This is a genomic window from Nonomuraea turkmeniaca (assembly GCF_005889735.1).
GTDB lineage: Bacteria > Actinomycetota > Actinomycetes > Streptosporangiales > Streptosporangiaceae > Nonomuraea > Nonomuraea turkmeniaca.
The window spans coordinates 1-43,945 of sequence record NZ_VCKY01000070.1 but is presented as its reverse complement, the minus strand read 5'-3'; the positions used below and the strand labels follow the sequence as shown (position 1 = coordinate 43,945).

The following is a 43,945-nucleotide window of genomic DNA, read 5'->3' as shown; positions in this document are numbered from 1 at the left end:
CCGTCCCCGTCTCCGCGTCCGGCCAAGACGGCGAACTCGACCAGCAGGCCGTCACGGACCCCCAAGCCCACGTCCACGCCATGCCCGTCCGAGGCCGAGACGGCCGAGGACTGCCCCACGGCCTCCGCCACGCCGACGCCGTCGGACGTGGAGCCGACCACGCAGCCTTCGGAGTGCCCGCTGGAGGAGTGCCCGCCCGAGGACGTGACCGACGGGCCCACCGACGTGGCCAGCCCGCTCCTGGACGCCTCTCAGACGCCCTGAGACGTCACGAGCCGGCTGCGGGCCACCAGATCCCCTGAGGCGTCACCAGCGGCCGGTACGCGCCAGTAGCACGGCCGCCGCCGCCACCCCTGCCGTGGACGTCCGGAGGACCGTGGGACCCAGCAGCACGGGCACGGCCTTGGCCGCCTGGAACCTGGCCAGCTCCTCCTCGGAGACGCCTCCTTCGGGCCCCACGACCATCACGACGTCGCCGCCGGCGGGCAGCGCCACGCCGGAGAGCGGCTCGGCCGCCTCCTCGTGCAGCACCAGCCCCAGAGCCGCGCCGGCCAGGAGCGCCTCGACCCGCGCGGTGGTGGCGGGCTCGGTGACCTCGGGAAGATGGAACCTGCGTGCCTGCTTGCCCGCCTCGCGCGCGGTCGAACGCCACCGGGCGAGCCCCTTGGCGACCTTGTCGCCCTTCCACTGGGTGATGCTGCGGGCGGCCGCCCAGGGCACGATCACGTCCACGCCCGCCTCGGTCATCATCTCGACCGCCAGCTCGCCCCGGTCGCCCTTGGGCAGCCCCTGGACGACGACGAGCCGGGGCTGGGGCGCATCGACCCGGTAGCGGGCCAGCACGTCGAGCCTGAGCGCGTCCTTGAGCACCTCGCGCACGACGCATTCGGCGACCGTGCCGGCTCCGTCGGTGAGGTCGACGCGCTCACCGGCCCGCAGGCGGCGCACCGCGGCCGCATGCCGTCCCTCCGGGCCGCCGAGCGTCAGCTCGGGCCCGTCAAGCTCCTCGGAGAGGAAGACGGGTACGGTCACCGGCCGTTGAACGCGTCACGCAGCCGCGAGAAGAAGCCCTGCTGCCCCGGCGCGAACTTGCCCGGGGGCCGCTCCTCGCCCCGCTGCTTGGCCAGCTCCTTGAGCAGGTCCTCCTGCGCGGTGTCGAGCCGGGTCGGGGTCTCGACGTTGACGTGGATCAGCAGGTCCCCCCTGCCCGACTCGTTGAGCCGCTGCACGCCCCGCCCGTACATGGTGATGACCTGGCCGGACTGGGTGCCGGGGCGGACGTCGACCTCCTCGGAGCCGTCGAGCGTCTCGACCACGAGCACGGTGCCGAGCGCGGCGGCCGTCATCGGAATCTGGACCGTGCAGTGGAGGTCGTCACCGCGCCGTTCGAAGATCTCGTGGGCCCGCTCGACGATCTCCAGGAACAGGTCTCCGGGCGGGCCGCCGCCGGGGCCGACCTCGCCCTCGCCGGCGAGCTGGATGTGGGTGCCGTCCTCGACGCCCGCGGGGATGCGGACCTTGATCGTACGGCGGGTCCGCACCCGGCCGTCGCCGGAGCACTCCTGGCAGGGGTGGCGGATGATCGTGCCGAAGCCACCGCACTGAGGGCACGGCCGCGACGTCATGACCTGGCCCAGGAACGAGCGGGTGACCTGGGAGATCTCGCCGCGCCCGCTGCACATGTCGCACGTGTCGGGGTGCGTGCCCGGCGCGGCGCCGGCCCCGTGGCAGACCTCGCAGAGCACGGCGGTGTCGACGACCAGCTCGCGGGTGGTGCCGAACGCCGTCTCGCGCAGGTCGAGCTCCACGCGGATGGTGGCGTTGCGGCCCCTGCGCGCCCGCGAGCGCGGCCCGCGCGCGCCGGCCGCCGTGCCGAAGAAGGCGTCCATGATGTCGCTGAACGGGAAGCCCGCGCCGAAGCCCCCGGCGCCCGCGCCTGCCCCCGCGCCGGCGAAGGGGTCGCCGCCCAGGTCGTACATCTGGCGCTTGCTCGGGTCCGACAGCACCTCGTAGGCCTGCGTGATCTCCTTGAACCGGTCCTGGGTCTCAGGGTCCGGGTTCACGTCGGGGTGCAACTCGCGCGCGAGCCGGCGGTACGCCTTCTTGATCTCGTCCTGACTGGCGTCACGGCGCACCCCGAGGGTGGCGTAGTAGTCGCTGTTTGCCACTTATCGACCTCTTATGATGCAGCCAGGATCTGGCTGACGTAGCGAGCCACCGCACGCACGGCGCCCATCGTCACGGGATAGTCCATCCTGGTGGGGCCCAGCACACCGAGCCTGGCCAGTTGGTTGTCGCCAGAACCGTATCCGGTCGCGACGACGGATGTGCCGCGTAGGTAGGGGTTTTCCGAACCGATCCGCACGGTGAGTGCGGACGGGGTGTCGGAAGTCGTCTCGCCGAGCAGCCGCATCAGCACGACCTGCTCCTCGAGCGCCTCCAGCACGTCACGCAGGCCGGTGGAGAAGTCGGCGCCGGCGAGGTTGGCCGCGCCGGCGAACACGATCTTCTCGTCGTGCCGTTCCACCAGGGTCTCGAGCAGAACCGACAGGATCGTCGCCACCGCGGGCCGGTCTTCCACCGGCAGCCGCTCCGGCAGGTCGGCGACCAGCTCGGGCACGTTGCTCAGGCCGCATCCGTCGAGGCAGGAGTTGAGCACCGCGCGCAGGTGCGCGATGCGAGTGTCCTCCACCACCTCGGGCAGCTCGATCACGCGCTGCTCGACGCGGCCGGTGTTGGTGATCAGGACGAGCATGACCCGCCGGTCGTTCAGCGGCACCAGCTCCACGTGCCGGACCGTCGAGCGCGTCAACGTCGGGTATTGCACGACCGCCACCTGCCTGGTCAGCTGCGCGAGCAGCCGCACCGTGCGGGTGACCACGTCGTCGAGGTCCACCGCGCCGGCGAGGAACGTCTCGATCGCCCTGCGCTCGGCCCCCGACAGCGGCTTGATCTGCGAGAGCCGGTCGACGAACAGGCGGTAGCCCTTGTCCGTCGGCACGCGGCCCGCGCTGGTGTGCGGCTGGGCGATGTAGCCCTCCTCCTCCAGCGCGGCCATGTCGTTCCTGACCGTCGCCGGGGAGACCTTCAGGTTGTGGCGCTCGGCCAGCGCCTTGGAGCCCACCGGTTCGTTGGTGGACACGTAGTCTTCGACTATGGCGCGGAGCACCGCCAATTTTCGATCGTCGAGCACGTGCTCACCTCCTGCCCTCTGCTCTCAGGAACGAAGTGTCTAGCACTCTGTGTTCCCGAGTGCCAAGTGTACGGCTCTCGCCCACAAGGTGCGATAACACCGGCTCCCATCCTGTTGCTAGCGCCTTACAAGCGACAGGGCTCACACTTGCCGACATGTCGGACAATTCTCAGCCGCCGCAGTACGGACCGCCTCCAGGCCCGGACCCCTACCGCGGTCAGCCCCAATCGCCTCAGCCGGGCTACGGTCCCCAGTCAGGTTCCCAGCCCGGCTACGGACCCCAACCAGGTTCCCAGCCAGGCTACGGACCCCAACCGGGCTCCCAGCCCGGCTACGGCCGGCAACCCGGCTCTCAGCCCGGCTGGGGCCCGCCGTCACAGTACGGCGCGCCCCCGCCACAGCAGTACGGGATCCCGCCGGCCCAGTACGGCCCGCCACCTCAGTACGGACAATACGGCCAACAACCCCAATTTCCCCCACGAATCGATTCCAAAGCCATAAAGCCCAGCCTGTGGTGGCTCGCGGCGGCCTGGGGCCTGGCCGTGGTCTGCGGGATCGTCGGCGTCGTCATCTTCGTCGGCGGGGTGCTCGGCGGCGTGTCCGGGGTGGCCCCCACCAAGACGTTCGCACCCGGCGAGAGCATCACGGTGGCCGTCGACCCGGCCGACAAGCCGGCCGTCTACGTCGCCACCAACACCGCGGTCAACTACGAGTGCCAGATCTCCGGCGGCTCCGGCCAGGCCAAGCTCGCCAAGACCAGCGGCAGCCAGACGGTCACGGCCGGCGGCGTGGTCTGGGAGCAGATCCTGGTGATCAACGCGCCGAGCAAGGGCGACTACCAGCTGACCTGCACCAACCAGGAGACGGCGGGCGTCAAGTACGGCGTGGGCAAGCCCGTGCTCTCCGCCGCGGGCGGGATCGCCGGCGGGGCCGCCGCGCTGTTCCTGATCCCCGGCGCGGGGATCCTCGTCGCGATCATCGCCACCATCGTCGTGCTGATGCGCCGTAGCTCTGCGCGCAAGCGCCTTGCGGTCGGCGGGTGATTTGCTACGGTCCCCGTGTGTACGAGGGCGATGTGCTGGCGGGCAATTGGCAACGGCCGGGCAAGGGCAAGATCCCGAAGGTGGCCGCCGAGCTGGACCTCGTCGTGGAGGACGCCGACAGCGGCTTCTGCGGCGCGGTGGTGGCCTGTGACAAGGAGGCCGTCACGCTGGAGGACCGGTTCGGCAGGCGGCGGCTGTTCCCGCTGGCGCCGGCCGCGTTTCTGCTGGACGGCAAGCCCGTGACCCTCGTACGGCCCACGGCCGCTCCCACCGGGCCCAGGCGCAGCGCGTCGGGCTCCATCGCCGTGGAGGGGCTGCGGGCACGGGTGGCCAGGGAGAGCCGGATCTACGTCGAGGGCGTGCACGACGCCGCCCTCGTCGAGAAGATCTGGGGCCATGACCTGCGGGTCGAAGGGGTCGTGGTCGAATATCTGGAAGGCGTGGACGATCTGCCGGCCATCGTGGCGGAGTTCGGTCCCGAGCCGGGGCGCAGGCTGGGGGTGCTGGTGGACCACCTCGTGCCCGGCTCCAAGGAGAGCAGGATCGCCGCCGAGATCACCTCGCCGGAAGTGCTCGTGGTGGGGCATCCGTTCGTCGACATCTGGCAGGCGGTCAAGCCGTCCGTGTTGCGCATCCCGGCCTGGCCGGACGTACCGCGGGGGGTGCCGTGGAAGGAAGGCGTGATCGCCGCCCTGGGCTGGCGCATGGAGCCCGCGGAGGCCTGGAGGCGCATCCTCGGCGCCGTCTCGGCCTACACCGACCTGGAGCCGGAGTTGCTCGGCCGGGTCGAAGAACTGATCGACTTCGTAACGGAGGCATCATGAGCCAGGACCCGGCGCAACCGCCGCCACCCGATGACGACGCCACCCGCCGGGTGTCCGCGTCGGACATCCCGCAGAACCAGGGCTCCGGCCCGCAGCAACCGGACCATGGGTACGGCCGCGAGCCCGGCTCCCAGCCGGGCTACGGCCAGCAGCCCGGATCCCAACCCGGTTACGGACAGCCGCCCGGACCCCAACCCGGTTACGGCCAGCAGCCCGGACCCCAACCCGGTTACGGCCAGCAGCCCGGATCCCAACCCGGTTACGGCTACGGTCAGCAGCCCGGGTCCGAGCCCGGTTACGGCTATGGTCAGCAATCCGGCTCACAGCCGGGATACGGCCAGCAGCCGGGATACGGCCAGCCCCCCAGCTACGGCCAGCCCGGTTATGGCCAGCAGCCCGGTTATGGCCAGCAGCCGCCCGGTTACGGTCAGCCGCAGTCCGGCGGTTACGGACCACAGCCCGGTTACGGGCCCGTGCCTCAACAACCGCCCTACGGCTACGCCGCCCAGGGCCCGGGCGAGCCGTACATCCCCGGCAGGTTCGGCCCCCGCCCCGGCACGGACGACACCACGATGGCCATGCTGGCGCACCTGCTCGGCCTGCTCGCCTCCTGGCTCGGCCCACTGATCATCTACCTGATGAAGAAGGACGAGTCCCCCTACGTCAGGGACCAGGCGGCCGAGGCGCTCAACTTCCAGATCACGATGTTCATCGGCTACGTCATCTCGGGCATCCTGATGATCGTCTTCATCGGCGCCCTCCTGTTCCCGGTGGTCTGGATCCTGTCCCTGATCTTCCACATCCAGGCCGCCATGGCGACGAACAAGGGCCAGAGCTACCGCTACCCGTTCGCCATCCGCCTGATCACCTAGACGAGCAGGTCCCTGACGAGGGCGTCCGCCAGGAGGCGCCCTCGTAGCGTGAGCACCATCAGGCCCGACTTGAACGGCTCGGTCTCCAGCAGGCCACGCGCGAGCGCGCCGGCCACGGCCGTACGCGCGTCCGGCGCCACCTCCGCGAGCGGATAGCCGGACGACAGGCGCAGCTCCAGCATGAGCCGCTCGTCGGCGCGGGCCTCGTCGCCGAGCACCTCGCGGGCGTGCGCGGGCGAGGCGTGCGCGGCCAGTCGCTGCGCGTAGGCGGCCGGGTGCTTGACGTTCCACCAGCGTGTGCCGCCGACGTGGCTGTGCGCCCCAGGACCGGCCGCCCACCAGTCGCCGCCGGTCCAGTAGAGCAGGTTGTGCCGGCACCGCGCCTCGTCGGACGTGGCCCAGTTGGACACCTCGTACCAGCGGAAACCGGCCTCGGCCAGCATCTGGTCGGCGATCAGGTAGCGGTCGGCGGCCACGTCGTCGTCGGGCATCGGCAACTCGCCGCGCCTGATCCTGGCGGCGAGCCTGGTGCCCTCCTCGACGATCAGCGAGTACGCCGACACGTGGTCGGGCCCGGCCTCGACAGCCGCGGCCACCGAGGCCCGCCAGTCGTCGTCGGACTCTCCGGGTGTGCTGTAGATCAGGTCCAGGTTGACGTGCTCGAACCCTGCCTCCTTCGCCTCCCGCACGGCCGCGGCCGGCCGGCCCGGCGTGTGCGTGCGGTCGAGGACCTGGAGCACGTGCTCGCGAGCGCTCTGCATGCCGAAACTGATCCGGTTGAACCCGCCGTGGCGGAGTTTGTCCAGTGAGTGCGGGTCCACGGACTCGGGGTTGGCCTCCGTGGTGACCTCGGCCCCCGGCCGCAGCCCGAACTCGGAGTCGATCGCCGCCAGGATCCTGGCCAGGTCCTCGGGAGGCAGCAGGGTGGGCGTGCCGCCGCCGAAGAACACCGTCTCCACCGGCAGCTCGGCGTCCCCCAGGACGCGTCGCGCGAAGCGCACCTCCTCGACGACCGTGTCCGCGTAGTCCCGGTGCGAGGCGCCGGGGCCCAGCTCGGCGGCGGTGTAGGTGTTGAAGTCGCAGTAGCCGCAGCGGGTCACGCAGAACGGCACGTGGACGTAGAAGCCGAACGGACGCTCGCCGAGGCCGCTCAGGGCGCTCTCGGGCAGCTCGCCCGAGGTGGGCGCGGGATCGCCGTCAGGCAGGGTGGATGGCACGTACTCCAGTTTGCCGGGCCGTTAGGAGTGCTCCAAGCCGCTCACAAGCACCGTCGCGTCCCACTGGCGTCTCACCGATCAAGACTTCCCTTGCGCTCGCCACACGCCACCGCCAGCCGCTTGCCGATCGTGGCGATGGCCCGGCGCAGGCCGGCGCATTGGTCGTGCAGGCATCGCAGTGCCAGCTGGTAGTGATCCTCCGAGGTGCGGGTCATCGCCCCGGCCCGGCCAGATCCGCGTGGGCATGGCCGCCCAGATGACAGCCCGCGGCGGTCTCGACCTCGACGTCACGCTCAGACAGTCGCATCCGATCGCGAATCCGCGCGCACGCGCGAGCAGCACGGTGAACGGCGCCGCGTTGGCCCGCAGTTCTTCCCCGCTGGGGCGCTTGCCCATGCCTCACGCCTTCGCCGAGGTGTGCGCCAGACAGGCATGCAACGGGAGCAGCCCGTCCGGGTCAGCAGCGATCAGGTATCCATTGACGCCCTGATGGAAGCGCTCTACGATCGCCTCAACTTATTAGGAAAGTTTCCTATTAGTGAGGCTTTCAGGAGACGCTCGGTGAAGAAGAAGGTCCTGATCACGCTCTCGCTCTTGCTGGGCCTCTCGGCGGTCTCCGTGCCCGCCGAGGCCCACACCGGTTACAAGCGGGTCGCGTACTTCATCCAATGGGGCATCTACGGCCGCAACTTCCACGTCAAGGACGTGGACACCACGGGCGCGGCCGCCAAGCTCACGCACCTCAACTACGCGTTCGGGTTCGTCAACGCCGAGGGCGCCTGCTACTCGGCCGACCCGTGGGCGGACTGGCAGCGGCCGGTGCCGGCCGAGCAGAGCGTGGACGGCGTGGCCGACGCGCCGGGACAGGCCCTGAACGGCAACTTCAACCAGCTCCGCAAGCTCAAGGCCAAGCACCCGGGGCTCAAGGCGCTGATCTCGCTGGGCGGCTGGACCGGCTCCAAGTACTTCTCCGACGCCGTGCTCACCGCCGAGTCGCGCGCCAAGCTCGCCCGCTCCTGCATCGACCTGTGGCTGCGCGGCGACCTGCCGGGGCTGGAGCCGGGCGCGGGGGCCGGCGTGTTCGACGGGATCGACCTGGACTGGGAGTGGCCGGGGTCCTCAGGGGCCGAGGGGAACATCATCCGGCCCGAGGACAAGCAGAACTTCACATTGTTCGTTGAGGAGCTGCGCTCACAGCTCAAGGCCTACTCGAGCGCCGCGCAGCTGACCGCCTTCCTGCCGGCCGCCGCGGCCAAGATCGACGCCGGCTTCGAGGTACGGCGCGTCTTCAGCAAGCTCGACTTCGCCACCATCCAGGGGTACGACCTCCATGGCACCTGGGAGCCGCAGACCGGGCACAACGGCAACCTGTTCACCGACCGGCGGGATCCGAACCCGGTGAAGTACAGCGTCGACCAGACCGTTCGCGACTACCTGTCGCGCGGGGCGCCCGCACGCAAGATCGTGGTGGGGGTGCCCGCCTACGGCCAGGGCTGGACCGGCGTCACCGGCGGCGGCGACGGCCTCTACAAGCCCGCCACCGGCCCCGCCCCCGGCAAGTGGGCCCCGGGCAGCGAGGACTACAAGGACTTGGTGAACAAGCCCGGCAAGAGGTACCGGGACCTGCGCACCGGGGCGATGTGGCTCTACGACGGGAACGAGTTCTGGTCGTACGACGATCCGGCGATGATGGTGCAGAAGGCGGCGTACATCCGGCTCAAGGGGCTCGGCGGGTCGATGATGTGGTCAATCGACCAGGACGACGCGCGCGCCTCACTCACGTCGGCGTTGTACTCGGTCCTGCGCTGACGACCCTGGCCGGGTAGGGGCCCTCTACCCGGCCAGCACCTTCTCCGCCATCTCGTCCCATCAGCTGTCATGTCCGGGAACGGCAAGAATGCGGCGGAGCACGTCCTTGTCCCCGTGGCGGGCCCGGAACCAGTCGGCCACCGTCACCCCGATCCCGGGACGCGAGACGATCTCCACCTCGTCGCCGGCGCCCAGCTCGCCGAGCTCGGCCACCCTCAGGTAGGCCCCCGGCCGCGCCGCGCCGGTGAACCGCTTGACCCAGCCGGGCTCGTCCATCCAGTTGCGGAACACCACGCAGGGCACCCTGGGGCCGGTCACCTCGAGCACGGCGCTGCCGACCCGCCACCGCTCGCCGATCACGGCACCGTTGACGTCGAGGCCGGCGGTGGTGAGGTTTTCGCCGAATCGCCCGTCACGCAACTCCCGCCCCAGCTCCGCCTCCCACCAGTCGTAGTCCTCCCTGGCGTAGGCGTAGACGGCGTGGCCGGGCGAGCCGTGGTGCTTCTTGTCGGCCCGCTCGTCGCCGGCCAGCCCGTTGGCGAGCACCTCGACGCGGTCTGTGACAGCGTGCTTGTCGATGGCCGTGCGTCCCAGTTTCCCGGCCCACTCAGCCTCAACCGTTGTGCCCACGTTGACGGAGAGAATGCGCATATCCGACGGTAACCGAGCGGCCCTTCGATCGGCGAACCCTTTACCTGCCGCCCAGCTCGCCCCTGTTGAGCTGGGACTCGGCGTCGAATCCGGCCAGTTGTAACAGGGTCTCCAGCGCCGCCTGCCGGATCTCCTCGATCGAGTCGCCCCGCTCGCCGAAACACTCGGCCGCCACGTCCAGCAGTGCGGTGACGACCGCGGCGTCCGGGTAGGGCACATCGACCACCACCGTGCTGGCCCGCTCCCCTCCGGCCCCCTCCCCTCCGGTCCCGTCCAGGTGCCGCCTCAGCAGCCGCCTGGTCTCCTCGGCCACAGCAACCCCCAGCACCGCGGCACGCTCGAAACGCTCAGAAGCAATCACGTCACCCTCCAGTCGCACAGGTGTTCGGGAAGAGACGCTAGACGGCGCCACCGACAGAATCGCGCGGGCAACGGTTGGACTGGTTACGCTCGAACGGTGTACGACTCGATCATCAGCGTTGCCGAGCTCACGGTCGAACTGGGCGGCAATCCCGTGCTGCGCGGCCTTGGCCTCACCGTGGCCGCCGGCGAGATCGTCGCGGTGGTGGGCCCGAACGGGTCGGGCAAGTCGACCCTGCTGCGCTGCCTGGCCGGGCTCCAGCCCGCCACCTTCGGCGAGGTGCGGGTGTTCGGGGAGCCGCCGGTCGACGACGGCCCCTTCTGGCGCCGGGTCGCGCTGCTGGGCGATGAGCCGGCCTGGTACCCGGGGCTGACCACGCGGGAGCATCTGGAGCTGATGGCGGCCGTGCATCCCCGGACGCGGATGACGGTCGAGGCGGCACTGGAGGTGTTCGCCCTGGTGGAGCGGGCCGACGCGGCGCCGCTGAACCTGTCGACCGGTCAGCGGCAGCGGCTCTCGCTTGCCGCCGCACTGCTCAGGCCGAGCACGTTGCTCCTGCTCGACGAGCCGGAACGCGGCCTGGACGCCGCCTTCCGCGGCCGGCTGGCCGACCTGCTGGACGCGTACGCGGACGAGGGCGGCACCGTGGTCATGGCCACCCACGACCAAGGCCTGGCCGCCCGCGCCCGGGAGGTCTCGCCGACGGGGGTGACCGCATGAGCAGGACCACGAACATGGGCTCGGTGACCGGATGAACGGGGCGACGGACATCGGTGCGGTGACCGGATGAACGGGGCGACGGACGGGAGCGCGGTGACCGCATGAGCGGGATGACGGAGTCCGGCGTCAGCGTGCGGTCGGTGCGGGCCTTCGTGCGGTCACGCGGCCGGACCCGCTCCAGCGCCGGCGATCGGTATGTCACGGCGTTCTGCGTCGCGGTGTTCCTCGCCGTGGCCGGCGAGCCGCTCTCCGACGTGCTGGCGGGGCTGGCCGGGCCCGGAGATCCCGCCCGGATGGGGGCCGGGGTCGCGTTGATCGCGCTGGCGGTGGCCGCGCTCCTGGGCACGGCGCGGGCGGTGGGGCCGGTGATGTTGCCGGGTCCGGACGCGTCCTGGTTGTTGCTCTCGCCGCTCGACCGGCGGCACCTGCTGGGACGTACCGGACGGGCGCTCCTCATGGCGTCGGTCGTCGCGGGGGCGGTGCTCGGGCTGGGCATGCTGGCGGTGCTGGGCGCGCCCGACCAGCTCGTGTGGCGGTTGCTCGGCGCGCTGACGCTGGGCGTTTTCGCGAGCGTGGGCGGGATGGCGCTGGCGGTGCTGGCGCAGGCGTCCCAGTCGTGGCAGGTCTGGCTGACCGCTGCGATGGTGGCGCTGTTGGTGCTGGCGGTGGTGGCCGTCAGCGGGCAACTCCGCACCGTGCCGGCCATCGCCGCCGGTGCGCCCCTCCAGGCGGTGGCCGCCGCGGCCGCCGGCGCCGCCGTGATCTCGGGCCTGCTCGTACGCCAGGCGTGGGCGGCGCTCGGCAGGATCCCCGCCCGCGCCGTCATGGCGGCCTCGACCCGGGCGGGACACGTGGCGAGCGCGGCCGTCGGCGTGGACCCTGGTGCGTTCACCTGGATCGCCGAGGACAACTACTGGCGAGCCAGGAAGCTCGGCTCGAGGCGGTGGCCGTCACTGCCCGCGCCTTTCGCGCTGGCCTGGCAGGACTGGCGCCGCCTGGCCCGGAGACGGGGCAGACTGGCCGCCATCCTGGCCACCGCCGCGATGCCCGCCGTCCTCGCCCAGGCAGGTTTCGCCCCAGCGGCGCTCGGAGCGGCCGTCCTGGCGGGCGGGCTCGCGGTGGCGGCGTCCAGCGTGTCCGGCACGCGCCGGGACGGCGACAACCCGGCACTGGCCCGGCTCCTCGGCGTCGGCCGCCGCCGGGCCTTGGCAGCCCGCGCGGCGCTACCGGCCCTGCTGAGCGGCGCATGGACGGCCCTGGCCCTGGCCGCCCTGTCCCTGACCGCCACGGCGATGGCCCCCGGGGCGGCCGGCGCCGTCGTGAGCGATGCGGTGGCGGACGTCGATGTGTGGTGGTTGTTCGGACCGCTGGCGGCTCCCGCGCTGGCCGCTGGAGCCTTGCGGATGGCCCGGCGGAGTCCGGTCGATCACTCGCTTCCCGTCATCGAGACCGCGGGTGGCGCGATCCCGCTCGGCCCGGTGTTGTGGGCGGCCACAGGCGTGGACGTGGCGGTGGCCGGGTGCCTGCCCGCCCTGATCGCGCTGGCGTTTCCGACACCCGAGCCCGGCGCGTTGCTGGCGGCCCAAGCGGTGGCCGGCGCGGCGGTGCTGGTGGGTTACGTGTGGCGAACGGGGCGCTGAAGGCCCGCCCGGCCGACGCACCCATCGAAACCCGGCACAGGCGCCGTACGTCAAACCCGGTCAGGCGACGTACACGTCGCTCGGCACTCCCCCGTACGGGATCGTGCGGTCCCTCCGCATGCCGGCACGCTCCGCCACCCTCCGTGACGGCGCGTTGGTGTCGCGGATCACCGCCACCACCGTCCCGAGCCCTTTGCCGACCCGCAGCGCCGCCTCGGCCAGCTCCAGCGCGTACCCATGCCCCCAAGCCGACGGCCGGAATCGGTAGTAAAGGTTCAACACCTCGTCCCCGTCCACGAGGGCGCGGCGCAGCCCGCCGAAGCCGATCACCTCCGGCTCCCCCAGCAGCCGCGCCGCCCAGTACCCGAGCCCGCGCTCGTCCCAGTCGGCCAGCCAGAGATCCAGCATGGCCCGGCTGGACTCCAGATCAGGAGACGGACCGGAGGGGTTGTACACGCTCGTACGCGGATCGCAGTGAAGCTCGTGCACGGCCGGCAGGTCGTCGGCTGTGACGCGAGATAGCAGCATCCGCGCCGTTTGCACCACTTCCATGCTTTCAGGGTAGCCGTGGCGATCGAGAGGCAATCGCTGCCGCTCGATGGGCGATGACGGCCCCGCTGAACGTTACTTCTTGGCCTTGTCGACGCTGGAGTCGGTGGACAGCGCGGCGACGAAGGCCTCCTGGGGCACCTCGACCCGGCCGACCATCTTCATCCGCTTCTTGCCTTCCTTCTGCTTCTCCAGCAGCTTGCGCTTACGGGAGATGTCACCGCCGTAGCACTTGGCGAGGACGTCCTTGCGGATGGCGCGGATGTTCTCGCGGGCGATGACCCTGGCCCCGATGGCGGCCTGGATCGGCACCTCGAACTGCTGCCGCGGGATCAGCTCGCGCAGCTTCTTCGCCATGTCCACGCCGTAGGTGTAGGCCTTGTCCTTGTGCACGATCGCGCTGAAGGCGTCGACGGGCTCGCCCTGCAGCAGGATGTCGACCTTGACCAGGTCGGCCTCCTGCTCCCCCGCCGGCTCGTAGTCGAGCGAGGCGTAACCCCGGGTGCGCGACTTGAGCTGGTCGAAGAAGTCGAAGATGATCTCGCCGAGCGGCAGCGTGTAGCGGATCTCGACCCGGTCCTCCGACAGGTAGTCCATGCCGAGCAGCTGCCCGCGCCGCCCCTGGCAGATCTCCATGATCGCGCCGATGAACTCGGCGGGCGCCAGGATCGTGGACTTGGTGACCGGCTCGAAGACCTGCGCGATCTTGCCGCCCGTCGGGAACTCCGACGGGTTGGTGACCGTGAGCTCCTTGCCGTCCTCCATGACCACGCGGTAGACCACGTTGGGCGCGGTCGAGATCAGCGACAGCCCGAACTCGCGCTCCAGCCGCTCACGCACGATCTCCATGTGCAGCAGCCCGAGGAAGCCGACACGGAAGCCGAACCCGAGCGCGGCCGAGGTCTCCGGCTCGTAGACGAGCGCGGCGTCGTTGAGCTGGAGCTTGTCGAGCGCCTCGCGCAGCTCGGGATATTCGTCGCCGTCGATCGGATAGAGCCCGGAGAACACCATCGGCTTCGGGTGCTCGTAACCGGCCAGCATCTCACCGGCCGGCTTGGCCGCCGAGGTGACGGTGTCACCGACCCGCGACTGGCGCACGTCCTTCACGCCGGTGATGAGGTAGCCCACCTCGCCGACACCGAGGCCCCGCTCGGAGACCTTGGGCTCGGGCGAGATGACGCCGATCTCCAGCGTCTCGTGGGTGGCCATGGTGGACATCATGAGGATGCGCTCGCGCTTGCCGAGGTGCCCGTCGATGACCCGGACGTAGGTCACCACGCCTCGGTAGGTGTCGTAGACCGAGTCGAAGATCAGCGCCCGGGCGGCCGTGTCGGCGTTGCCGACCGGCCCGGGGACCGTCTGGACCACGTGATCGAGCAGCTCGCGCACGCCCTCGCCGGTCTTGCCGGAGACTCTGAGCACGTCGGACGGGTCGCAGCCGATCAGCCCGGCCAGCTCCTCGGCGAACTTCTCCGGCTGCGCCGCGGGCAGGTCGATCTTGTTGAGGACCGGGATGATGTGCAGGTCGGCGTTCATGGCCAGATAGAGGTTGGCCAGCGTCTGCGCCTCGATGCCCTGAGCCGCGTCGACCAGCAGGATCGCGCCCTCGCACGCCTGCAGGGAACGGGACACCTCGTAGGTGAAGTCCACGTGCCCCGGAGTGTCGATCATGTTGAGCACGTGGCCGTCCCACGGCAGCCGCACGGCCTGCGACTTGATCGTGATGCCGCGCTCCCGCTCGATGTCCATCCTGTCGAGGTATTGCGCGCGCATGGAGCGGTCGTCGACCACGCCGGTGATCTGCAGCATCCGGTCGGCAAGCGTCGACTTGCCATGGTCGATATGCGCGATGATGCAGAAGTTGCGGATCAACGCGGGGTCGGTCTGGCCAGGCTGAGTGCGCACCGAAGTCCGTTTCGACAAGGTTGAGGGCAAGCAGTCTTCTATGGTGACATGCCCGGGTGATTGCCCGAACCGTCATCCGCCGCGGCCTACGCCTGCTCGCGCTAGCCGTGGCCGTCGTGGTCGCGCTGGCCGGCCTCCTCGCCGCCGCGCTCCGCGTCCAGTTTACCGGTGCCCCGGCGGCATGGGCGAAGAGCACTGGCAACGACGCCCTCTGGCTGGGCCACATGTGGGTGGACGGCCGCCGCACGGAGCCTGATGTCGAACAGTTGGCGGTACGGCTGCGCGCCACCGGCGTCAAGGATGTGTACGTCCACTCTGGCCCTTTCGAATGGGACGGCACCCTAAAACCCTCTAAATACCCCAACGCCGGAAATTTCGTGAAATGGATGCGTAAGCACCTTCCAGCCGTCCGCGTCTCCGCCTGGCTCGGCCAGGCCGTCAAGAACGGCCTCGACCTCGATGACCCCAAGTCCCGCCAGAACGTCCTGGCCGGCGTCGCCGCCATCATGAAACAGGGCTACGACGGCATCCACTACAACTTCGAGCCCATCGGCGACGACGACACCGAGTTCCTCGACCTGCTGGAGCGCACCAGGCAGCACACGAAGCTCCTGTCCACGTCGGTCCCGCAGCTCGAGCCGTACCCCGGGATGCGCCTGACCGCCAGAGCGATCCTGAGCCACGACAAATTCTGGTCCCACGGCTACTTCCAGCAGGTCGTGAGCCGCGTCGACCAGGTCGCCATCATGACCTACGACTCCTTCACCCCTCTTCAGTCCCTCTACGGCGGCTACGTGGCCCGCCAGGCCGAGCTGGCTCTGGACCTGGTCCCCGACGACAAGCTGGTGCTCATCGGCGCCCCGGCCTATCACGATCACGGGCTTGCCTGGGCCGACGCGGCCGAGAGCGTCGCGATGGCCGCCGAGGGCGCTAGGCTGGCGCTGTCCGAGTACGGCCGCCGCGAGCGCTTCGGCCTCGCCCTCTACGTGGACTTCGCCGCCACGGAAGAGGACTGGCGAGAGTACATGACACGCTGGCGTTGATTTGAGCAGCCCCCCAGGTTATTGGTATCCTGTTCAACTGCGTGTGGCGCGCCCTCTCTCGAGCCCGCGCGCCCCATCCATCACCCAGACCTTCACCGAGGCTTCTTCGTGGCGAACATCAAGTCCCAGATCAAGCGCAACAAGCAGAACGAGAAGGCTCGTCTGCGCAACAAGGCGGTCAAGTCGTCTCTGAAGACGGCCGTCCGCAAGTTCCGCGAGGCCGCCGAGCAGGGCGACGTCGCGCAGGCCGCGGCGCTGCAGAAGGCCGCCGCCCGTCAGCTCGACAAGGCCGTCAGCAAGGGCGTCATTCACAAGAACCAGGCCGCCAACCGCAAGTCGGCGATCGCCAAGCAGGCCGCGGCGCTGGCCGCCAAGTAAGACCTGACAGAGAAACGCCGCACCCGCGTACGGGTGCGGCGTTCTTGTTTTGTGTGCGTCTTTGTCACAGTTTCGATATCACATGGGCATACCGGCTGCGTCACCGTTGCGGTGATCGCCTTTCGGCCCTGACCGCGGCACCCGTTGAATGGGACGCATGCGGGGGCCATTGATCGTCAAAAGGGCGTTCAGCGAGCCGTTGCTCCTTCTGGCCGCGTTCGGGTCGATCCTGCTGGCGACCACCACGCTGGTCGCGCTGACCATGTACGCCTCGTCCATCGCCGACGCCGGTGTCCGCCGGACCATGGAGACGGCCTCGTACCGGCAGACGGCCGCCACCATCAGAGCCCAGGTCACCGCAGAGACCTTTCCCGCGTACGACCGGGCGGTGCGCGACGAGCTCGCCCGGGCGTACGGCGCGGTCCCGGCCATCACGACCAGCTTCCGCTCCGACTCGTACGTCATGCCGGGCCAGGACGGCAAGGAACGGCCCGAGCTGCTCAGATTCGGCAGCTACGACGGGCTCGACCGGCATGCCGAGCTGATCTCCGGCAGCTGGCCGCACGACGGCGGTTCGACGATCGAGGCGGCGATCTCACTGCCGGTGTCCTCGGCCACCGGATTCGAGGTCGGCAAGGAGATCGTCACGAAGGGCCGGCTCGACCCGCGCCCGGTCACGGTCCGCATCGTCGGCGTCTTCCAGCTCCGCGACTCGTCGGGCGAGCGCTGGGCGGGCGAGCAGTTGCTGAGCAGGGGCGTCGAGCGCGGCGACTTCACCACCTACGGGCCGCTGATGGTGGCGCGGGAGACGTTCGTGGCGCGCTTCGCGACCAGCGTCCGGACCATCTGGACGGCGGAGCCCGACCTCAGCGCGCTGACGCCCGAGCGGCTGCGCCCATTGGCGGACGCGGTGGGCCAGGTGGGCGAGCGGCTGACGGCCGCCGGGTGTGTGAGCTGCGTGGTCACCAGCCGGCTGCCGGAAGTCCTCACCCAGCTCGATACCGCGTCCCTGGTGGCCCGCTCCACCATGCTGATCCCGGTGCTGCAGCTGCTGTTGCTGGCCGCGTACGCGCTGATGCTCACCGCGCGGCTGCTGGCCGACCACCGCCGCATGGAGGTGGCGCTGCTGCGCTCGCGTGGCGCGGGCACGATCCGACTGGCCGCGCTGGCCTGGGGCGAGGCGCTGCTGGTGGCGCTGCCGTGCGCGGTCATCGCTCCGTTCCTCGGTCCGCTGCTGCTCTCGCTGGTCAACCAGCTGTCTTGGATCAGGGCCACGGGGGTGCGCCTGGCGCCGTCGGCCGATCTCGGCACGTTCCTCGTGTCGTTCGGCGTGGCTCTGGCCTCGGCCGTGCTGCTGATGCTGCCGGCCCTGGCGGGCGCGCGGCGCACGTACGTGGAGGAGCTGTCGGCGCGCGGCCGCGGCGGCGTGCGCGGGCTGATCGAGCGGGCGGGCGCCGACCTGGGCCTGCTCGCGGTCGCCGCGCTGGCGATCTGGCAACTGCAGCGCTACGGCGCGCCGGTCACCGCGACGGCGGCGGGCGGGCTCGGCATCGACCCGCTCATCATCTCCGGCCCCGCGCTGGCGTTGCTCGCGGGCGGCATGCTCGGGCTGCGGCTGGTGCCGCGTGTGTCGAGGCTGGCCGAGCGGCTGACCGCCCGGCGGCCCTCGCTCGCTCCGGCGCTGGGAGCGTGGCAGGTCAGCAGGCGGCCGCTCAGGTACGGCGGTCCCGCGCTGCTGCTCACCATGGCGATCGCGATCGGCATCCTCTCCATGACCACCGCCGCCACCTGGCGGGCCTCGCAGCTGGACCAGGCCCGCCACCAGGCGGGGGCGGACCTGCGGCTGTCGGGACCGCCGGACGGGATAGAGCTGGGCTCGCTCGGGCGGGGCACGGCGTTCAGCACGCTGCCCGGCGTCACCGCGATCTCTCCCGTCTTTCGCGGGCAGAGTGAGGTGAGCGGCGAGACGGCGCTGATGCTCGGGCTCGACGCGGCCGAACTGGGCGACCTGTTCCGGCTGCGTCCTGACCTTTCAGCGCAGACGGTCGCGGAGATGTCCCGGTCCCTGGCCGGGCACCAGGCGGGCAAGCTGGACCTTCCCGGACGACCTCGCACGCTCACCGTGAGGGTCGAGGCGGACGCCGAGGTGCCGGTGCGGCTGGTGCTGTCCGACGCGCTGGGCGTCTGGCGGGACCTGTCGCTCGGCGTGCTGCGGAGTGGCGAGAACCGGATCGACCTCGACCTGCGGTCGCTGGGCGGACAGTCCGGGAAGATCACCTACCCGCTGTCGCTGCGCGGCCTCGTCGCCGGCACTCCGGCAACGCTGAGGCTGGACGGCCTGAGCGTGGACGGCCGGGACGTGGCGGTGCCCCCGCCCTCCGGCACTCTGCCCAACGTGCCCGAGTCCGGCACACTGCCCAACGTGCCCGAGTCCGGCACACTGCCCAACGTGCCCGAGTCCGGCACACTGCCCAACGTGCCCGAGTCCGGCACACTGCCCAACGTGCCCGAGTCCGGCACACTGCCCGGCGTGCTCGCCTTCGGGCCGCTGCGGGAGCTCGGGCCGCTGCCGGTGGTGCTCACCGCCGACCTGGCCGCCACGCTCAAGCTGGGGACCGGGCAGAGCGGGCGGATCAGCATCGCCGGCCGCGTCCTGCCGATCAAGGTGGTGGGTGTCGTGGCGAGCATGCCGACCGCCGCGGCCGGGCAGAAGGCCGTGCTCGCCGACTTGGAGTCGCTGCAGGCTCACGAGCTGGCCGCGGCGCAGTTGCCCAGGCCCGTCACCGAATGGTGGCTCGCCGCCGCCGACACCGCGCCGGCGCGAGCGGCGCTTCGCGGGAGCCCCGAATGGGACGTGACCGTGGTCGACCGGCGCGAGCTGGCCGCCACGCTGCAGGACGACCCGCTGGCCAGCGGGCTGCAAGGGGCACTGATGCTGGGGTTCGCCGCGGCTCTGGGGTTCGCGACGCTCGGATTCCTGGTGAACGCGGCGGTCGCGGCGCGGGAGCGGAGGGCGGAGTTCGCCGTCCTGCGGGCGCTCGGGACCAGTTCCCGGCAGGTGCTCGGCCTGCTTGCCGTGGAACAGGCGTTCGTCATCGGGCTGTCGCTGGCGGCCGGCACCGGGCTCGCCGTGGCCGTCGGAACGCTGGTGGTGCCGCACATCGTGCTGACCGGGCAGGCGTCGGCGGTGACGCCGGGCGTGCTGCTCGACATTCCATGGGCGGCCACGGCCGCGATGCTGGTGCTGATGGCCGGGGTGCTGATCACGATCGTCGCCGGGCTGGCACGACACCTGCGGCGCGGGCAAGTCTTGGAGGACGCGTGAGGTTCCCGCTGCCGGTCCGGGCGCACGCGGGCACGCTGGCCGTACTCGTCGCGCTGACGGCGGTCGCCTGCCTGCTCGTCGCCGGGCTGCCCCGGGCGACGCAGGCGTCGTTCGACGAGGCGCTGCGCCGGGCGCTGACCACCGCGCCCGCCGTGCAGACCGATCTGACGGTGGCCTCGGAGCCCGTCGAGGATCTGCGCGAACGCGCCCAGTTCGAATCCCTCTACCGTCATTGGCAGCACTCCGTCCCCGCGGCGCTGCGGCCGCTGATCACGCCCGACGGTCACATGAGCGCCAAGACCAGCCGCACGCCCGTCACCGGGACCGGCGGGGGGACCTACATCAACCTCGGCTGGCTCTCGGACGCCGACCGGCGGGTGGATTGGGTGCAGGGCCGGATGCCCGGCCCGACGTCCACGACGCGCCACGAGGGCGAGACGATCCCCCTCATCGAGGTGGGCGTCGTGGACGAGGCCGTGCGTGAGATGGGCCTCGGCGTCGGCCAGATCAAGATGTTGGGCGAGAGCGACTACGTCGCCGTGAAGATCGTCGGCATCTTCAAGGCCAAGAACCCGGGCGACCGCTACTGGAGCCACGACCTCGACATCCTGCACGTCTCCAAGCAGCGGCCGCCGGGCGGGATGGACGAGGAGCTCCACCTCACGACGCTGATGTCCGACGCGGGACTGACCGCGCTCAGCGGCGCGGCCCGCCACCTGACGTACCGTTGGGTCCTTCCCCTCGACGGGCGGGCCGCGAGTGCGCTGGACGTCCCGGACCTCGACGCGGCGGTCGCCGAGCTGGGGCGGCTGGTGAAGGTCCAGGAGGTGAGCAACAACCCGCACCGCCTGGACACCGGGCTGCCCAAGCTGCTCGACGACTTCAGCGCGGCGCTGGCCGCCGCGCAGACGGTGCTCTACCTGGCGCTCGGAGGTCTGCTCACGGTCGCGCTCGGCGTGATCGTGCTGGGTGTGCGGTTGCTGACCGACCGGATGGAGCACACGTTCGCGCTGGCGCGGGCACGGGGTGGATCGCTGCGGCAGGTGGCGGGCGCCGGGGCGGCCATGACCGCGCTCGCCGTGGCGCCCGCGGCCCTGGCCGGGTACGCCCTGTCCTTCCTGGTGCCCGGGCCGGTGCTCGCCGTCGTGCACGTGGGTCCGGCGGTCGTGGTGGTCACGGCGGTGGCGTTCGCGGCGGTGCGGGTGTCGGTCGCGCACCGCACGCCGCTGCACGAGCGGCGCGACGACGTGGCCGACGCCCGGCCTTCTGTCCGCCGGGTCACGCTGGAGGTGCTGGTCGTGGGGCTGGCGCTGGTGGGGGCGTACCTGCTGCGGGCGCGCGGGCTGTCCCAGGACCCGCTTCTGCTGTTCGTGCCGGTCGCGCTGACGCTCGCGGCCGCGCTGATCACGTTGCGGTGCTACCCGTACCCGCTGCGACTGCTCGTCCGGCTGGCCGCACGGGGCCGTGCCGCCGTGCCGTTCCTGGGGCTCACCAGGGCGGCCAGGGCACGCTCGGCCAGCGGGCTGCCGGTGCTGGTCCTGCTGCCGGCGCTGGCGGTGTCCGTGTTCGCGACGATGATCTCCAACGAGATCGCGAGCACGCAGGTACGGGCGTCCTGGCAGCAGGTAGGCGCGCCGATCAAGGTGACGTCGGTCGGGGAGATTCCCGCCTCCGTCATCGAGAAGGTGCGCGCGACGGACGGCGTGGAGCAGGTGGTGATGGCGCAGACGGGGCAAGTGCAGCTCGCGGACGCCCCCGAGTACGCCGCGGCCATCGCGGTGGACGTGGCGCAGTGGCGGCGGCTCATCGCAGGCACACCCATCAGTGTGCCGCCGCTGTCCGGCGGCACCTCCGCGCTGGTCTCGCCCGCGCTAAAGGGGAGAGGCGCGTTCGAGATCGGGTGGTTGTCGCGGCCGCGGGTGACCCCTCAGGGTGTGATCGACTCGGTCCCCGGGTTCTGGTCCAGCGGGAAGTTCCTCGTCATGCCCATGACCGTGCTGCCACGGCCCCAGGCGAACACGTTGCTGATCAAGGGCGACGTCTCGCGAGCCGAGCTGGCGCGGCTGGTCCCGGCGGCGACCGTGGATTCGCAGAAGCGGGCGCTGGCCGCCATCCGGGAAGATCCGCTCACCGGCATCGTCCGCTCCACGCTGGTCGTGGTGACGGTGGCGCTGGGGCTGTACGCGCTGGTGGCCGTCGTCCTGTCGCTGCTCGTGGGGGCCGCGGAGCGAGCCAGGGCGGTGTCGTTCCTGCGTACACTCGGGCTGTCGGATCGGCAGGCGCGGCGGCTGACCGTGCTGGAGGTGCTTCCGATGGTCCTCGTCACCGCGCTGGTGGGGCTCGGGCTGGGGCTTGGGTTGCCGATCGCGCTCGGGCCCGGTGTCGACCTGTCCGCGTACGCCGGAGATCTGCAGGTCAGCGGCTACTCGCCTGATCTGGTCATGGCCGGGGTGCTGGCGGGCGGGCTGGCCGTGGCCGCGGCGCTCGGCGCGTACGCCCACACCGCACTCGGCCGTCACCGCGACCTCGGTGCGGTCCTCCGCGTGGGAGACCAGTCATGACCCGGACGAACAACCCGAGAGGGGATTTGTCGTGAACCCAACTCTTTCGGAGCTGGAAGCCCGGGCGACCGACGCACGCAATAAGGCCGCGTTCGGCGGCGACGCGCACATCGTGTGCGACAACCTCGTCCGCATTTACAAGACCGAGGGCGTCGAGGTCGTCGCGTTGCAGGGCCTGGACCTCGTGATCGACAAGGGCGAGCTGGTCGCCATCGTCGGCGCGTCGGGATCGGGCAAGTCGACGCTGCTGAACGTGCTGTCCGGGCTGGACGTGCCGACGGCCGGGGTGGCCAGGGTCGGGGGCATGGACCTGCTGTCGATGACCCCCCGAGACCGCCTGCGGTACCGGCGTTCCGTCGTCGGTTTCATCTGGCAGCAGACGGCGCGCAACCTCCTGCCCTACCTGAACGCCCGGGAGAACGTCGAGCTGCCGATGAAGCTGGCCGGCGCCACGAGGAAGGGCCGGGCCATGGAGCTGTTGGAGCTGCTGGGCGTGGCCTCCTGCGCCACCCGGAAAGTCTCCGACATGTCGGGCGGCGAGCAGCAGCGTGTCGCCATCGCCGTCGCCATCGCCAACTCCCCGCAGCTCGTCCTCGCCGACGAGCCGACGGGCGAGCTGGACAGCGAGACATCGGAGCAGGTCTTCGCCGCGCTGCGGACGGCCAACAGGGAGCTGGGCGTGACCGTGGTCATCGTGACGCACGATCCGCTGGTGTCGGAGCAGGTGGACCGGACCGTGGGCATCCGCGACGGGCGTACCAGCAGCGAGACGTTGCGGCGCGAGAGCGCCGAGGGGCAGATCATCGCCGAGGAGTACGCCGTGCTCGACCGCGTGGGGCGACTGCAGCTCCCGCGCGACTTCATGAGCGCGCTCAACATGGAGCGCCGCGTGCGCCTGGAGCTCGAATCCGACCACATCGGCGTCTGGCCGTCCCGAGAGGAGCCGTCAAGTGACTGATTCGCCCCTGGTCGTGGTGGAGGGGCTGCGCAAGGTCTATGGCACCGGCCCGAAGGAGGTCGTGGCGCTGCGCGACGTCTCGTTCTCGATCTTTCCTGGGGAACTGATCGCGGTCAGGGGCCGCTCCGGCTCGGGCAAGACCACGCTCCTCAACCAGATCGGCGGCCTGGACCGCCCGGACGCGGGCCGGGTCACCGTGGCGGGACGCGACGTCACGGCGATGTCGGAGGAGGCGCTGCTGGAGCTGCGCAGGGACGTGGTGGGTTTCGTGTTCCAGTCGTTCGGCCTGATCCCCGTCCTGTCGGCCGCCGAGAACGTGGGGGTCCCGATGCGGCTCGTACGGCTGCCGGCGGAGGAACGCGAGGCCCGCGTCCGCATGCTGCTCGCCCTGGTGGGGCTGGAACAGCACGCCAACCAGCGGCCGTACGAGCTGTCGGGCGGGCAGCGGCAGCGGGTGGCGATCGCCAGGTCGCTGGCGAACCGGCCGCGCCTGCTCGTGGCCGACGAGCCCACGGGGCAGCTGGACTCGCAGACCGGGCGGCAGATCATGGAGCTGCTGCGTGCCCTCGTACGGAGCGAGGGCGTCACAGCCCTGGTCACCACGCACGATCCTAGCTTGATCACGCTGGCCGACCGCGTACTGGAGATCAGTGACGGCGTCGTCCACGAGGCGGCGCTGGCCTGACCTCTAGGCCCTTGCGCTCGGACGCCACCTGGACGTCGAGAACGGGCACCGTCGCCCGCTGATCAACCAGCGCGGCCGGCTCCGTTGAGGCCCGGTGGGGCATTGACGCCGGCAGCGAGGGCACGTAGGGCGTTGGTGGTGAAGTCGTCGAGCGGATAGAACAACTCGATCGCCAGCTCCGAGAGTGTCACGTCGGCCGGAGCGCCGAACCTGGCCATGGTGTCCCGTTCTGGCGTGGCCATGCTCGGCGGGGCCGCCGCCCTAGGCCTGATCGCCGGCTATCCCCGCATTCCCGTGCGATACGTCGTGCTGGTCATCGCGGGCAACACGCTGTCGTGCGCCGCACTCGCGCTCCTGATGGTCGCGCGAGTGATGCCGCTCACCGGATTCGGGATGGAGTTCACGCTGGCCGGGGCGGTGGTGGTCGCGGTGTACGCCGGGCTCGAGTTCCTCGGGCTGCGGCGTGCCAGGACGGAGCGAACCCCGTGACCGATGCCGGCGTCATCGACGACTACGTGGCTCGCCTGAGCCACGCACTGCAGGGTCCGCGACAGCCCAAGCGCGATCTCCTCGCCGAGGCCCGCGACGGCCTGCTCGACGCGGCGCTCGCCTGGAAACGAAGCGGTCTCGAGCGGCTGGAGGCGGAGCTGGCGGTCGTTCGGGAGTGCGGCCCGGTGGAGGAGATCGCGGCCGGCTTCCAACAGGAGTTGTCCGCCGGCACTGCCGCGAGCCTTACCTTCCCGTGCGGCTGGCCACGATGACCTGCACCGTATGCTCCAGCGCGTACGCCGGATCCGCTCCCCCGCCCTTGACCTGCTCGTCCGCCTCGGCCACCGCCTGAATGGCCCGCGACAACCCGTCCGGCCCCCACCCGTTCAGCTGCCGCCTCACCCGATCCACCTTCCACGGCGGCATCCCGACATGGCCGGCCAGCTGCCCACCGCGGAGGTTACGCGGCGCACTCCCCACCTTGGCCAACGACCGCAACCCACCGGCCAGCGCACTCACCAGCAACACAGGAGCAACCCCGGTGCCGAGCGCCCACCGCAATTGCTCCAGGGCGTCGCCCAGCCGCCCCTCGATCGCCGAGTCGGCGACATTGAACCCGGTGACCTCGGCCCGCCCCTTGTGATAGCGCGCCACGGCCGCCGCACTGATCGTCTTGTCCTCGGTGTCGAACGCCAGCTGGCTGCACGCCGCCGCCAGCTCCCGCAGATCGTTGCCGACCGCGTCGAGCAACGCCTGGACGGCATCCCCCGAAACGTTTCTTCCCGCCCGTTTGAACTCCCCTTTGATGAAGTCCAGCCGCTACCCCGCCTTGGTGACCTTGTTGATCGTGATCACCGCGGCCCCGGCCTTCTTCACGCCGTCGACCAGCGCTTTGCCCTTCACCCCGCCCGGGTGCGCCAGCACGAGCACGGTGTCGTCCGACGGCTGCTTGGCATAGGTCACGATCTCGTTGATGACGTCCTTGGGCAGATCCTGCGCCGACCGGATCACCACCACGGACCGATCGCCGAACAACGACGGCGAGGTCAACTGCGTCAGCTCCCCCGGCGTCACCTTGCTGCCCATGAGGTCGTGCACCTCGACGCCCGAATCCGCGGCCCGCGCCGCCGCCACGACGCCGCTCACGGCCCGCTCGGCCAGCAACTCCTCGTCGCCGAGGACCAAGGTCACAGGTGCTGGATCGCTTCCCGCCATGCCTGGCAGCATGCCATGCCCCACCGACAACCTGGTACTCGGCGACGAGGAGTCGCGGTGGTCAGGAGGCAGCACGTCGACGCTCGGCCGGCACGGCCTCGATCTCGCCCTCCGGACTCCCAGGAGCCGACCCACGTGCACGCCGGCGCCGCGGGCCGCAAGCCCGAGACCACGGATCCCCCAGCGCGCCTGGGCGAATGCTCAGGAGATCCCGGTATGGGCCCATGGGCGACGCGGAGATCTCCGAAGCGCCCAACCATGGGCGCACCGGATGGGCGTACGCCACGTGGCCCACGCTACCCCCGACGCCGGGCAAGGTCGCCGCATGGCCCACGCTGCCCCCGACGCCGGGCAAGGTCGCCGCGTGGCACACGCTGCCCCTGACGCCGGGCAAGGTCACGGTCGTCATGAGCGGCGCCTCGACGGTCACCGGGCCTGTCCGGAACGGCCTCCCCGGCGGCGCGGATAATCGGTTGCCTTGGCCGGATGCCGGTGACATGGTCTTCGCCATGCCTGCCTTCTTCGCACACAATGGAACCAACCTCGCCTACCACGTGTTCGGAGCAGGCACCCCGGTGATCTGCCTGCCGGGCGGGCCGATGCAGGACTCCGTTTACCTGGGTGAACTCGGCGGCCTGTCGGCTCATCGGCAGTTGATCATGCTGGATCCACGTGGCACCGGGCAGTCCGCGGCACCGGAGGACACCGGCTCCTATCGTTGTGATCGGCAGGTCGACGATGTCGAGGCGCTGCGAGAGCACCTCGGTCTTGATCGGCTTGACCTGCTCGGGCACTCCGCCGGCACGAACCTCGCGGTGCTCTATGCCGCCCGGCATCCGGAACGTGTCGGCAAGCTGGCTCTGATCACTCCGAGCCCGTTCGGCGTCGGCATCACGGTCACCGCGGAGTCCCGGGTGGAAATCGCACGCCTCCGCAAGGGCGAACCGTGGTTCGCAGAGGCCTTCGCGGCCCTTGAAGCCATTATGGCCGGCAAGGTCACCGACGACGGCCGGCAGGCCATCGCCCCCTTCTACTACAGCCGATGGGATGCGGCGGCACAGGCCTACCAAGCGGCCCAGGACGGCCATCAGAACCTCGAAGCCGCCGCCTCCTTCCGCGCCGAGGGCGCGTTCGACCCGGAGGCCACGCGTGCGGCACTCGCCGCGTTCAACGCGCCGGTGCTGCTGCTTGCCGGCGAGCTCGACCTGAACACACCCCCGAGCGCCGTGGCCGAGTTCGCGGGGTTGTTCCCGAAGGCGGAGTTCGTGGTTCAACCAGAAGCAGGCCACTTCCCATGGGTCGATGACGCGGACCGGTTCGTGGCGACGACCGCGACGTTCTTCGGATGAAGGTTGCCCGGCTGCGCCTTTATCATCGGGTCCATAAGGTCCGCTGCATCTGACCGACCTGCCACGACATCAGTCCGCTGCAAGGTGCTACGCGGCCACTACGGTCCGCGGGCCACCACCGCCAATCCCCCGTCGCGCTCGACAACCGCAAGGTCTCCGGATCGGTCTGTGCGGTAGGTGATCGCGCCGAGCCGCCGCAGCAGGGCGAGCGTGGACGGGGCCGGATGGCCGTAGTCGTTGCCTGCGCCCACGCTGATCAGCGCCGCTCGTACCCCGAGGGAAGCCAGAAAGGCCGGCGACTGCCGGTTGGATCCATGATGCGGGGTCTTGAGAATGTCGGCCCGTACACGAACGCGGCGCAGAAGCTCTTCCTGGGCCTCGGTCTCCAGGTCGCCACCGAGCAGTATTGATCCCGCACGCCATCGCACGTGGAGCACCACGCTGGAGTTGTTGATCGTGCTGCCCTCCCCCTGGCCGTGCATCTCGCTCATGGAGGGATCGGGAGCGAGCACGCTCAGCTCCGAAGGGCCGAACCGCCAGCGACTCCCCGGCACCGCCGTCCATTCGGGTATCCGTCGCTGTCCCAGGGTGACCGATACATGCGCGTGGGCTCTGCCCTCCGTGCGCTGCGGGCTGACGACCACCGCCCCCACGCGCCGGTTTCTGAGGACCCCCGTGAGCCCGTCCACATGATCGGCATGGGGATGGGTGAGGACGAGCAGCGGTACGTCGTCAACGCCGATCCTGCGCAGGCACCGGTCCATGACGATGGGGTCAGGCCCGGCGTCGACGACGACGCCCCGGCCCGGCCCCGCCGCGATGACCAGCCCATCCCCTTGCCCGACATCGCACATCACCATCAACCAGTCCTTGGGCGGCCACGGCCCTGCGACGGGACGTACCACCAGGACGGTCACCAGCGCGGCACCGGCGACCGTCAGCGCCGGCGCTCGCCAGACTCGATGGCGCAGGACGGGTATCGCGATCGCCACCACAAGCCCGAGCAGGGCGACCCCCAGCAGGCCACTGGGCCAGGGCAGCGTGGCGAAAGGCAGGTCGACGGCCCAGCCGGCAACCGCGATGATCCAGCCGACGGCGTACCCGGCCGGGATGACCAGGAGGCTCGCCGCATCAGGCCATAGGGGCGCCACGAGTGCGGCGCCAAAGCCGAGCAGGGTCGCCGGAGCCACCGCCGGCGTCACGAGCAGGTTGGCGAGCACGGCCACGGGCGTCAGCTGTCCCGACATCAGCACGAGCACGGGCGTCACGGCCACCTGAGCGGCCGCCGGCACGGCCACAGCCTCTGCCACCCAGCGCGGAAACCGGTACGGCCGGCCGGCGTCGCGGCCTGGGGACGCTACGGGCGGGTCGAACGTCCGTCTCACGGGCACACTGCCTTCCTCCGCACGCCTCCCTACAGGCGAGTCGCCTCCCTCCTCCTCGGCATCGGCGGATGACAGGCGGTCGCGCCAGCGTGGGGCGAGGATGAGGATGCCCGCGGTCGCCGCGACCGAGAGGGCGAAGCCGTACGAGCGAGCCAGCTCGGGTGCGAACAACATCAACAGCAGAACCGTTGCCGACAAGGCCGCGAAGCCGTCCCTCGCGCGTCCTGTACCCAGGGCTACGGCCGCCACCAGGCCCATGAGGAGGGCCCGCAGGACGCTCGGGGACGGGCGGGCCACGACGGCGAACGCGAGCATCGCGATGGCGGCGAAGCCCGCCCTCATGGGCAGGGAAAGTCCGATCAAGCGGGAGATCGCCAGGGTTGCGCCGGCGACGATGGCCAGGTTGGCTCCGCTGACCGCATGGAGGTGGTTCATCCCGGCCTCCCTGAGATCGGATGCCACTTGGGGATCCATGCGGGACACGTCCCCCACGACCAGACCGGGGAGCAGGCCTCGCTGGTCCGGGGGAAGAATGTCGGCGGCGGTGCGCAGCCCGGATCTCAGACTGCCCGCGACCGTCTGGAGCTGGGACGGTGGCGTCAGCACCCGTGGTGGGCCCCGGACCAGGAGAACGGCTGCCACCAAGTCGCCAGGGGTCGCTTTCGCCAGGCGGCCGGTGACTTCGAGGTGCTGGCTGGGGAGCAGGCCGCTCCAGTCGCGGCCGCCGGCGAAGACGGTGATGGGGACGCTGACGGCTTGTCTGCCTCCGGCGGTCTGAATGATCTCGAGCGTGGCCCGGACCACGTAACTGTCCTGGTTGAAACGTCCGCCTCCGGATGCTCTGCGTCGGGGGTCGTCGGTGAGGGCGATCCGGGCGGTGATGGATGAGCCCTTCGCCGCGAGTTCGGCCGCCGGGCCTGTGGTGAGAGCCTGGATCCGGAAGGCGACCGACGCCGAGACCGCCGCTGCGCAGATGAGTGTGGCGACGGTGACGTTGCGCCAAACCGGCGATGGCCGCACACCCGGCCGCCTGACACGTGGCCACCTTCTCGGCTCGGCCATTGGTCGCGTACGCGGCCTGGTGGCCGCGCGAGTGCGCCATGCCACCGCACAGGCGGCCAGGGCCGTGGACACCGCGACGATCATGCCTACGACGGCGGCGCACCCGAGGAGGACCAGGGCGCAGGCCCAGGCGGCCAGCGCGGGGAGTGTCAGAGGCCAGGCGTGCTTCCGCTCGTCGAGGTCCGTGTCGGTGTCCGGTGGTCCCTGATGCGGCATGTCAGACGCGCACCTTCGGCTTGATCTCGTCGAACTTGCGCGGGCCCAAACGTAACGGGTTACATCGAGACATTCCGTGACAACGGACGCCGAGAACGAAAACGCCCCAGCCTCAACGGCTGGGGCGCAAGAAAGTCCGATTACTCCGATCGAGGCACTACAAAGGTGCCTTTGCCGGAAATCGCCCGCAACAGGCCGTCATCCTTCAGCTTGTTGAGAACCTTCCGCACCGTACCTCTTGCGACGCCGAACTCCTGCTCCAGATGCGTAATCGACGGAATCGGCATCCTTGGCTTATAAACGCCCGTTTCGATACGATCGCGCAGAATGGCGTAAAGCTGCTCCCACACCGTCTCGTCCGGCGCCCACTCGACCATGCGGCAGACCGTAGGAGGGCATACCAGCGCCCGGTCTGCCGAGACCGGGCATGGCAGGGCATGACCTGGTGTGCCCTGGTCGCGCGATTGAGTACCAGTCACAGGGGTCGGAGAGTCAGTCGTCGTCCTCGTGGGCGGCCTGAAGCTTCTCGGCAGCACCCTCGAGCACGTAGCTGCCGGTGCCGGGCTCTGTCTCCACCAGGCCGGCCTCCCGCAACGCGCGGTGGACCTTCTGCGCCACGGTGTTGCTCATGGAGAACTCCTGCATGAGCTCGTGCACGGTCGGCACCCGATCGCCGGCGGCCAGCTCGCCCGTGCGGATCCGGTCACAGATGACGCGGAAGGCGTGCCGCCACTTCGATCGACTCGGATGCATGCGATCAAGAATCCGGGCTGTACCTGGGCAAACATAGGTACACCTAGACGCCCTGTAACACGCTGAGGGATGGTTTAAGACACCTTGACGTGCCAGACTGAAGCACACATAGAAATGGCCCCTGCCAGGCGGGCAAACGCCGACAGGGGCCCGATCGGACGCTGGAGGTCCGACCCATGGATCAACCCTACGAGAGCGGCGAGCCGGCGAACATGCCTGGAGCCCCTCAGGCATGCGCCCACTGCAGGAAAGAGATCGTCAAGCATCCCGGCACCGACCGGTACAGATCGACCGAACCCGGCCTGGCCGTGGATCGCATGAGATGCGAGGTCGCGCCTGACGGGCACTACCACTCCCCCACGGCGCCGGACTCTCAGGCCATGCTGCGGATACCGCCGCTCATGACACCCCACAAGCCCGAGTTCCGTACCGGAAACCCGACATGAGCGCGATCATCCCGGTCCCGTGCGACAGATGCGGCGTTCCCACTGTCACTGCGCGAGGCGTCGGCGGCGGCGTACAAATCGTGCTGGACGCTATCCCTGTCGTGGGCGGCGACTACACGTCGTGGACGGTCGGCTACGACCCCGACAACCTGCTCAGGTTGTACGCGCGGCGGCCAAAGCAGGTCTCGCCGCCCCACGACATGCCGGCCATACAGCGGGAGACCTGGGACGGGTACGCGGCAGCCAACGAGCGCGCCTGGTACGTCGAGCACCAGCACAGCCTGAGCGCCGCCGAGATCGTCGCTCGACGTGGCGCCGATGAAGTGTGACCCAGTCGGGTCCCGTTTCTTCCTGAGATGCACAGATCTCATCCCCAGGGGCAAGGATGGTCCGCCGACGAATGGCGCTCACATTCGCCTAGGAACTCCACCGCCCTCTTAACTTCGGCTATGACGCTCCCCCGGCTCTACGACACCGACGAAGTAGCCGCGATCCTCCGAGTATCCAAGAACTGGCTCTATCTGAGAGCAGGACGCTCTATACCCGTCACCCGGATCTCCCATCGGCTCCTGTGGACCGAGGAACAGATCTCATGGATCATCGAGGCCGCCGCAATCGAACCGGCCGTCGCCTTCGAACGCGTAGAGACCCGTACCCGCGCCTTGCCGATCCCTGGCCGCCGAGTCCCGGATCTGCCGCCGACCCGTACCGACGTCAGGCAGCTGAGGGCGAAACGGCGACCGCCAGCCAGGGTCAACAACCGCAACACGGCCTCTGACTCGCACTCGTCCCCGATCCCGACAGCCGACTACACCGTCAGCCGCCTCTATCGGAATCAGGACGGAGCCGGCCAGTGAGCACAACTCTCCGAGAGATCTCCCCCTATCCGGTTCGGGCCACTCTGTGTACCGAAAGACTGGAGGGCTCACATCACTTGCGCCCGTAGGACGACACGATGTCGTGCCACCACGCCTCAGGCGCTACCTCGACGGCTGCGGCTGCCAGCTTTCTGCCGGCCTCAGTGCTTACCGCTTCCAGCATCGTGTCGATCCAAGGCTGCGCCTGCTGGTTGCCCTGCGCCTGGTACTCGCGGGCCTGTAGCAGGCATTCCAGCTTGTCGGCGTCCTTGGCACACCTGGCCTCTGGCGTCGTCTTCTCCTCAAACTCGGCGACAAGTCCGCAGATGCGGTCCGCGAGGTGCCCTGGCAGCGCGGCGGTCTGATCCTTAGCCACCTGCTCGGCTGCCGCCTGGGAGATGTAACGCTTTCCTGTCGAGGGAACATCGCCGAGCCGGGTCTCTGGAAGGTCGTGGAAGAGGCAGAGAGTCGCGGTGCGTTCCGGGTCGGCACCCTCCATGACGGCGATGACATAGCCGACGATCGCAGTCCGGAAACTGTGCTCGGCCACCGACTCAGGATTTTGCACACCAGCTATCCACCATCCCTGTCGCGCTGACCTCTTGAGGTGGCCCGCCTCGTAGAGGAACGGCACGATATCGCGGGGGTCAGACATTTGGTGCTCCTAGGTGGGTCCCGCAGCCATCTTGGCCGCGAAGTGGATGTTTTCCAGTTCACGTCGGGTACGCGCAGGGAGTCCGGCGCTGACATCAAGAAGTTTGGCCGCCTGATCTCCTAACCGGCGGGCCAGCTCGTGGTCTTCCATGATGAGGGCTGGGCGTCGTTGGATGAGAGCACAGGACGCGTGAATAGACAAGGGCAGGTAGGGCACATCCGACTCGAGCCCCTCTGCGAGGTGCCGTAACAGCGTCCCGCCTTGCTGAGCTCCAAGGTCGACAGCCATGAAGTCGTCCGATCCGGCGATCCCTGTCGTCTCTTCAACCCAGTACGACCAGTAGTTGAGGTTCGCAGCCTCGCATAGATCGTCCGCCAGGTGGTTGTCGATGAAGTCATGGAGGAGCGTTGGGTCCCCTTGGCATGCTCGGGCGACCGCGATGGAGCGGAGCAGGGGCCACGCCGGCGTCCAGCCGTTTGTACGCCCCCCGTGCTGGCGGAGCTCATTGCGTTCCGTGCTCGCTAACCACTGCTCAGACTCGGGGTCCCATGCGGCCATGTAGTACACCTGACGGCGTAGCAGCATGGCGTCCGGGCTCTCCCCTTGTGTGACGTCAGCGATTCTGCGCAGGGCCTCGAAGAAGAGGCTCCGGACGTCGGGGGTAAGCGATGCCCTTGCGCTGGCGCCGAGATGCTTGCTGATCACATCTGGGGTACGGCCTGCGAGTCCCCAAGCTAAAAGGTCACTCCAGCACCGAGTGGCTACCCAGTCGCCAAGAAGCGAGTGCTCGGTGCCGTTCTCGATCGTGTTCGATATGAACAGGTCGGCATCCATTGCTGTGTCCAGGTGCTGAACAAGGTCTGCTGGAGTGCCGAGTTGGAGGAGTCTGCGGCGAAGCATCAGCAGGGTGCGGCCGGACGCGTTCATAAGAGGGCGCCGCCCCGTTTCCCATCCCTTGATGGTGTTGAGGTCGACGCCGACGAGCTCCGCGAACCGCTCTTGAGTGCCGCCGATGGCCTCGCGACAGGCCCGCAGAACGGCCCCAGCGATGACGCCCGTGGAGGACGGTGTACTCGCAGTACCTGCGATACGGGACCCTTTGCTCATCTGTGCCCGCAGCCCTTCGAAAGGTGTACTGGGGGTGTCTCCAGGCGCTGAGGCTATCTACCTAGCCTCAGCGTTATGGCCCTTGCTTTCAATCTTCCCGTCGCGGATGTCGGCCACGTATGTGCGTGTCCACCCCGACGCCTTCACAACCTCGGTAAGCCTCCCGCGCACGGGCGGCTCGCCCCGGTTCTCCGGAAAGACCTCACGAATCAAGGCGAACAGCTCGGCGCGGTCCGCGTCCATTCGGGCCTTGATCTCCCGGATCCGCTCAAGTCGCTGCTCATCAGTGAGTTCGTTCATCCACTCATTGTGGCATACATGTTGGCCCAGATTCTATGCCAACAATCTTGACTATGACCAGAAAGTTGGCATAGTCTGTGGTCATACACAAGGCGGGCGGGTCAGATGCTGCGAACACCTGAACCCGCCCTTGATCACCTCACACCTGTCGCCCAGGAGGAGAGATCCGTGTCGAAGTCTACGGGCATTCGCCCCGAGGTCCCACTACAACGCATTCCGGGAACCATCACGGTCCCAGTGGACCAGTTCCGGATGCTCTTGGAAGAGGCGTCCTTCCTCGCCGCCATGGCGGGCAGCCTCCTCGAGGCCGGAGGCGTAGAGATCGCCCCCGCCACCGTGCTGCCCGACAACGTGGCTGACTTCGCCGCCTACCAGGCTCGCCGTCAGGCGGTGTCTCGATGAAGACCCCGGCCCCCGACACGACCCGTACCCCCGCCGAGATCCAGGCCGCGACCGATGAGGTCTACAGCCGCATGGTTCACCAGCCGAAGCGCCGCGGTTTCCTGGACGGCCCGTGTGTCGAGAAGCGCGGCTGCACCTGTGCTTCCTGCGTCAAGGAGCCGCGGCGGTGAGACCGGCCCGGCTGTCGCTCCCTCCTCGCAGCGCCTCCTGCGGCAGCCGGGCCATCCCCCCTCCAACCTCAGGAGATCGAAATGGCCCAACACGTCTTCATCCTCCAGCCCATCGGCAGTGGCTGCAGCCGACCGTCGACTTACCGCTGGAAGTGCTCGTGCGGCGCCGAGGGTGCCAACCCCTACATGTCCGAGTCGGGGGCCAAACGGGGCCACGACGAGCACGCGCAGGCCGAGAGCGGCTGATGATCTGACCCTCTACTCCCCCGTCCGCGGCGGACGTGTACCGGCATCCCGCCCAAGCCACTCCGCGCGGACGGGGCTCCACACCTTCGACTCCACGAAAGGACCTCGACAGATGAAGCCCATTCCCCACCCCACCAAAGGCGGCGGACTCGTCACCTGGGTTCAGACCGAAGACGAGAACACCCGGCCCGTTGGTCAACCGCCTCTAGGGACATTCCGCTGCACCTGCGGCGCCAGTCGGGCCAACTGCTCCAACTGGGATGCAAGGGATCACGCGAACAACTGTGACCGCTCGCGTTGAGCCGAGCCCCCCATCTACTGACTCTCGATTGAACGGGACCCCGATATGGACGTGACCCAGTACCTGGACCTGCCGCCCGTTTGGGTGTGGTGGATCGTCGGCGCAGCCGTAGGGGTGGCCGCGGCCGTGTTCGGGTTGCTGCAGATCCGCCGCGTCGTCCGTGCCGTGGTGGCGGTCATGAAGCGCAACAGCTTCGAAGACAACCTCACTATCATCGCCGCCGCCATCGCCACTGGCGTGTCAGCGACCGGCATGTGGAAGTTTGCCGGCGACGTCCTGCATCTGTGGTGGCCGCTGCGGATCGTCCTGTTCGGGTTCATCGAGGTCGCGATCATCACGAGCGCCGTCCGCGCCAAGCGCAGCATGCGGGAGAACTTCAAAGCAGGCGTCGACGGGATGGCCGTCTGGGCGTTGGCCTGCCTCACCGCCGTCCTGTCCAGCCTGGACGCGGCCAGCTTTGGTGAGGCTGTGTTCCGGCTGGCAGCGCCGCTGGTCGCAGCCTGGCTGTGGGAACGCGGCATGGCCATCGAACGGCGCCGCATCCGGGGAACGTCCGGCATCAACTGGCGGCTCACCCCCGAACGCATCCTCGTACGGCTCGGCCTGGCTGAGGCAACCGACCGGACCGCCGGCGAGGTCGACGCACACCGCCGCGTCACCCGGGTCGCTCTTGCCGCGAAGAAGGTCCACCAGCTGCGCGCCGCGAAAGCCTCCGAGCGGAAGGTCCGCAAGGCCGCGGCAACGCTAGACCGGCGACTAGACCAGGCCGTAGCCCACACCGGGCTGGCCCGCGACGACCGCATGAAGTGGGCGCTGCTCGACCAGGTGTCCACTCTCGGCGGCGCCGAGCAGCTGTGCACTCTCCTGGAGACCGCGACCGGCCCGTGGGCGCTGACCGACCACCCGCTCGTCACTGGCGCCGCCAAGCACCATGAGGCCGTCCAGTTGGCCGACGCGATGCAGGAGTGGGCCGACGCACTCAATAAGCAGCGCGACCCCGAAACGTCCGCGGCGATCAAGTCGATGGCCGCCTACATCGCCCGGCTCGAAGGCCGCCCGCTCCCCCAGTTCGAAACCGCCAACGAAACCCTCCGCCAGGTTGACGATCAGGTTGATGTGCAGGTTTCACAGGCCGCCATCGACGAGCTGATCAACAGCTACCGCGAGAACCCCGACCGCGGCCCCGACGAAACACGGGATGAAACCGCCGACGAAACCCGCGCCACCGACGCTATGTGGGCCTACTGGCAGCGGATCGTCGAGGTAGAGCGGCGTATCCCCACCGGCGCCGAGCTGGCCACGGCCGGCGGGTGCTCCCCCCAGTACGGCGCGCGAAAGGCCAAGGAGTGGCTGGCCGCCATGGATGGCCGTACCCGGCGCGCTCTCCAGCCCGGAAAGAGGAACGGATCATGACCCGCTACCAGGACCCGATCTGTGGTCACATCCACCGCTTAGAGGACCTGCCGAGGTGTCCCCGCCACGGCGTCAACCACTCCCGCTCCCGCACCGGCTGCCAGCGCGTCGCCGGCCAGACCCCGTGCGGAGGCCAGTCATGAACACATTCTTCTTCGCCCTGTTGTCCGCTGTGGCCCTGGCATTGTGCGCGGCCCGTCCTGACTCACCGACCGCGAAGACGCGCCACCAGATGGCCGGCGTGCTGCGCGAGACCGGGTGGGTGCGTGTCATCGGCTGGACACTCGTGGCGATCGGCGGCGCGTTCCTGATCCCCCTGGTCACGCCGTTCCGCATCGGTCTGCACGGCGCGCTCGTCGCGATCGCTCTCGGCGCGTCATGGGTGGCTGTCCGGATCGCCTTGAAGCGGCACAACCTGCCCCGGAAGCCCGTGGAGTTGCGGTCGTGACCAACCCCGAACGCTGGCTGAGGGTGGTCCGCGACGCAGCGGACGCTCCTCCCCTCGATCCGCCAGCAGACCCGCCCCAGTCTGCGGAGGAAGACATGCCGGACAGCCGTGAGATCGCGGTCCGCGACCCCGCCGAGCTGGCGCCGCTCGAGCCGACCCGGGTTTGGTCGCCGCGGCACACCATCGACGTGGTCGTGGCACCCATATCCCGGCAGGTCGACGTCATCCGGCACGAACACGGCGGAGTCCTCCGCATCTCGGCCAAAGCCACCAAAGCCAGCGCCAAGTACGGGGTGTTGGGGCTCAGCCGAGCGGCCGGCGGCTGGTGGCGATGGGTGACAGCAGCCGACCATGAGGCGTCCATGGCGACGAAGCCCGAGCTGGTCGAGGCGGTGCGGGCCCGCCGCCGCAAGGTTTCGCTCTGGACGCTCGGGACCGGCGTCGTGGGCGATGGGGTCCTGTGGTTTTTCATGGACTGGCCCTGGTGGGGCGGCCCAGCGATCCTGCTGGCTGTCACCGCGACGGCTGGCGGGGCTGCCGAGGTCATCATTCGGCGCCGACAGGCCGTACAGGACATCACCGAGGAAGGCGCACGCGACATCGGCCGGCACCCCAGCGGCAAGGCCATCCGACAGATCTTCGTCGGAGCGAAGATCGCAAGGCGCGTCGAGCAGGTGAAGGTGATCGCTCCTGGTGTCGTGCGAGATGGCGACGCCTGGACCGTCGAAGTCGAATTGCCGGACAGCGTCACCTACAGCGAGGTCGCCAAGAAGCGCGCCAAGTTGGCCGCCGCCTCCGGCCGTGGCATCGCCCGCATGTATGTCGACCCTGTACCTGACCACGAGGGACGCTGCCGTCTGTGGTCGCCTGACCGGGACCCGCTGTCTGAACTCAAGGTGGACTGCGAGCTGAAGGGCCGTACCACCGCGGTGAACGTGTGGACGGAGCGCGTGCCACTGGGCCGCACCGTCCGCGGCCTGCCCATGGGGTTTCACATGGCCGGCCGTTCCTGGCTGGTCGGAGGAGAGCCCGAGGCCGGCAAGTCGGTGGCGTGCAACATCCTGCTGTGCTTCGCCGCTCTTGATCCGTACGTGCAGTTGTGGCTGGTGGATGGCAAGGGCGTGGATCTGCTCGACTACGAGGACCTGGCACATAGGGCTGTGCTGCGCCCGGACCCAGAGGGTGCCTACGACCTGGTGTGTGAGGTCATCGAGGTGATGGAGGAGCGCGGCGCACAGCTCAAGGCGCGGCGGGTCAAGAAGCTGACCAGGGAGTTGGCGGAGGATCTGGGCTGGTCGATGCTGCTGTTCCACATCGACGAGCTGGCATTCTTCACCACTCATGAGGAGTGGGGAAAGAAGATCACCGGTAAGTTGCGGGACCTGGTCTCTCGTGGCCGGTTCGTCGGGATCTACAACAGCTACGCAACCCAGCGCCCCAGCTCCAAGGTGGTGGACACCGACCTTCGCGACCTGCTGTCCATCCGGTTCGCACTACGCTGCCTGACGCCGGCGTCCAGCGACATGATCCTCGGCGATGGGTGGTCCTCGCGCGGCTACAACGCCCAGCTCATCGACGCCTCCCAGCGGGGCTCGGGGCTGCTGTGGGCCGAAGGCACCATGCCAGTGACCGGCCGGACGGGCTTTCTCGACGATCCGGATGTGACCCGCCTGGCCAGGACGGCTTACAAGCTCCGCAAGGCCGCGGGGACGCTGCCGGTCACCGACACCCACCCGGGCCGGCTCCTGCTGACTGCGTGCGTGGCAGCTTGCGGCGACGCGGAGAAGATCTGGACTGCCGACCTGTTGCCCCGCCTGGCACACGACCCGGCGTGGACGCACCTCGCTGACGACCCGCTGGAGTTGGCCCGCCTGCTGCGTCCGTACGGCATCGCACCCAAGGGTCAAGACATCGACGGCAACAACCGGAACGGCTACCGCCGCTCCTGGTTCGTGGAAGCACTCGACGGGCTCATACGGCGGTGATTCAGCACTCTAGAGAACCCCGTCTAGCCCGTCTAGGAACCCGTTTTCCCAGGTCAGCAGCCTCTAGTTTCCTAGGCCCACCGTCTAGTTCCTAGACCCAAAACGTCTAGTCCTAGACCCTCCCCAGAGGGGTCCCTAGACCCTCGAAACCGGCAGAAAAGGAGTACCAGTGAGCCAGGACCGAGAGTACGTGGGCTTCGTGCCCGGCGACGGATGGATGGTCACGCACCACGAGAAGGACGGCACGACGTGGCATCAGCGCGTCGTCGCGTGGGCTTTCGACAAGGCTGGCGAAGGCCACCCGATCACCTCCACTGACGACGCCGACGCCAGCGTGGTGAGCAAGGAACTGTACGGACGCATCGACGTCTGGCATCCCGACCTGGCGCCGCCGGCGTTCGACGGCATGGACGTCGCCAACCGGCCTCCGAAGAGCCAGCAGAGCTAAGCGGTAGCTGCGGAGACCTTCCCGTATTTCCCCCGGGAGGGTCCCCGGAGCACCCGCTCCCAAGATCCCGTTACAACCGATCGGAGAAACAGACATGAAACTCCCCTTCAGCCGCCGACAGTCCGTTGGCTGCCCCACATGCCACGGCGTCGGGGAGGTCGTCGTGAACAACTTCACCATGGGCAAGGGCAAGACGCTTGCGACGAAGAAGTGCCACTCCTGCAGTGGCCGCGGCACCCTCCAGCGCCGGTAGGAGGGGACATGCAGCGTTTCCTGATCCTCCTGATCCTCCTGGGCAGCTCGGCGTTCGCGCTGTCCGTGCTGTTCGTGGGCCTGATGCTCGCCCAGGACAGCCTCGCCGCCGCTCTGATCGTGATGGCGCTCTTCGCAGTCATGGCCATCGGCGTGATCGTCCTGTTCGTCCGCGAAGCGCTCCGGCCCAAGCCGATCCCGCGCACCATGCCTGAGCCGAAGGAGTCCGCCGAATGAAACCTCACCGTCAGGCGGAGTGGAGCTTCGCCAAAGGGCTGGTCGTCGTCGGCGCGATCATCGCAGGCATCGGCATGTCCGGGGCGCTCGGTGACGGCAAGACCCCACCGCCGGACCTGAGCAAGCTCGGCACGCTCTTCAAGGACGTCGGCGAGAGGCCGGCCGAGCGTGACGAGAAGCCGAAGAAGTCCGGCAAGAAGCCGACCAAGAAGGCGCTGGAGATGTGCCCTGACGACCCCTACCACTGCTGGTGGCAGTGATGCGACGAGACCACGTGAAGAAGCTGCTGGAAGCAGCCAAGGAGCTCGCCTTCTACGCCAGCCAGCCGGAGCTGTCCGACAGTCCCGCCGCGCGTCAGGCCAAGGCCCGTCTCAACGGTTTGCGCCGCAACGCGTCCGACTCCGAATGGTGCACGGCCCGAGCTGAGGATCCCGGCAATCCGGCGTGGCACTGACCGTTGCGGGTGCTCGCCACGACTTAGGGGGCCGTGGCGGGTGCCCGGAGCAGCCAGCTCCACGCATATGCGAAAGGACGACCGTCATGCGTAAGACCGAGGAACCCGTAGGCAGAGCGGCCACCAAGCGCGGCCGTGAGCGCCTCGCCCTTCAGAAGATCGCCAACGACAAAGGCTGCGACGCGACGGACCTGACGTACGAGGAGGACAAGCGGTCAGGCACCGCCAAGGTCACCAACAAGAACGGCCAGGTGGAAGGCCGCTTCTCCTGGTAGCGGACGTTGCATGTGCCCGCCCGGCTCTTCCCCGGTCGGGCGGGTGCCCGCAAGGCCAGACCCCCACAACGCAAAGGAGATCAACATGGCACGCAGAGACATCGAGCGATCGAAGCTCAACGTCAGCGATGAGAAGATGGCCCGCCTTCGCGAGAAGGCACGTAAGGCCAACCCGCGGCTTGACTCGTTCACGGACCCGGAGGCGGTGCGACACCGCCTGGCCGACCAGAAGCAGCGCAAGCAGGCCGGGTGGAGCTGATGAGGTGCCGCTTCATCGCTGCGCTGCTTCTCGCCGCTCCCCTGCTGGTGGCCTGCGCCGACCACGGCAGCACGCCGGCGGGGACGGTGGTGGATCGCAGCCGCCGCTCGGTGAGCGTACGAGAAGACGCCGGCGGCCGGGTCGTCGAGCACACCACCAGTAAGAACGTGTCCCGCCGCTGCTCGGTTGGAGAGCGGTGGCCGGACTGCGTCTGAACCCCGCACCCTTCGGGGTGTTCATATATCGGCCCCGGTCTCCTAGAGAGGCCGGGGCTGTCCTATGCCCTCGCTGCTCTCCTGAGCGCCACATACGCCGTCAGCGGGTCGACGGTCTCCCACCACGGCAGGTCCCACAGTTCGGCCAGCAGATGGTCTCGTACAGCGCCGGCCTGCCGGAGAGCCGCACGCGAGGCGTTGCCGGTCAGGAGTTCGAGGGCGAGCCGCAGCCATTCGGCGTCCGCCCGGTCGTACGCCTGCAGGGCCTTGACCGCGTCTTCTGGGATCTCCACGGCGATCTCCCGGGTGGTGCTGGTGATACGTGAGGGAGGCTACGCCGCGGATGGCGGCCCGTCATCGCCCCTCGCTGCCTTCCGCAGCGCCTGCTCGACCTTGACGGGATTGTCGCCAGCCAGCTTCTCTCGCTCGGCGCCCGCTCTTCCTGCGGGTGGAGCGGGACGTTCGGTCAGTCTTCGGGGTCGTCGCCCAGCGTGTGCCGCAGGAAGCTCGTATCCAGCTCGATCTCGCCTTGCAATCGCCAGGCTTGTCGCTCGTAAACCAGATCGCCAGTCACCGTGAGCGGAATCTTTGCGCGGTATGCCCGAATCGCCCAGTCGTGATCCTCGCCAAACAGGGTCACGTGCACGTTGCGGTCGCGCCCGCGCACGACGGCCCGGATGACGACCGTACCTGTCTCTTCCTCCCCCGCACTTTCCTCCCGGGTAAGTGACCTAACGTGACCCACAAGGGTCTCCCGATGCGAGGGCTCCTCTTGCCGGACGAGTCGCTCTTTCACGCGTGCTAGCTCGGGAAATACTTCGTGTTCCAGGTGGATCGGCTCGGTTCCGACGTCTGGCCGCGCCTCGCTGGCTGCCCACTCGAAGGAGAGATCGAGCGCACGCAGCCCTTCAGGCTGGGCCATCTCTTCCAGTGCCTCGACCAGGTTGGCGCTAAGCCCCCACGCAGCCGGATCCGCAAATGCCTCACGCGCCTGCCCGCGCGCCAGGTAGTTGGTCGTTTGCAGGCCTCGCGCCAAGGTTTGCATGACTCTGCGCTGGAACGAGGGTTCCCCCGCCATGACAGCCACTTGCGCGTCTAGATCATCCGACGAACTCTCATCTTCCAGCCGGGCCACCACAGTGAACACGAAGCTGCCACGCTTGGTGTGGCCGAGCCGGACGTCATCATCCAAGAACTCCGTGACGGCTGCGGATCGACGTCCCCTGTGCGAGTGACTCGGGTCCGCTGTGGTCGTCGCCGCTGCCTTCATCATCCGGTAGATCGATTCGATGGTGGCTTCTGCCTGGCGGATCGGGATGGTCCCATCCGGCATCGCTTGGTCGAGGCGGATGTACAGCAGGTCCGATCTAGTGGCGATGATGCGTTCATAGAGCCTGTCGGCATCCCAGTCGTTCACACGCCCGATGGCTCTCAGCGCATCATAGAAGCGCTCGGAGAAGTCGACGAAGTCGGTCGCAAGCGGAAGCATGATCCGTGCAGCCTGAGGACTGCGATCTGGCAGCCGCCAGATTTCGCGTACGTGCTCCTGCCGGGACTCCAATTCCCAATCATGGGATGCGAGGAACTGGGAGACGGCGCTGGGAGCCAAGCTGTTGACCAGCTCCAAGAGGGAGGATTCAAGGGCGGAGCGCTTCACCGATGGCCTCCATCTCCGATGTGCCTCATGATGCCAAGAAGTTGCTCTACATCAAAGAGGTTACTCGTTGGTAGGTGGACGATCTTCGAGTCCTGCGTGTCAGGGATTTCGCCCAGCTTGGATGCCCATTGCCAGTACATGCGCCCACGGAGGAGGAGCCGGTCCTTGTCCTGATCCAGCCATGGCACCCCAAGATCGGGCACTACAAGAACGCCCAGAAGAGCCGCGTTGTAACGCTTTGGGTTGGTCAGCCGACGAAACGGCCCGGCCTCCATCGGCCAGGCCATGTAGTCCTCCTTCAGGTATCGGCTCTCTTGCTCGGTGCACTTGAGTTGGAGTTCAAAGTCGGGGGCGTACCACATCTCGTACTCCGCCGACGAGGTCACCGTGATGTCGACCCCGTCGTAGTCCGTCGTGTGACTCTTGATCGAGCAGCCAGCAGCAGAAGCCACCATGTGGGTGAAGGCAAGGCTGAGCTGGTTTTTCTTCTCCGTCAACGGCAGTTCGTCGAGCGGCGCGCCCGGCAATCTATCGGTCATGACGCTCCTCTGGCCCATGCACCACCCATCCTCGTTACTTCCTCCCGTTCGTCGCTCTGGAGAAGTGGGACGTTACGCCCCCGCGACGGGTCGATGGGAAGCGTTCCTGTCGCCATCACATAAGCGGTCCCCCGTAAGTAGGCCCGAGGAGACACACAAAAGCCCCGCCCGCCTCCCGAAGGAGACGAGCGGGGCTTTCAGCATCACCCGGGGAGGGGTGGCCTACTGGTCGACGTCGCCGGAGTCATGCTCAGGTTCCACGTCCGGGTCGTCGAGGGGGATGCCGAGCAGTTCGGCGACGTTACGGGAGATGTGCGGGCCGGTGTACTCCATCGGTCCTCCAAGGGAGTTGCCCGGGTCGAGTCCCCCTCCAGTTCTCGCACCCGGGCAGGCCACAGCCTAGTACGGGCGGCGCTCCGACTGAGCGGCGTTGGGGACGACGTACGTCACTCCCAGCGCGCCGAGGACGGCCAGGGCGACGGTCACCCACTCGCCCGTCTCGATCACGCTGTCGCCCATGGCGACGGCCAGCGAGGCGGTGCCAGCGGCGGCGGCACTAACGATCGCCTTGGCGAAACTGCCTACCTTGATCATGATGTCCTCCTCAGGACCGTGCGGGCCAAGACCAGCGGAACTCGCCATCACCCTCGGTACGAGACGTGGCCCAGTACGTGTCGTTGCCGTCGAGCAGCACCTGCAGATTGCAGACGCCGTTGGACTCTGTGCCGCCGGGGAACACCCGGACGACGACGGCCGGGTAGACGTCGCCCGCCCGGGTGGTGTTGCCAACGTGCGCCTGGTGGCCGTCCGCGCCGGGCATGCCTGGCTCTTGCGGACCGACAAGGCTCCGCCGGAACGCCTCGAAGTCGGCGCGGCGCCGGTTGATTGCGGTCGCGTCCTGCTCTCCGAGCGTGTAGTGGACGATGCGGCCGATGGTCGGCATCTGAGACATGTCTGCCTCCTACGGCTTGAAGACGTAGCCGCCGTTGTGGTCCCACGAGTAGCTGGACAGCACATCGCCGTTGGCCTTGGTCACCCAGGCCGTGTCGTTGTTGTTGTTGAAGAACTGGCCGGCG

General features: G+C 69.0%; 50 protein-coding genes and 3 pseudogenes. 30 read left to right on the top strand and 23 right to left on the bottom strand.

Going from position 1 to position 43,945, the window contains the following annotated elements; genetic code table 11:
- A pseudogene (locus ETD86_RS55320) lies at positions 1-264 on the top strand (hypothetical protein); the annotation flags it as partial.
- Positions 265-306: 42 nt separating this feature from the next.
- Here the strand turns inward: ETD86_RS55320 and ETD86_RS21720 are convergent.
- Genes ETD86_RS21720 through hrcA form a run of 3 tightly spaced genes read right to left on the bottom strand, consistent with a single transcriptional unit; the run spans position 307 to position 3,193 of the window.
- Positions 307-1,032: a 16S rRNA (uracil(1498)-N(3))-methyltransferase gene (locus ETD86_RS21720; RefSeq protein ID WP_138667983.1), complete on the bottom strand. Its 726-nt coding sequence runs from the start codon at positions 1,030-1,032 to the stop codon at positions 307-309.
- Positions 1,029-2,168: a molecular chaperone DnaJ gene (gene dnaJ / locus ETD86_RS21715; RefSeq protein ID WP_138667982.1), complete on the bottom strand. Its 1,140-nt coding sequence runs from the start codon at positions 2,166-2,168 to the stop codon at positions 1,029-1,031. The genes ETD86_RS21720 and dnaJ overlap by 4 nt, the downstream gene beginning before the upstream one ends.
- Positions 2,169-2,179: 11 nt before the next feature.
- On the bottom strand, positions 2,180-3,193 hold the full coding sequence (gene hrcA, locus ETD86_RS21710) for a heat-inducible transcriptional repressor HrcA (RefSeq protein WP_138667981.1): 1,014 nt from the start codon (positions 3,191-3,193) through the stop codon (positions 2,180-2,182).
- A 542-nt stretch (positions 3,194-3,735) separates the two neighbouring features.
- Here hrcA and ETD86_RS21705 point away from each other — a divergent pair.
- The 3 genes from ETD86_RS21705 to ETD86_RS21695 are packed head-to-tail and all read left to right on the top strand — an operon-like array spanning position 3,736 to position 5,932.
- On the top strand, positions 3,736-4,236 hold the full coding sequence (locus ETD86_RS21705) for a hypothetical protein (protein WP_246148065.1): 501 nt from the start codon (positions 3,736-3,738) through the stop codon (positions 4,234-4,236).
- Positions 4,237-4,253: 17 nt separating this feature from the next.
- Positions 4,254-5,060: a DUF3097 domain-containing protein gene (locus ETD86_RS21700; protein WP_138667980.1), complete on the top strand. Its 807-nt coding sequence runs from the start codon at positions 4,254-4,256 to the stop codon at positions 5,058-5,060.
- Entirely contained in the window at positions 5,057-5,932 is an 876-nt protein-coding gene (locus ETD86_RS21695) for a DUF4870 domain-containing protein (RefSeq protein ID WP_211370215.1), read from the top strand. The genes ETD86_RS21700 and ETD86_RS21695 overlap by 4 nt, the downstream gene beginning before the upstream one ends.
- Here the strand turns inward: ETD86_RS21695 and hemW are convergent.
- A complete protein-coding gene (gene hemW, locus ETD86_RS21690) occupies positions 5,929-7,149 on the bottom strand; it encodes a radical SAM family heme chaperone HemW (protein ID WP_138667979.1) in 1,221 nt (406 codons plus the stop codon). The two genes, ETD86_RS21695 and hemW, sit on opposite strands and share 4 nt — an antisense overlap.
- A 71-nt stretch (positions 7,150-7,220) precedes the next feature.
- On the bottom strand, positions 7,221-7,364 hold the full coding sequence (locus ETD86_RS55315; RefSeq protein WP_170223193.1) for a hypothetical protein: 144 nt from the start codon (positions 7,362-7,364) through the stop codon (positions 7,221-7,223).
- Positions 7,365-7,710: 346 nt separating this feature from the next.
- On the opposite strand from ETD86_RS55315, the gene ETD86_RS21685 reads away from it, so the two are divergent.
- Positions 7,711-8,958, top strand: coding sequence for a glycoside hydrolase family 18 protein (locus tag ETD86_RS21685; RefSeq protein WP_138667978.1), 1,248 nt, complete (start codon positions 7,711-7,713; stop codon positions 8,956-8,958).
- Between the two features lie 60 nt (positions 8,959-9,018).
- On the opposite strand, the gene ETD86_RS21680 is transcribed toward ETD86_RS21685, so the two are convergent.
- Positions 9,019-9,609: an MOSC domain-containing protein gene (locus tag ETD86_RS21680; RefSeq protein ID WP_138667977.1), complete on the bottom strand. Its 591-nt coding sequence runs from the start codon at positions 9,607-9,609 to the stop codon at positions 9,019-9,021.
- A 40-nt stretch (positions 9,610-9,649) separates the two neighbouring features.
- Positions 9,650-9,970 (bottom strand): hypothetical protein, encoded by a 321-nt coding sequence (locus ETD86_RS21675; protein ID WP_138667976.1) that lies wholly within the window; start codon positions 9,968-9,970, stop codon positions 9,650-9,652.
- 96 nt (positions 9,971-10,066) lie between these two features.
- Between ETD86_RS21675 and ccmA the strand changes: the two genes are divergently transcribed.
- Complete coding sequence (gene ccmA, locus ETD86_RS21670) at positions 10,067-10,690, top strand: heme ABC exporter ATP-binding protein CcmA (protein WP_138667975.1); 624 nt, start codon at positions 10,067-10,069, stop codon at positions 10,688-10,690.
- Between the two features lie 101 nt (positions 10,691-10,791).
- Positions 10,792-12,330, top strand: a complete 1,539-nt coding sequence (locus ETD86_RS21665) for a DUF6297 family protein (protein ID WP_138667974.1) — start codon at positions 10,792-10,794, stop codon at positions 12,328-12,330.
- A 60-nt stretch (positions 12,331-12,390) separates the two neighbouring features.
- Here ETD86_RS21665 and ETD86_RS21660 read toward each other — a convergent pair whose 3' ends face one another.
- Positions 12,391-12,882: a GNAT family N-acetyltransferase gene (locus ETD86_RS21660; protein WP_246148064.1), complete on the bottom strand. Its 492-nt coding sequence runs from the start codon at positions 12,880-12,882 to the stop codon at positions 12,391-12,393.
- Between the two features lie 72 nt (positions 12,883-12,954).
- Positions 12,955-14,784 carry a translation elongation factor 4 gene (gene lepA, locus ETD86_RS21655; protein WP_138667973.1) on the bottom strand — a complete coding sequence of 610 codons (1,830 nt, stop codon included), beginning with the start codon at positions 14,782-14,784 and terminating at the stop codon, positions 12,955-12,957.
- A gap of 56 nt (positions 14,785-14,840) precedes the next feature.
- Here lepA and ETD86_RS21650 point away from each other — a divergent pair, with 56 nt between their 5' ends.
- The 6 genes from ETD86_RS21650 to ETD86_RS21625 all read left to right on the top strand — a co-directional run bounded on the left by ETD86_RS21650 (position 14,841) and on the right by ETD86_RS21625 (position 23,734).
- On the top strand, positions 14,841-15,827 hold the full coding sequence (locus ETD86_RS21650; protein ID WP_138667972.1) for a glycoside hydrolase family 18 protein: 987 nt from the start codon (positions 14,841-14,843) through the stop codon (positions 15,825-15,827).
- Between the two features lie 108 nt (positions 15,828-15,935).
- On the top strand, positions 15,936-16,205 hold the full coding sequence (gene rpsT / locus ETD86_RS21645) for a 30S ribosomal protein S20 (protein ID WP_138667971.1): 270 nt from the start codon (positions 15,936-15,938) through the stop codon (positions 16,203-16,205).
- Positions 16,206-16,362: 157 nt separating this feature from the next.
- On the top strand, positions 16,363-19,530 hold the full coding sequence (locus ETD86_RS21640; RefSeq protein WP_138667970.1) for an ABC transporter permease: 3,168 nt from the start codon (positions 16,363-16,365) through the stop codon (positions 19,528-19,530).
- On the top strand, positions 19,527-22,091 hold the full coding sequence (locus tag ETD86_RS21635; RefSeq protein ID WP_138667969.1) for an FtsX-like permease family protein: 2,565 nt from the start codon (positions 19,527-19,529) through the stop codon (positions 22,089-22,091). The genes ETD86_RS21640 and ETD86_RS21635 overlap by 4 nt, the downstream gene beginning before the upstream one ends.
- A gap of 31 nt (positions 22,092-22,122) precedes the next feature.
- Positions 22,123-23,049, top strand: coding sequence for an ABC transporter ATP-binding protein (locus tag ETD86_RS21630; RefSeq protein ID WP_138667968.1), 927 nt, complete (start codon positions 22,123-22,125; stop codon positions 23,047-23,049).
- On the top strand, positions 23,042-23,734 hold the full coding sequence (locus ETD86_RS21625; protein ID WP_138667967.1) for an ABC transporter ATP-binding protein: 693 nt from the start codon (positions 23,042-23,044) through the stop codon (positions 23,732-23,734). The genes ETD86_RS21630 and ETD86_RS21625 overlap by 8 nt, the downstream gene beginning before the upstream one ends.
- A 62-nt stretch (positions 23,735-23,796) precedes the next feature.
- Here the strand turns inward: ETD86_RS21625 and ETD86_RS21620 are convergent, their stop codons facing one another.
- Positions 23,797-23,952 carry a hypothetical protein gene (locus ETD86_RS21620; protein ID WP_170223188.1) on the bottom strand — a complete coding sequence of 52 codons (156 nt, stop codon included), beginning with the start codon at positions 23,950-23,952 and terminating at the stop codon, positions 23,797-23,799.
- Here ETD86_RS21620 and ETD86_RS21615 point away from each other — a divergent pair.
- Positions 23,951-24,223, top strand: a complete 273-nt coding sequence (locus ETD86_RS21615; protein WP_211370217.1) for a hypothetical protein — start codon at positions 23,951-23,953, stop codon at positions 24,221-24,223. The genes ETD86_RS21620 and ETD86_RS21615 overlap by 2 nt on opposite strands.
- Positions 24,220-24,495 carry a permease prefix domain 1-containing protein gene (locus tag ETD86_RS21610; protein ID WP_138667965.1) on the top strand — a complete coding sequence of 92 codons (276 nt, stop codon included), beginning with the start codon at positions 24,220-24,222 and terminating at the stop codon, positions 24,493-24,495. The genes ETD86_RS21615 and ETD86_RS21610 overlap by 4 nt, the downstream gene beginning before the upstream one ends.
- On the opposite strand, the pseudogene holA reads toward ETD86_RS21610, so the two are convergent.
- Positions 24,467-25,450: pseudogene (gene holA / locus ETD86_RS21605) on the bottom strand (DNA polymerase III subunit delta). The gene ETD86_RS21610 and the pseudogene holA sit on opposite strands and share 29 nt — an antisense overlap.
- Before the next feature lie 212 nt (positions 25,451-25,662).
- On the opposite strand from holA, the gene ETD86_RS21600 reads away from it, so the two are divergent.
- On the top strand, positions 25,663-26,787 hold the full coding sequence (locus ETD86_RS21600) for an alpha/beta fold hydrolase (protein WP_246148063.1): 1,125 nt from the start codon (positions 25,663-25,665) through the stop codon (positions 26,785-26,787).
- A gap of 98 nt (positions 26,788-26,885) precedes the next feature.
- Here ETD86_RS21600 and ETD86_RS21595 read toward each other — a convergent pair whose 3' ends face one another.
- From ETD86_RS21595 to ETD86_RS21585, 3 genes are all read right to left on the bottom strand, one after another.
- A complete protein-coding gene (locus tag ETD86_RS21595) occupies positions 26,886-29,450 on the bottom strand; it encodes a ComEC/Rec2 family competence protein (protein ID WP_211370214.1) in 2,565 nt (854 codons plus the stop codon).
- 140 nt (positions 29,451-29,590) lie between these two features.
- The gene (locus tag ETD86_RS21590) at positions 29,591-29,827 is read right to left on the bottom strand and encodes a GntR family transcriptional regulator (RefSeq protein ID WP_138667964.1); all 237 of its coding nucleotides are present in this window, start codon (positions 29,825-29,827) and stop codon (positions 29,591-29,593) included.
- 115 nt (positions 29,828-29,942) lie between these two features.
- Entirely contained in the window at positions 29,943-30,203 is a 261-nt protein-coding gene (locus ETD86_RS21585) for a GntR family transcriptional regulator (RefSeq protein ID WP_138667963.1), read from the bottom strand.
- Between the two features lie 526 nt (positions 30,204-30,729).
- Between ETD86_RS21585 and ETD86_RS21580 the strand changes: the two genes are divergently transcribed.
- Positions 30,730-30,978 (top strand): hypothetical protein, encoded by a 249-nt coding sequence (locus tag ETD86_RS21580; protein WP_138667962.1) that lies wholly within the window; start codon positions 30,730-30,732, stop codon positions 30,976-30,978.
- Positions 30,979-31,579: 601 nt separating this feature from the next.
- Here ETD86_RS21580 and ETD86_RS21575 read toward each other — a convergent pair.
- The 4 genes and pseudogenes from ETD86_RS21575 to ETD86_RS21565 form a co-directional block, all read right to left on the bottom strand.
- Positions 31,580-32,161, bottom strand: a complete 582-nt coding sequence (locus ETD86_RS21575; RefSeq protein ID WP_138667961.1) for an HD domain-containing protein — start codon at positions 32,159-32,161, stop codon at positions 31,580-31,582.
- Between the two features lie 9 nt (positions 32,162-32,170).
- The gene (locus tag ETD86_RS21570; RefSeq protein ID WP_246148062.1) at positions 32,171-32,995 is read right to left on the bottom strand and encodes a hypothetical protein; all 825 of its coding nucleotides are present in this window, start codon (positions 32,993-32,995) and stop codon (positions 32,171-32,173) included.
- A gap of 108 nt (positions 32,996-33,103) precedes the next feature.
- Positions 33,104-33,268, bottom strand: a pseudogene (locus ETD86_RS60135) (helix-turn-helix domain-containing protein); the annotation flags it as partial.
- A 57-nt stretch (positions 33,269-33,325) separates the two neighbouring features.
- Positions 33,326-33,568: a hypothetical protein gene (locus ETD86_RS21565; RefSeq protein WP_138667959.1), complete on the bottom strand. Its 243-nt coding sequence runs from the start codon at positions 33,566-33,568 to the stop codon at positions 33,326-33,328.
- A gap of 237 nt (positions 33,569-33,805) precedes the next feature.
- On the opposite strand from ETD86_RS21565, the gene ETD86_RS21560 reads away from it, so the two are divergent.
- The 13 genes from ETD86_RS21560 (at position 33,806) to ETD86_RS21515 (ending at position 40,673) form a co-directional block, all read left to right on the top strand.
- On the top strand, positions 33,806-33,970 hold the full coding sequence (locus ETD86_RS21560; protein ID WP_211370213.1) for a hypothetical protein: 165 nt from the start codon (positions 33,806-33,808) through the stop codon (positions 33,968-33,970).
- A complete protein-coding gene (locus ETD86_RS55310) occupies positions 33,967-34,140 on the top strand; it encodes a hypothetical protein (protein WP_170223192.1) in 174 nt (57 codons plus the stop codon). The genes ETD86_RS21560 and ETD86_RS55310 overlap by 4 nt, the downstream gene beginning before the upstream one ends.
- An 81-nt stretch (positions 34,141-34,221) precedes the next feature.
- Positions 34,222-34,386, top strand: coding sequence for a hypothetical protein (locus ETD86_RS55305; protein WP_170223191.1), 165 nt, complete (start codon positions 34,222-34,224; stop codon positions 34,384-34,386).
- A gap of 346 nt (positions 34,387-34,732) precedes the next feature.
- The gene (locus ETD86_RS57095; RefSeq protein WP_211370212.1) at positions 34,733-36,100 is read left to right on the top strand and encodes a hypothetical protein; all 1,368 of its coding nucleotides are present in this window, start codon (positions 34,733-34,735) and stop codon (positions 36,098-36,100) included.
- A 139-nt stretch (positions 36,101-36,239) separates the two neighbouring features.
- Positions 36,240-36,548: a hypothetical protein gene (locus ETD86_RS21550; RefSeq protein WP_138667957.1), complete on the top strand. Its 309-nt coding sequence runs from the start codon at positions 36,240-36,242 to the stop codon at positions 36,546-36,548.
- A gap of 95 nt (positions 36,549-36,643) precedes the next feature.
- Positions 36,644-38,533: an FtsK/SpoIIIE domain-containing protein gene (locus tag ETD86_RS21545; protein WP_170223190.1), complete on the top strand. Its 1,890-nt coding sequence runs from the start codon at positions 36,644-36,646 to the stop codon at positions 38,531-38,533.
- 169 nt (positions 38,534-38,702) lie between these two features.
- Positions 38,703-38,981 (top strand): hypothetical protein, encoded by a 279-nt coding sequence (locus ETD86_RS21540; protein ID WP_138667955.1) that lies wholly within the window; start codon positions 38,703-38,705, stop codon positions 38,979-38,981.
- 261 nt (positions 38,982-39,242) lie between these two features.
- Positions 39,243-39,470: a hypothetical protein gene (locus tag ETD86_RS21535; protein WP_138667954.1), complete on the top strand. Its 228-nt coding sequence runs from the start codon at positions 39,243-39,245 to the stop codon at positions 39,468-39,470.
- A complete protein-coding gene (locus tag ETD86_RS21530) occupies positions 39,467-39,730 on the top strand; it encodes a hypothetical protein (protein ID WP_138667953.1) in 264 nt (87 codons plus the stop codon). The genes ETD86_RS21535 and ETD86_RS21530 overlap by 4 nt, the downstream gene beginning before the upstream one ends.
- A 14-nt stretch (positions 39,731-39,744) precedes the next feature.
- On the top strand, positions 39,745-39,924 hold the full coding sequence (locus ETD86_RS21525; protein WP_138667952.1) for a hypothetical protein: 180 nt from the start codon (positions 39,745-39,747) through the stop codon (positions 39,922-39,924).
- 86 nt (positions 39,925-40,010) lie between these two features.
- A complete protein-coding gene (locus tag ETD86_RS21520; RefSeq protein ID WP_138667951.1) occupies positions 40,011-40,199 on the top strand; it encodes a hypothetical protein in 189 nt (62 codons plus the stop codon).
- Between the two features lie 85 nt (positions 40,200-40,284).
- Positions 40,285-40,458: a hypothetical protein gene (locus ETD86_RS55300; RefSeq protein WP_170223189.1), complete on the top strand. Its 174-nt coding sequence runs from the start codon at positions 40,285-40,287 to the stop codon at positions 40,456-40,458.
- Complete coding sequence (locus ETD86_RS21515) at positions 40,449-40,673, top strand: hypothetical protein (protein WP_138667950.1); 225 nt, start codon at positions 40,449-40,451, stop codon at positions 40,671-40,673. The genes ETD86_RS55300 and ETD86_RS21515 overlap by 10 nt, the downstream gene beginning before the upstream one ends.
- 62 nt (positions 40,674-40,735) lie before the next feature.
- On the opposite strand, the gene ETD86_RS21510 is transcribed toward ETD86_RS21515, so the two are convergent.
- The 5 genes from ETD86_RS21510 to ETD86_RS21490 all read right to left on the bottom strand — a co-directional run bounded on the left by ETD86_RS21510 (position 40,736) and on the right by ETD86_RS21490 (position 43,821).
- Entirely contained in the window at positions 40,736-40,966 is a 231-nt protein-coding gene (locus tag ETD86_RS21510) for a hypothetical protein (RefSeq protein WP_138667949.1), read from the bottom strand.
- A gap of 173 nt (positions 40,967-41,139) precedes the next feature.
- Positions 41,140-42,330, bottom strand: coding sequence for a hypothetical protein (locus ETD86_RS21505; protein WP_138667948.1), 1,191 nt, complete (start codon positions 42,328-42,330; stop codon positions 41,140-41,142).
- Positions 42,327-42,869, bottom strand: coding sequence for a DUF4365 domain-containing protein (locus tag ETD86_RS21500; protein WP_246148061.1), 543 nt, complete (start codon positions 42,867-42,869; stop codon positions 42,327-42,329). The genes ETD86_RS21505 and ETD86_RS21500 overlap by 4 nt, the downstream gene beginning before the upstream one ends.
- A gap of 399 nt (positions 42,870-43,268) precedes the next feature.
- A complete protein-coding gene (locus ETD86_RS21495; protein ID WP_211370211.1) occupies positions 43,269-43,463 on the bottom strand; it encodes a hypothetical protein in 195 nt (64 codons plus the stop codon).
- Positions 43,464-43,473: 10 nt separating this feature from the next.
- Positions 43,474-43,821 (bottom strand): hypothetical protein, encoded by a 348-nt coding sequence (locus tag ETD86_RS21490; protein WP_138667946.1) that lies wholly within the window; start codon positions 43,819-43,821, stop codon positions 43,474-43,476.
- Between the last annotated feature and the right edge of the window lie 124 nt (positions 43,822-43,945).

Bases quoted from the DNA above. Each gene is read 5' to 3' on its own strand.
- ETD86_RS21695 (WP_211370215.1), top strand. From the start codon at position 5,057: ATGAGCCAGGACCCGGCGCAACCGCCGCCACCCGATGACGACGCCACC.
- ETD86_RS55315 (WP_170223193.1), bottom strand. From the start codon at position 7,364: ATGACCCGCACCTCGGAGGATCACTACCAGCTGGCACTGCGATGCCTG.
- ETD86_RS21680 (WP_138667977.1), bottom strand. From the start codon at position 9,609: ATGCGCATTCTCTCCGTCAACGTGGGCACAACGGTTGAGGCTGAGTGG.
- ETD86_RS21665 (WP_138667974.1), top strand. From the start codon at position 10,792: ATGAGCGGGATGACGGAGTCCGGCGTCAGCGTGCGGTCGGTGCGGGCC.
- ETD86_RS21660 (WP_246148064.1), bottom strand. From the start codon at position 12,882: ATGGAAGTGGTGCAAACGGCGCGGATGCTGCTATCTCGCGTCACAGCC.
- ETD86_RS21640 (WP_138667970.1), top strand. From the start codon at position 16,363: ATGCGGGGGCCATTGATCGTCAAAAGGGCGTTCAGCGAGCCGTTGCTC.
- ETD86_RS21615 (WP_211370217.1), top strand. From the start codon at position 23,951: ATGGTGTCCCGTTCTGGCGTGGCCATGCTCGGCGGGGCCGCCGCCCTA.
- ETD86_RS21620 (WP_170223188.1), bottom strand. From the start codon at position 23,952: ATGGCCAGGTTCGGCGCTCCGGCCGACGTGACACTCTCGGAGCTGGCG.
- ETD86_RS21600 (WP_246148063.1), top strand. From the start codon at position 25,663: ATGGGCGACGCGGAGATCTCCGAAGCGCCCAACCATGGGCGCACCGGA.
- ETD86_RS21595 (WP_211370214.1), bottom strand. From the start codon at position 29,450: ATGCCGCATCAGGGACCACCGGACACCGACACGGACCTCGACGAGCGG.
- ETD86_RS21590 (WP_138667964.1), bottom strand. From the start codon at position 29,827: ATGGTCGAGTGGGCGCCGGACGAGACGGTGTGGGAGCAGCTTTACGCC.
- ETD86_RS21585 (WP_138667963.1), bottom strand. From the start codon at position 30,203: ATGCATCCGAGTCGATCGAAGTGGCGGCACGCCTTCCGCGTCATCTGT.
- ETD86_RS21575 (WP_138667961.1), bottom strand. From the start codon at position 32,161: ATGTCTGACCCCCGCGATATCGTGCCGTTCCTCTACGAGGCGGGCCAC.
- ETD86_RS21570 (WP_246148062.1), bottom strand. From the start codon at position 32,995: ATGGATGCCGACCTGTTCATATCGAACACGATCGAGAACGGCACCGAG.
- ETD86_RS21565 (WP_138667959.1), bottom strand. From the start codon at position 33,568: ATGAACGAACTCACTGATGAGCAGCGACTTGAGCGGATCCGGGAGATC.
- ETD86_RS55310 (WP_170223192.1), top strand. From the start codon at position 33,967: ATGAAGACCCCGGCCCCCGACACGACCCGTACCCCCGCCGAGATCCAG.
- ETD86_RS55305 (WP_170223191.1), top strand. From the start codon at position 34,222: ATGGCCCAACACGTCTTCATCCTCCAGCCCATCGGCAGTGGCTGCAGC.
- ETD86_RS57095 (WP_211370212.1), top strand. From the start codon at position 34,733: ATGGACGTGACCCAGTACCTGGACCTGCCGCCCGTTTGGGTGTGGTGG.
- ETD86_RS21550 (WP_138667957.1), top strand. From the start codon at position 36,240: ATGAACACATTCTTCTTCGCCCTGTTGTCCGCTGTGGCCCTGGCATTG.
- ETD86_RS21545 (WP_170223190.1), top strand. From the start codon at position 36,644: ATGCCGGACAGCCGTGAGATCGCGGTCCGCGACCCCGCCGAGCTGGCG.
- ETD86_RS21535 (WP_138667954.1), top strand. From the start codon at position 39,243: ATGCAGCGTTTCCTGATCCTCCTGATCCTCCTGGGCAGCTCGGCGTTC.
- ETD86_RS21530 (WP_138667953.1), top strand. From the start codon at position 39,467: ATGAAACCTCACCGTCAGGCGGAGTGGAGCTTCGCCAAAGGGCTGGTC.
- ETD86_RS21520 (WP_138667951.1), top strand. From the start codon at position 40,011: ATGCGTAAGACCGAGGAACCCGTAGGCAGAGCGGCCACCAAGCGCGGC.
- ETD86_RS55300 (WP_170223189.1), top strand. From the start codon at position 40,285: ATGGCACGCAGAGACATCGAGCGATCGAAGCTCAACGTCAGCGATGAG.
- ETD86_RS21500 (WP_246148061.1), bottom strand. From the start codon at position 42,869: ATGACCGATAGATTGCCGGGCGCGCCGCTCGACGAACTGCCGTTGACG.
- ETD86_RS21495 (WP_211370211.1), bottom strand. From the start codon at position 43,463: ATGATCAAGGTAGGCAGTTTCGCCAAGGCGATCGTTAGTGCCGCCGCC.
- ETD86_RS21490 (WP_138667946.1), bottom strand. From the start codon at position 43,821: ATGTCTCAGATGCCGACCATCGGCCGCATCGTCCACTACACGCTCGGA.